Raw genomic sequence first — 55,226 nt, 5'->3', positions numbered from 1 at the left:
TCACCGGGCGGAGGCCGGCCAGGACGTCCATCGTGGTGCCGGGCCGGGGGCCTTCGTCGGTGTCCACGATGGTTTCGGACTTCCGCGTCTTCACGGTGACCGGGACGATCTCGTCCTTGAACCGGCCTGCCTCGATGGCCGCCAATGACCTCTCGTGCGAACGGACCGCGAAGGCGTCGGCGTCCTCGCGGGAGATGCCGTCCACCCGGCCCACTTCCTCGGCGGTTTCCGGCATCGAGAAGGTCATCTTGCCGTCGCGTGAAAGCTCGCCCTTCTTGAACGCCGGGTTGACGAAGCGCCAGCCGATGGAAGTGTCGAAGATTTCCCCGGGCTTGGCGAACGCTGTCTGTGGTTTCTCCTGTACCCACGGGGCGCGGCTCATGGACTCGACGCCGCCGGCGACCACGATGTCCGCTGCTCCCGACTTGATCATCTGGCTGGCCATGATGATGGCGCTGAGGCCGGAGGAGCACAGCCGGTTCACGGTGATGCCCGGGATATGGAGGGGAAGTCCGGCCAGGAGGGTGGCCATGCGGGCAACGTTGCGGTTTTCCTCGCCGGCTCCGTTGGCGTTCCCAAGGATGACTTCGTCGATGGCGTCCGGATCCACCCCCGCACGGGCCACGGCTTCGCGGACCACGAGCGCTGCAAGGTCGTCGGGGCGGACGCCCGAGAGTGCACCGCCGTATCGCCCTACCGGGGTACGTGCGCCACCAACCAGAAAAGCCTCGACCATGAGAACATCCTTTACGCAGGGGGTTGGGCCGGAAACGAATAAACTACCGACCGTTCGTTCTATAAAGATTACACGGCAGGCTCCGGCGGTCAACCGGCCCGGGGCAGGCTTACGCCACTGTGAGGCCAAGATGCGCCGCCAGGAGGGGTGCCAGAAGGCCCAGCTCCGGACGGGAGTCAGGCGCGGCGGCCTCACCTTCAGGGCCTTCCCGGGAGAGGCTTTGCGTTCCGCCCCTCCCGGCACTACAGCGACTCCGCTTTCGCGGCGATCTCGGCCAAATCCTTTGCCAGCGCTTTCCGCGTGACGTTCATGCCGATCTTGCCGAACAGCGCCATCATGACCTTGCTGACGACGGTGGGCCGGAGGACTTCGGCGCCGAAGGTCAGCGTCAGGTCCGTTCCCCCTTCGCGCTCAGCCAGCGTAAAGCGGGAGGTGTAGTCCGCGCCGCCCTGAAGGGCCTTGACCGTGGTGCTTCGGGGCGGATCCGCCTGGGCCACCCACATTTCCACCGTCTCGCGGCGGCCCAGCATTGACCGTGTCTCCTTCCAGCGCGTCCCTTCGCCATAAGGCCCCTCACTGACCATCTGGATGGACTCCACACCTGAAAGGGTTCCGGCCGAACCGGGAATGTCGGAGATCACCGCCCAGACTTTCTCCGGGCTGGCGTTCACGTGCTGCGTCAGGCTTGTGCTGTGATCCATGGTCCGAGCCTAGTGCCGGGGTCGGACATTGGCACTCAGCCGGCTTACCCCCTTGAATTAGTAAGCATGCTTTGTGTTAGGCTGAAATGGCTTTGTCAGATCAACCGGCAACGGAAGGTGGTAAACACCATGGGTATCGGAGACAAGATTTCGAACGCAGCAGAAGACTTCGGCGGCAAGGCCAAGGAAGCCGCGGGCAACGCAACGGACAACGACCGCCTGAAGGCCGAGGGCCAGAAGGACCAGGTTGTGGCCGACGCCAAGAAGGTCGGCGAAGACGTCAAGGACGAATTCAAGCGCGATTAGGTCCTTAAAACTTACATAGACCACGACGGCGGCGGACACTCTTTGGGGGGTGTCCGCCGCCGTCGTTTGTACTCCCAGGCAGAAGGGAACTAGCTGTACAGCTCGCTCCTGGGCTCGTTGTTCTTGACCTTCTGCCAGCCCAGCCACAGCACCACGGCGAAGAACGGAATGGTGGCCAGGGTCCAGAGTCCGAGGTAGAAGACCTCGCCGCTCTTGCTGGTCATGGTGTCGAACCCGATCAACACAGTGATGGCCAGGAGACCCAGCAGCCCGGCCCAGCTGGTCCACGGCGAACCGGGCATCGGCAGGCTGGACGTGACTCCCTTGCGGTGGCGCAGCGCGATCTGGCTGGCGAAGATGGCGCCCCACGTGAAGATCACGCCGATGGACGCGGTGTTGAGGGCCAGGTCAAACGCGTGCGAACCGCCCAGCCAGATGTTAAGCAGGATGCCCACGAGGTAGAAGGCGGCGATGGCAAGAATCGCGGCATATGGCACGTGGCGGGAGGACATCCTGGTGAGCCACTGCGGGGCGTGCCCGTTGTTGGCCATGGTGCGGAAGACCCGGCCGATCGAGTACAGGCCCGAGTTGCACGAGGACAGCGCCGCGGTGATGACGATCATGTTCATGACATCGCCCACCCAGCCGAGGCCCATCTGGCCGAAGACGGTGACGAACGGGGAGACGCCGGCCTTGTACTGGTCGGACGGCAGGAGCATCGCGAGCAGCGTCACGGAACCGACGTAGAAGACCACGATGCGGAGCACGACGGCGCGGATCGCCTTGGGCACTTCGCGTTCCGGATTCTGCATCTCGCCGGCGGTGATGCCGACGAGTTCGATGCCGTTGTAGGCGAAGATCACCGCGTTGAGGACCAGGACCATGACGAGGGCACCCTTGGGGAACATCCCGCCCTCGGCGGCGAAGAGGTTGGCCACGGAGGCGTTGCCGTCGCCCACCTGTGCGTTGGTGAGCACCATGAAGGTGCCGACGGCCAGGAAGATCAGGATGGCGCCGACCTTGAGGCAGGACGCCCAGAATTCGAACTCGCCGAACGCCTTGACGCTGAGCAGGTTCACCGCCACCAGCAGGGCCAGCGCAGCGATGGCGGACGCCTCGACCGGGACGTTGGGGAAGAAGAACTGGAAGTACAGGCCGATCGCGATCAGTTCCGCGATGCCGGTCATGCCCCAGTTGATGAAGTACATCCAGCCGGACAGGAAGGCGCCCTTCTTGCCGAACATTTCACCGGCGTAGCTGACGAAGGAGCCCGACGTCTGGCGGTACATGATGAGTTCACCCAGTGCCCGCATGAGGAGGTAGGCGATGACGCCGGCAATGGCATAGGAGAAAATCAGCGCCGGGCCGGTGGAGGCGAGTCGCCCGCCGGCTCCCATGAAGAGGCCGACGCCGATGGCGCCGCCCATGGCGATCATGGTGACGTGGCGCCTGCCCAGGGTCTTTTTGTAGCCCTCGGCGCTGAGGGTCGAGTCGACGGCGACGGATGGGGCCGTCCGGCTCTCAAGTTCTGTGGGGGTAATTTGAGGCACAGCTGTTCCTTGTAGGTTGTGGTGTTGCCGCGGGTCGGTATCTTGCCGATTGGGGAAACTGGAGCTCTTGCACAGATAATTCGCATTCAAACCCCTTATGAGGGCCATATGCGTGCCAAAACTCATGAAGCATCGAAGGTTCGCGCGGCGCATCCATCGTACAAGATCCCGCCGGCGCTCGGTGACGCGGGCAACATCTCCCACCTCCGGCCCCCGGTCAGCCGATCCCGGCACGCGAAGTATTTCGAATGGATAAAAACGTTCCTGATCGGAGGCAATTCCGGATACCCTGAGCACCATGGGGGTGACGTGCGTCTCCTCCTTGCGACCACGCCGCCTGCGTGGGCATGTGGCACTCGTGCCATTCCTCAGGGGGGACTATGAGAATAAGAGCACTACTGCCTGCAGCTTTGCTGCTTGCAGTTGCCGGGTGTTCAGGCGGCGGCTCCGGTCCTGCGGGGCCGGGTGCCAGCGAATCGGCACCCGTATCATCGGCGACAACGGGTGCGACGGGGGCGTCTGAGACGCCGCTGATTCCCCCACCGCCAACCGACCCACCATCCTTGCCCACCGACGTATCCACCACGCTGAACGCCATCAAGGACCTTCGGGAACACACGTGCACCGCAGGCGCCGGCGGATCGTGGAGCTTCAAGGGGAACCTGGTCAACACCTCGGACAAGGCCAAGACCTACACCGTGGCGGTAGCCGTGACGATAGGCGCTGCCGTTCAGGGCCACGCCCTGATCACGGAAACTGTCCCGGCAGGGAAATCGGCTGAGGTGTCAGCCGAGAACTTCGCGAAAACCACTGGCTCAGCAGGCCAGTGCGAACCGGTTGTCTCGGCAAAGGATGCTTCATGAGAAAACCAATACTGACGGCTGCCCTGCTCCTGAGCTTCGCGGCCGGGTCCTTTGCTGCCCCGCCCGCCCTCGCCGAAGACTCCGCCACCGCCACGCCGCCGGCCCAGACCACTGACGCGACAGGCGCCGCCACGGCCACGCCTGGGCCGACTCCCACCGGGACAGCCTCCGAGACGCCGGTGCCGACTGAGTCGCTGCCGCCGTCGCCGTCGCCGTCGGCCTCGCCCACTCCTTCTGCCACCCCGGCCGAGCCAGCCCCGGTAACGGCGTCGCCATCTGTGACCCCGTCGCCCTCGGCAACGCCGTCGGCCTCAGCTCCCCCTAAGACGACAACAAAGGTGGAGCCGCCTGCCGAGCCTGCACCCGTCGTCGTCAAGGGCGCAATCGCCGTGAAGTGGCAGGCCATGAACGGCGCTGCCGGCGTTCTCGGCGCACCCGTCGCGAACGAAATCTGCAGCGCAGGTCTCTGCGGGCAGACGTTCAAGGGCGGAACCATGTACTGGACTGCGGCCACGGGGGCGCATCCCGTCCTGCAGGCCGCCGGCCGGACGGGACCTTACTGGTATGCGAATGGGCGCGGCCGTCTCTTCGGCTATCCCGTCACGGATGAAGTAGCTGTCAGCGGAGGAACTGTTCAAAAGTTTTCCACCGGCAGGATGCTGGCGTCGTCCAGCAAGGGCGTTTTCCAGATTTGGCTGAAGGGCGCGATCGGAAGCCGCTGGGACTCGCTGGGGGCGGTGAGCGTGGTCGGACTTCCGCTGTCCAAGGAAATGTGCGGCCTCCGTGACGGCGGTTGTGTCCAGGTCTTTGCCAAGGCATACATCTACTGGAGCCCCGCCACCAGGGCACGCGTCGTCAGCGGGCTCTACTATGCCCGGTGGGTGGGCATGGGCGGCCTCTACGGACTCATGGGCTACCCCACCAGCGACGTGGCCTGCGGCAAGCCGTCCGGCGGCTGCCTCCAGACCTTCCAAGGCGCCATTGTGTTCTGGTCCCCGGCAAGCGGCGCCTGGATCACAAAGGGCGGCATCGGCGCCAGGTATCTGCGCGTCGGCGCCATGCGCAGCGGCCTGGGATATCCCACGGCGAACGAGAAGTGCATCCCCGGGCAGTGCGTCCAGTCGTTCCAGCGCGGCTACATCGGCTGGACACCGGCGGCAGGCACGCGGATCTACGCCATGACCACGTGCGCCAAGCTCAACAATGGGAAGACCAAGTACTCCGCGTACGGTGCAAACCGGGTCCTGTTGACCTACACCGGGGGCTACAAGCAGTCATATGCCACCAACGTCTACTGCGTCCGGGTGGCCGGTCTGTACGTTGCGGACTGGAAGACCGACGGCTACGTGGGCGCCTCCGGGTTCAAGCCGCCGGGAGTTCCTTCCGGTCCGACCCGCTACCTCTACTCTCCCACCGGTTCCTACTCGGTGACGGAGGCATTCGGGCTGGGCAACCCCGGCACGAAGCTCGCCTACCGGACTCTGAACCCTAACTCCCGCTGGGGCGGAAACCCTTGGACCCCGACGTACAACAAGTACTTCGAGTCCTACTCATGGGTGGGCTGGGACGAGAACATGTGGTACTTCGCCACGCGCGCCTCGCATGACTACCGCCAGGGTGTGGTGGTCAACTACAACCGCCCCAACATCGTGCAGGACGCCGGCTTCGCCATTTTCCTGCACATGAACAAAGTCCCGACGGCGGGCTGCATCTCCCTCGATGACTGGGCAGTTGTCGACTACATCCGGAAATCGACCCCTGGCGACCGCATCATCATGGGAACCTACAACGACATCTTCCGGTAAAACCCGACGGGGTCACATTTTTAGTTCACCGTTTCACGCTGGCGCCAGTGCCGGCGGCCGCAGGCCGCCAGCACTGGCGCTGGCGTTTCCGGGCCACGGACCGTTTCCGGGCACGTGCCCGGCTGTGCAGTCGGTGAACCTATGCCGTCGGTGGGGCCGGGGCGATCGCTCCGCCGTCCATCGTGTATTGCAGCCACGTGCCTGTGACCGCTGATCCCGAAGAATCGCGAACTCTGCCTGCGGGGCCGTGGGCGCAGCCACGGAACCACTGCCGCAGGGCGCGGTCGTGGCTCACCATGACCACCGTCCCGCCGAACCCGGCGAGCGCGGTTTCGAGTTCCTCCACGAGTACGGGAGCCAGGTGGTTGGTCGGTTCGTCGAGCAGCAGGATGTCGTGATCCCCCAGAAGCAGCCTCGCCAGCGCAAGCCGCCGCTGCTGGCCGGCCGACAACCCGCCCAGCGGCACGTGGAACTCAGTGGCGCGGAACAGGCCAAGCCGAAGCAGCGCCTCTGCGTGGTCGTCGATGTCGCCACCCAGGCCGGCAGCGAAGGCGGGAAGCAGCCGCAGCGACGGTTGTCTGGGCAGCTCGAGTTCCTGCTGCAGATACCCCACCTTGTCCGGGCGTTCCACCATGCCCTGGGCCGGCGCCAGCGTCCCCGCCAGCACGGACAGCAGCGTGGATTTTCCCGCTCCGTTGGGCCCTGTGATCAGGAGTTTCTGCCCCGCATCCACCCGGAACGCGGGCACGTCCAAGCGGCCTGGGACGCGCACGCCGTGAACGCGAAACACGGCGCCATAACGTTCAGTACCATACAGTTCGGCGGCGCGCAGTTCAGTACCATACAGTTCGGCGGCGCGCAGTTCCGCGGCGCTGGCGTCAGCGCCGCCACCGTCCCGACCGGCGCCCTCCCTGCCGGTCTTTTCCCGGTCGGCACCGTCAGAGCCAATGCCGCCGTCGCCGCGCCTGCCGTCCACATCCGCGGACAGCCGCGCATCCAGCTTCAGCCGCTCCGGAGGCCTCTGGACAGGGCTCGCTTCGAGACGACGGAGCCGCTCGCGGGCATTGCGGATCTTGCTCGTGGCGGCGCTCTCCCAGGTGCCGGCTTTGTAGTCGAAGCTCATTTTGTCGCCGTCGCGCCGGCGGGCGTAGCCCATGGTGGTTGCGACGGTGTCCGCCTGCTTCCGCTCGGCAGCCACGGCGTCGACCCAGCCGTGATACTGCTGCACCCAGCGCTGCCGCTCGGCCCGCTTCTCCTTCAGGTAGCCGTCGTAGCCGTTGCCGTACCGGTTCACTGTGCCGCGTTCGGCATCCACTTCAATCACCGTGGAGGCGATCTTCCGGAGCAGGACACGGTCGTTGGAAACGACCACCACCGTACCGCGGTGAGCGGCAAGTCGTGTTTCCAGCCAGGCCACGCCGTTCGCATCCAAGTGGTTGGTGGGCTCGTCAAGAAGCAGGATTTCGGCGGGGTCGGCCAGCAGGCAGGCAAGGGCCACGCGTTCCTGCTCCCCGCCGGACAGCGAGCCCATGGTCCGCTTGCGGTTCACACCGCCAAGTCCCAGCCGGTCCAGCGCCGCTTCCACCCGTGATTCCGCGGCGTAGCCTTCACGCATCTGGTACTGCGTCTGCAGGCTGCCGTAAGCCTCCAGCCCCGAATCTTCGGCAGTGGCGAGGCCCCTCTCCAGACGCTCGAGTTCGGCTTCCATGTCGCGCAGCGGGCGCAGTGCCTCGTCGATGGCGTCGGCCACGGTCAGCCCCTCCGGCAGCCCGGATGTCTGCGCCAGGTAACCCACCCGTCCATGGCGGACAGCCGTGCCTGCTTGCGGTTTCTCGAGCCCCGCGAGGATTTTCAGCAGAGTGGATTTGCCGGCGCCGTTCTCCCCGACGATCGCCACGTGCTCCCCCGGGGAGATCACCAAGTCGACGTCGTCAAACAGTTCGCGGTCCCCGAAGCTGTGCCGGACGCCGGAAAGGCGCATCTGCTCGGCCCGGAAAGCCTGCGCAGCGGAGGAAGTCTGCGTTACCCGGAAAGGGTGTTCAGTCATGGGAAGTCCTTGCAGTCCGAAGGGTGGCCCGGATCGGTCCCGTCCAGGGGAAGTGATCTACGGAGCCCGGTAACGGGATGCGACCCGGCCATATGCCATCGCCGCTGATTAGGACTTCATGCCTTCCAGAGTGCCCGGCAGCGCCAGTGCCGTCAAGGTTCACCGTCGCGCCTCAAGGCGGGCCTCCACCGTCGGAGCGTCCGCGCCCAAGCCGCGGGTCCGCCGTCGGCCGCTGTTTAGGCGGCGAGCACCGCAGCCTTCCTGCGGCGGGCTTTGGCCAGCCGGGTGCCGATGAGCCCCTGGCGGGGGCTGAACAGATAGACGACGGCGAAGACCGCGCCCTGCGTGAGCACCACCATGGCGCCCGATGCCGTGTCCAGGTAGTAACTGAAGTAGATGCCGGCAATCGAGCACGCCGCCGAAATGGACGGGGCAATCACCAGCATGCGCGAGAACCGGTCGGTCAGCAGGTACGCCGTGGCCCCGGGAATGATGAGCATGGCCACCACCAGCACCACGCCGACGGTCTGCAGCGCCACCACCGACGTCAATGCCAGCAGCCCCAGGAGCAGGGCGCCGAGACGCTTCGGTGACAGCCCGATGGCGTGCGCGTGCGTGGGGTCGAATGCGTAGAGGGTGAGGTCGCGGCGCTTCAGGATGAGAATGGCGAACGCCACCACGCCCAGCACCAGCACCTGGATGAGGTCCGGGATGCTGACGCCCAGCAGGTTGCCGAAAATGATGTGGTTCAGGTCCGTCTGGCTCGGGGTCACGGAGATCAGCACGAGTCCCAGGGCGAACAGGGAACTGAACACGATTCCGATCGCGGCGTCCTCCTTCACCCTGCTCGTGTTGCGGACCACCCCGATCAGGGTCACCGCAATCAGCGCGAACACCAGCGCACCGAGGGCGAACGGCGCCCCCACGATGTAGGCAAGCACGACGCCGGGAAGCACGGCGTGGGAGACGGCGTCGCCCATGAGCGACCAGCCGATCAGGACGAGCCAGCAGCTCAGGACCGCGCACACGACGGCGGCGAGCGCCGTGGTGAGGATGGCCCGGACCATGAAGTCATAGCCGAGGGGTTCGGTGAGGAGGGAGACGAGGTCCATGCTCAGATCCCCCACTCGTGGGCAACGGCCCGGCCGTCCCGGTTGCCTGCGGTCTCCGGGGTGCTTGCGGCATCCCGGTTTTCTGCGCCGTCCCGGTTCAGGACGTCCAGTCCGAAGGCCATGGCCAGGTTCTCTGGCTGCAGCACCACATCCGGAGCCCCGTGCATCAGCACCTTGCGCATCAGGAGGACTGCTTCATCGCACAGCTGCGGAAGGGCGTGGAGGTCATGGGTGGAGATGAGGATGGTGCAGCCGTCAGCGGCCAGCTCGCGCAACAACCGCGTGATGGTGGCTTCCGAGCGCTTGTCCACCCCTGCGAAGGGCTCGTCGAGGAGCATGATGGTGGCGCCCTGGGCGATTCCCCGCGCCACAAAGGCACGCTTCTTCTGCCCGCCCGAGAGCTGGCCGATCTGCCGGCCCGCAAACTCTGAGAGTTCCACCCGGTCCAGTGCCTCGTCGACGGCGGCCCGGTCAGCCTTGGAGGGGCGCCTGGTGAAGCCCTGGTGTCCGTAGCGGCCCATCATCACCAGGTCCCGCACGGACAGCGGGAACTGCCAGTCCACGTCCTCGCTCTGCGGGACGTAGCCGATGCCGCCCTCCTTGCGTGCCTTGGCCGGCGGTGCGCCGTTGATCAGCACCCGCCCGGCGTCGGGCTTGATCATGCCCATGATGGCTTTGAACAGCGTGGACTTTCCCGAGCCGTTCATGCCGATGAGGCCGCAGATCCTGGCGTGTTCGAGGCTCAGCGAAGCGGAATCCAGCGCGAGCACTTCGCCGTAGTGCACGGTCACCCCCGCCACCTGGATGGCAGGTGGCGGCGCGGACTGCTCCGGGGGTGCGTGCCGGCGGGCCACGTGCATGCTCATGACGAGCCCCCATTCAGTGCGGCAGTGATCACCTTGGAGTCGTGCTTGATGAGATCCAGGTAGGTGGGAACGGGGCCGTCGGCTTCGGAGAGCGAGTCCACATAGAGCACGCCGCCGAACTTGGCGCCGGTGGCTTCCACCACCTGCTGCATGGGGGCGTCCGACACCGTCGATTCGCAGAAGACGGCCGGCACCTTGTTCTTCCGCACGAAGCCGATGGCTTCGGTGATCTGCTGCGGCGTGGCCTGCTGTTCGGCGTTGACCGCCCAGATGTACACCTCTTGGAGGCCGGCATCGCGGGCGAGGTAGGAGAAGGCACCCTCACACGTGACGAGCGCCCGCTGGTTCTTGGGGACAGCGGCCAGCTTGGCCTTCATCTCGTCCTGCACAGCCTGCAGCTTTGCCTTGTACGCCTTGCCGTTGGCCTCGAACACGGCCGCGTTGCCCGGGTCCAGCTCGGAGAAGGCCTTGACCATGTTGTCAACGTAGATCTGGACGTTGAGCGGCGACATCCACGCGTGGGGGTTCGGCTTGCCCTGGTACGCGTCCTCCCTGATGGACATGGGGTCCACGCCCTCGCTCACCACGGCGTGGGGCACGTCGATGCCCTCCACGAACTGCGCGAACCAGGCTTCCAGGTTCAGTCCGTTGTCCAGGATAAGGTCGGCCTGCGATGCCTTGCGGATGTCCCCCGGCGTCGGCTCGTAGCCATGGATCTCCGCCCCGGCCTTGGTGATGGACTCCACGCGGAGCTTGTCGCCGGCAACGTTCTTCGCCACATCAGCCAGCACCGTGAACGTGGTCAGCACCACCGGCCGGCCGTCGTCGCCATTGCCGGCGGCGTTGCCACCGCATGCGGTAAGTGACAGGGCAAGAAGCACGACGGCGGCTGCGGACTTCAGCCCGCCGGCCCGCTTTACGCGCGAATTTGCGGAGCTGGTGCGCTCAGTTGGACGGGAAACAGACGTGCCGGAACCCGGGCGCGTGGAAGCGCTCCGGAGGGCAACGGTTCGGCGGACTACTTTGGCGCACCGAAACAGAAAGTTAGGCATACCGAATATTCTAACGGGAGCATCTTGGCCACTGCAACGCGGGGCCTGCCACGCGGGCGCCGAGTGCTGGGCGCCGGGGGCGGCCACTTGGTCTGAACGAAGGCGTGCACGCGGTTCCGGCCGAAGATCCGAAGCGTCGTCCGCGGGGCTAGGCTGGAGGCATGGTGACAACCCGCCGCACCCTGCCCGCTCCGCGCCCGGAACTTTACCGGTTTTCGCCGCTCGACTTCACCACCGTGGGGCTCTATGTGGCCATTGCCGCCTTCTTCGCAGTAGCCGGGGAACTGCTCCTGCCGCTGCTCCGGCTGCTCGCCCCGACGCCCGCCGTCGCCTCGTATGCAGTGAACCTCGTGTTCTACGGCTGCGTCGGCATCCTGGCACTCTTCGCCGCCCGGCAGGTCGTGGCGCGCGACCTCAGGGTGCTGGCCACCAGGCCATGGTTTACGGCCGCCATGGTGCCGCTGGCTGTCATCGCCATGATGATTTTCACCGCAATCCTCGTGGTTCTTGGCGGGACCACGGAGACGTCTGTGAACCAGGCCGGGCTCCAGGAGCTCATACAGCAGGTTCCGGCGTGGCTCATGGTGCCGCTTATCGTCGTGGTGGGCCCGTTTGTGGAGGAGTACATCTTCCGGCACCTGCTCATCGGCAAGCTCAGCCGCCGCGTCAATATCTGGATCTGCTGCGCCCTGTCGGTCGTGCTGTTCGCCGCCCTCCACATCGTGGGTCAGGAGGCACTCACGCTGACGGCCCTGATGCCGTACCTGGCCATGGGCGCGACGCTCGTGTTCGTTTATGTATGGACGGGGCGGAACCTGATGTTCTCCTACTTCGTCCACGCCGCCAAGAACCTGCTGGCCGCCATCTTCCTGTACAGCATCCCGCCGGAACTGCTTGATCAGATGCAGCAGCTGCAGGGCTAGCCTCCTGCCGGGCCGGCCGTCGAGACGGCAGTTGGCGGCAGTGTTGGCCGGGCAGCACTGCCGTGAAATGCCACCTCGCGCCCCATAGCAAGCGCACGTTGCCCCCTATCGGGCGGTCCGGCCGCCGTCGTAGTTTTGTCCCATGGGACTCAACATTCAGATCGCCGTCGACTGCAAGAATCCGCATGACCTCGCCGACTGGTGGGCTGAGACGCTCGAGTGGGCGGTGGAGCCGCAGGACGAGGACTTCATCCGCTCAATGATCGAGCAGGGCTTCGCCAGCGACGCGGACACCGTGACCCACAACGGCAGGCTGGTCTGGAAGGACGGGGCGGCGATCCGGCCCGTGGAGGAACTCGAGGCCAAGGCGCCCGAGCGGCGCATCCTCTTCCAGACTGTCCCGGAACAGAAGACGCTCAAGAACCGCATTCATTGGGATGTGAGGATCGGAGACCGGGACAAGGACGAGGTCCGCCGGGAGCTTGAGGCCCGTGGCGCCACCTTCCTGTGGACCGCCAGCCAGGGGCCGCATTCCTGGCACACCATGGCGGACCCCGAGGGCAACGAGTTCTGCATCAGCTGACACGATTACTAGACTTGGACGGTGAGCAACGAAATCCCCGCCAAGGTATCCGATGTGTTCGACCCGTCGCGCTGGCGCACCGTGTCAGGTTTCGACGACTTCCAGGACATGACCTACCACCGGCAGGTGGAGCGGGATGCATCCGGCAGCGTGGTGCGGGATCTGCCCACTGTGCGCATCGCCTTCAACCGCCCCGAGGTCCGCAACGCGTTCCGCCCCGCCACGGTTGATGAGCTCTACCGCGCCATGGACCACGCCCGGATGACCCCGGACGTGGCCACCGTACTGCTCACAGGCAACGGCCCTTCCCCCAGGGACGGCGGGCACTCGTTCTGCTCCGGCGGGGACCAGCGGATCCGGGGCAGGGACGGGTACCGCTATGCGGCCGGCGACACCAAGGAAACCATCGACCCGGCCCGCGCCGGGCGCCTCCACATCCTGGAAGTGCAGCGGCTGATGCGGACCATGCCCAAGGTGGTCATCGCCGTCGTCAACGGCTGGGCAGCCGGCGGGGGCCACTCACTGCACGTGGTCGCGGATCTCACCATCGCCTCGCGCCAGTACGGCAAGTTCAAACAGACCGATGCCACGGTGGGCAGTTTCGACGCCGGCTACGGCTCCGCGCTGCTGGCCCGCCAGATCGGGCAGAAGGCAGCCCGCGAGATCTTCTTCCTCGCCCGGGAGTACTCCGCCGACGACATGGTCCGCATGGGGGCCGTGAACGAGGCGGTGGACCACGAAAGGCTCGAGGACGTGGCGCTTGAATACGCCGCGGACATCGCCAGGCAGTCGCCGCAGGCCATCCGCATGCTCAAGTTCGCATTCAACCTTGCCGACGACGGCCTGGCGGGCCAGCAGGTCTTCGCGGGTGAAGCCACCCGCCTGGCCTACATGACCGACGAAGCGGTGGAAGGCAAAGAGGCGTTCCTCGAGAAGCGGGATCCGGAGTGGTCCAGGTTCCCGTACTACTTCTGAGCCGGCAGGACTGCTGAGCCCGGCTCGGAACGACGTAAAGACAGCCCCATGACCCCAGCCCCACAGCACACTTCACCAAGGCGGACCCCGTGAACATCGAACCAGCCCTGAAGGCTCTTGCTGCCGCCCTCCACGGTGAGGGCCCCGCCGTCGAGCTTTCCGCGGGACCCAATGGTGATCCGGTGGTTTCCCTGGTGGAGAACACCGGCGTCGAGGGCGCAGCCGTGGTGGTCCGCACCTCCGGTTCCACGGGCACTCCCAAAGCCACCGTCCTGACGGTGGACGCCCTCGCTGCCTCGTCGATGGCCACGGCTTTCGCGCTCAAGGGCGAAGGCCAGTGGCTCCTGGCCCTGCCCGTGCAGTACGTCGCGGGCGTGCAGGTGCTGGTGCGTTCGCTGTTCGCCGGGACGAGGCCGTGGGCCATGGACCTGTCCAACGGGTTCACCGTGGACGGCTTCACGGCCGCGGCACAGGAACTGACGGACAACATCCGCTTCACGTCCCTGGTGCCCACGCAGCTGCAGCGGCTGCTGGCCAACCCGACGGCGGCCACACTCGCGGTTCTGCGCCGCTTCAACGGCATCCTGCTCGGCGGCGGCCCGGCTCCGGCGGCCCTCCTGGACTCAGCCCGCGACGCCGGCATCAGGGTGATCACCACCTACGGTGCCGCGGAAACCTGCGGCGGCTGCGTGTATGACGGCTTTCCGCTCGAAGGTGCCGCGCTCCGGCTGGCGGAAGACGGGCGCATCCACCTTGGCGGGGCCACCCTGGCGGCCGGCTACCTCAATGCCCCCGGGCAGACGGCGGAGGCCTTCATCGACGAGGAGGGAGTCCGCTGGTACCGGACCAACGATCTCGGAACGCTGGACGCCGACGGCCGGCTCACCGTTCTGGGCCGCGCCGACGACGTCATCATTACCGGCGGCATCAAGGTCTCCGCCGCCCACGTGCAGGAAGAGCTGGAGAAGTTCGACGGCGTGAAGGCGGCCTTCGTGGCCGGGGTCCAGTCCGCGAAATGGGGGCAGGCCGTGGCCGCCTATGTTGCGGTCTCCGGTCCATTATCCGGAGCCGCGGATGGCGCTCACGGCGCCGCGTTGGCTGAGGAATGGCACCGGACGCTGGGCCTGCTGGCCCCCAAGACCGTGCTTCCAGCCAGCCGCCTGATCATGCTGCCCAACGGCAAACCCGACAGGCTCGCCATGATTGAACGGCTGCACGCCCTACATCAGGGAAAATAGACTAGTTCCGCGCCGCGGCGGGCTCACGTGCGCCGCGGCGGTTTCCGCACTGCTCCTGCCGCGCAACCTGCGAGGCAACGTTCCACCCAACCAACACGAGGTACTCACCGTGGCCACAGCCGCACAATGGATCCAAGGCGCCCGGCTCCGCACCCTGCCCGCAGCGATCGCCCCTGTCGCGATCGGCACGGCGGCCGCATTTGAGATGGGTGCCTTCCGCCCGCTCAACGCCATTCTGGCGGCCCTCGTGGCGCTGCTGCTGCAGGTCGGTGTCAACTACGCCAACGACTACTCTGACGGGATCCGCGGCACGGACGAAAACCGTGTGGGACCGCTCCGGCTGGTCGGATCCGGCGCGGCGCCCCCGGAGCACGTCAAATACGCTGCCTTCGGGGCCTTCGGCGTGGCTATGCTGTTTGGTCTGGTCCTGATCATCCTCACCCAGACATGGTGGCTGCTGCTCGTCGGCGCCGGCTGCGTGATGGCGGCCTGGGGCTACACCGGGGGCAAGAACCCATACGGCTACATGGGCCTGGGCGACGTCTTCGTGTTCGTCTTCTTCGGACTCGTGGCAACCCTCGGCACCACGTACACCCAGGCCGGGCAGCTGAGCCTCCCCGCCGTCATCGGCGCCATCGGCACCGGCCTCATTGCCTGCGCCCTGCTGATGGCCAACAATGTCCGCGACATCCCGTCCGACATCCAGGCCGGAAAACGCACCCTGGCCGTGCGGCTGGGCGACAAGCATGCCCGCGAAAGCTACGTGCTGATGCTCGCCGTCGCCATCCTGCTCGTGGTGATCCTGGCGCCCACGCGGCCCTGGATGCTGATTGTCCTGCTGCTCATCCCGGCCAGCCTCATGCCTGCCTGGCTGATGATCAATGGCCGGAAGCGCAAGACCCTCATTCCGGTCCTGAAGCAGACCGGCCTCATCAACCTCGGCTACGCTGCGCTGTTCTCGCTGGGGCTGATCCTGAGCCACGGGACGTAGCCGGCCCGGCGGGTACTACGCTTCCTGGTTCCTGGCCTTGCCGTTCCGGGTTTCGCTGTTGGGTGTGTCGCTCTTGGGGATTTCGTTTCGGACGGCGACGTCCGGGTGGGCGTCGGTCAGGCGGTCCTCGGCCTCCGCGTCGGCTACTTCACCGGCGGTGCGCAGGGGCTTGGCCCGGCCGGAGAACCGCGCATGCAACGAGGCCGTCGCCGCATCCCGCTGCTTCTGGAAGAAAAGGTAGCTGATGGCAAAGGAAATGAGTCCGGCGCAGATCACGGCCAGGAGCCAGCCCAACTGCAGAAACACGAAGAGTGCGAACAGCGGCACAAAGAGGGCGAGACGGATCAGGGAGTATTTCACAAAAGCCACTATCCAAGTTTAGCCGCCATCCCTGAACGAAGCCTGCGCCCCTCCGCACGCCCCAAAACCACGGTGCCCGGTTGCCGGAAATCTCTGGCACTGGCCGTGCACATACTGTAATCTCCGCCAGGGCATGTGAGAGCTAGACTGAATGCATGCTCCGTGTTGCCATTGCAGTCGCCGTTCTTGCCATTTACGTCTACGGACTGGTGGACGTGATCCGGACTGATGCGAGCCTTACCCGAGGGTTCTCCAAAACAACATGGATCCTCATCGTTGTCCTTCTTCCCATCGTCGGCGCCGCCCTGTGGTTCCTGATCGGGCGCCCGCGCTATGAGGCGCCGATCCGGCGGGCCTACGCCCATCCCACGGCGCCTGACGACGACCCCGATTTCCTCCGCAACCTGGAACAGCGCCGCCGCAAGCAGGCCGAAGCGGAGCGGCAGCGCAAGCTGAAGGACGACCTCGAAGCCAAAAAGGCCAAAAACGACGACGGATCCCGCGGCACAGGTGAATCCGGGGCGTCGGGTGCCGGAGATGCCAGCGCCGAGGGAAACCCCGAAGCCAAGTAGAACCCGAACCCAGCTAGAACAGGGCGCTTCCACTGCCTGCCACGTTTTGACTCCTGCCCGGAGCACGTGCCCGTTTGCCGAAAAGGGCCGCTTAGCACGCTGCTGAGCGGCCCTTTCTGGCAAACGGCGGCGGAGCACCCTTCCTCCACATGGCAACTGTTGTGTGGATAACGCCTTGCCGGTCTCCCCGGGGTACGAGAATGCAGTCATGCCCCGCCCCGTACCGCTCCCCCAAGCCCTGTCCGGCCAGCCGTTCACCGTGAAACAGGCACAGGCCGCCGGCCTGACACGGCGGCGCTCCCGGGCCCAGGACCTGGCCAGCCCGTGCCACGGCGTCCGGGTTCCGGCTGCGACCGACATGACGCTGAAAATCCGGGCCCGGGCGCTCGCTTTGGCCACGGGCGCCGTCGTCAGCCATGTCACGGCCGCTGTGCTGTGGGGCTTTCCGTTGCCGCGTGGCCTCGTCTCCCCCGCTCACGGAAGGCCTGCCATCCACCTGACGTGCCAGCCCGGGACCCGGGCCGTGAGGCGCAAGGAAGTGGTGGGGCACCAATCCGTCCTTGCGCCCGATGAAATTACGGCGGGCCGGCCAATGGCCTGCACGTCTCCGCTGCGCACCTGGTTCGACCTAGCAGGCGTCCTGAGCCTGGATGAACTGGTCATTGCCGGCGATTTCCTGTTCCGGCGCAGAGGAGCCCTGTCCACGCCGGCTGCACTGGACGCGTACCTCGCCACGAAGGCGGGCCGGCCGGGATACCGGAAGGCGACGCAGGCCAGGGCACTGATGCGTGCGGACACCGATTCGCCCAAGGAGACCGAGCTCCGCCTCCTGCTGGTGCGCTCTGGTCTGCCCGAGCCTGCCATCAATGTGCCCATGTTCGATGAAACGGGCGGCTGGATTCAGGATCCGGACATGTCCTACGAGGAATTCAGGATCGCCATTCAGTACGACGGCGGCCACCACGCAACTCCCGCACAGCGGCGCAGCGACATCTTCCGGGACGAGAATGCCCGCGGACTCGGCTGGCTCGTCGTCGTCCTGACCCAGTGGGACCTGGACCCGTTCTCCCCAGGGATGGAACCCAACGCTGTGACCCGGGTGCGGGCGGCACTGACGGAACGGGGGTGGAGGCCCGGCCGGACCAAGCCGCCCCCACGGTAGACCCGCCCGTTTGCCGGAAAGGGCCGCCCAGCAGCAAGCTGAGCGGCCCTTTGTGGCAAACGGCGAACGCGGCGAACGCGGGTGGCCGCCCTACAGCCCCGAGTAGGAGTGCAGGCCGTTGAAGAACTGGTTCACGATGGTGAAGTTGAAAACCACGCACAGGTAGCCCACGATGGACAGCCAGGCCGCGCGGGTTCCTGTCCAGCCGCGCGTTGCCCGGGCGTGCAGGTAGCCGGCGTAGACCACCCAGATCACGAAGGTCCACACTTCCTTGGTGTCCCAGCCCCAGAAGCGCCCCCAGGCCTTCTCAGCCCAGATGGCCCCGAACATGAGCGTGAAGGTCCACCCGATGAAGGCGATCGCGTTGATGCGGTAGGAGAGGTTCTCCAGGCTCAACGCGGACGGCACCAGGCGCATGAAGCCCAGCTTGTCCGCCCCTCCTGCCGCGATGGTCCTTTGCCGGTGCGACTGCACGAGCTGCAGCGCGGACATCGCGAACGTCAGGGTGAACAGCGCCGAGGAAAGCACGGCAATGGAGACGTGGATGATCAGCCAGTAGCTCTGCAGAGCCGGCACGAGATGGCCCACAGGGGTCCAGTAAGCCACGGAGGCAGCCACCAGCATGATGATCACCAGGCCCACCACAAAGGTGCCCAGGAACCGCAGGTCGCGCCGGATCAGCACCACGAGGAACACAGCCACGGCCACGAACGCGCCGGTGGTCAGGAACTCGTACATGTTGCCCCACGGCACGCGCCCGGAGCCGATGGCACGGGTTACCACGCCCGCTGCGTGAATGGCGGCGCCCAGGATGGTCAGTGCGACAGCCACGCGGGCGGGGGCACGGCGCTCGCCGCCGTAGCTCATGCTGGCGTCCGCCGTCTGCCCTGCCGCGCCGCCGGTGCCCTGCGCCTTGGCGGAAACGGACGACGACGGCCGCTCGGCACGGCCGGCCGGTCCGGCAAGGTGCCCCTCGGCACGCCCGGCATCCCGGCCAGCACCCGCGGCGCCTGCTGCCACCGGAACCTTCGCGCCGGTGTCCGACGGGCTCTCAGGGGACGCCGCGGCGGCCGCCTTCAGGTCGACGGCACGGAGGGCCCTGCTGCTCTTGGCCAGGTCCCACGCGAAGGCGATGAACGCCACCGTGTAGGTGCCAGCCGCGAGGAGCATGAACAGCTCGCTGTACTGGCCCATGGTTTCGTTGATGGGGAACATTACCGGTCCTTCTTCGGCTCAGCCGAGCCTGCTGGTGAGGAATTGGAAGATGGTGTGCCGGGCCCGTCCGGGTCGAGGCCCCACTCGCGCTGCAGCAGCCCGCGGATCGCCGCGGCCTCGCCGGCCAGCCGGTGGTCTTCGCCGCGGGCCAGCAGGCCGTATTCCACCATGGTGCGCCCGTCCTCGTGCCTGCCCGTCCGCACCCAGACGCGGCGCCGGTTGACGTAGAGGGAGATCACCAGGCCGGCCACTGCAAGCAGCGCGAAAATCAGTGCCGACAGCTGGCCCGGATTGTGGTGGATATCGACGCCGACATAGCGCTTCACGCCGTCGAAGCTGATGGAGCCCTTGCCGTCCGGCAGGGTGTACGTGCTGCCCGGGGCGAGTGTGATGCCCTTGGTCGCCAGGTTGCGGGCATTCAGTGGCGTCAGGTCCTTGACGTCGAGTTCAAACACATTCTGCGGGGCACCCTTGTCGAGGCCGAGGTTGCCGTAGTACGAGTTCAGGCTCAGCTGCGGGTTGATCAGTTCCGGATCGCCGCTGAAGGAAATTCCCTCATCGGTGACGAAGGCCGTGGGCAGGAAGAACCCGGCGAAGCCCAGCTGGTCCGGCTTCGCGTCCGGAACCTTGATCACCACGGAGGAGTAGTAGTTGTCGCCCTGCAGTTTGGCGACAACGGGCCCGTGCATGGCGACATTGCCCTTGCCGTCGCGCACTGTTACCACAGGGGCGTAGCCGTTGCCCGTCAGGTAAATGCTGGTGCCGCCAAGCGTCACCGGTTCGTTGACCTTGAGGACTTCCTTCTTGGCCGGGGCCCCGGGGTTTTCCTTCGTGGTGACGTCTGCCGTGAAGTCGATGGGCTGGCCGAACTTGCCCTGGGACTCCCGGTCGAACTTGATCTGGAATTTGTCGAGCTGGATGGAGTACGGCTGGAGCTGGCTGCTCTGGAAGTTGGTGCCCGGGTTGAACTGGTCGTAGCCCACGAGGGTGTTGACGAAGGTGTCGCCCTCCACGAGGATCCGCTGGCCGCTGTAGCCGAACAGGCCGCCGACCGCCACGGAGACCAGCACTCCGATCAGTGAGGTGTGGAAGACAAGGTTTCCCACTTCCTTCAGGAAGCCACGCTCCGCCCCCAACGACGGCCGCTCGCCGTCGTGCCTTACCGCAACGCGGTAGCCGCGTTTCTTGAGCAGCGCCGCTGCGTTTTCAACAGCGTCCGACGCCGGGATGCCGGCTTCCGCGGGCACCACCAGTGTGCCGTACTCGGGCAGGCGGGACAGCCGCTTCGGGGTCCGCGGCGGCTCCGAGCGCATGGCCCGGTAGTGTGCGATGGCGCGCGGCACCACGCAGCCGATCAGCGAGATGAAGAGCAGGATGTAAATGGCCGAGAACCAGGCCGAGGAGTACACGTCGTACAGCTGCAGCGAATCGAGGATCTTGCCGTAGTCCGGGTTGTCCTTGATGTACTGCGTGACCACCGACGGGTTGGCCGGACGCTGCGGGAACAGCGAACCAGGCACCGCAGCCACGGCCAGCAGCAGCAACAGGAACAGCGCCGTTCGCATGCTGGTCAGCTGCGTCCAGGCCCAGCGGAGCATGCCGCCGGGGCCCAGGGCAGGCAGCGCCGCGTTGGCTTTGGCCTCCTTCAGGCCTTCCTTCGGGGCGGCGTCCTTCGGGGCTGCGTCCTTCGGGGCGGCGTCCTTGGGTGCGTGATCCTTGGGGGATTCCTCGGCCGGACGGTTGTTGGTGGACTTCACACGCTCGCTCATCAGATCGGCAACTTAACGTCGGTTTGGAACCAGTACTGCAATTGGGTGACCCAGGCGCCCCACAGTCCTGTGGCCATCAGGATCCCCAGCACGATCAGGACTCCCCCGCCGGTCCGCTGGATGGCGAGCCGGTGCTTGCGGAAGAAGGACATCACGCCGGCGCCGCGGCGCACTGCCAGCGCTATGAGCAGGAACGGGATGCCCAGGCCGAGGCTGTAGACAAACGCCAGGAAGGCCCCCTTCGCCGCGGACGAACCGCCGGAGAGGCTCAGCAGCTGGACGGCGGAGTAGGTGGGGCCGATGCACGGCGCCCAGCCGAGGCCGAACGTGATCCCCAGCAGCGGGGCGCCCCACAGTCCTGCGGGCGGTTTCGCATGGATTTTGGCGTCGCGCTGGAGCCAGCTTAATCCGCCCATGAAGACCACGCCCATGATGATCACCAGGATTCCGAGCAGCTGGGTGATCCAGGCGTTCTGGCCGGCGGCGAGCAGCGTGCCCAGCTGGCCGAACGCGCCGCCAAGCAGCACGAAGATCACCGAGAACCCGAGCACGAAGAGGCCGATGCCGGCCAGCATGCGCCCGCGCTTTTGCTTCTGGAGATCCACGCCGGTCAAACCCGTGACGTAGCCAAGGTATCCGGGCACCAGCGGCAGGACACAGGGCGAGAGGAAGGACACCAGCCCGGCCAGGAGCGCCACCGGGATGGCAAGGAGCAGCGAGCCGTTCAGGATGGCTTCGGCGAAGGGGCTGTTCACGGTACGGCCTGCCCGCTACTCTGCCACGGCGGAATCGATGAGGGCCTTGAGGGTGCCCTTCTGGATCTCCCCCAGCACGCGCGATGCCACACGGCCCTGCTTGTCCAGGACGAGTGTTGTTGGGACGGCCCCCGGAGGCACGAGGCTGGACACGGACAGCAGCACGCCGCCGTCTTTGTCGTTGAAGCTCGGGTAGGTGAGGCCGAACGTCTTGTCGAAGGCTTCCGCGGTGGGTTTCTCATCCCGCAGGTTCACGCCGAGGAACTGCACGCCCTTGGGCTTGAACTCCTGGTGGAGCTCTTCAAGCAACGGGGCCTCTACCCGGCACGGCGCGCACGCGGCGAACCAGAAGTTCAGGACGGTCACCTTGCCCAGGAAGTCCTTGGGCGTGACTGCGGTGCCGTTGAAGAGCGTTCCCTGGATATCGACGGCGGCCTTGCGGTCCGCCGCCGCGAATTCCGTCACCGAGCCGTCCCCGGCGACGTAGTTCTTGTTGTCGCCCGCCTTCGCCTGTTTGGCCAGCGCATCTTCCTGGGCGCAGCCGGTCAGACCCAGCGTGAGCGCCGTCAATGCCAGGCCTCCGGCAGCGAGGACGCTGCGGCGGGAGCTTACAGGGGGGTTGGTCATGGTTAGGCTCCGGGGGTGCTGGAGGCACCGGGAAGAAGGGCTGCGGCCGGCTCGGTGTACACAACGCGCACGAGTGTGCCGTCGTCATCGAACACGAGGGACGTCAGGGAGGTTAGGGTGCACTCGCGCTTGCGGGGATCGTGCCACAGCGGCTTTCCCTCTGCGCTGAGGCGCGTGGCCCAGATGGGAAGCTGGTGGCTGACCATGATGGCCTCGGCGCCGTCGCCGCCAAGTTCGATCGCCTTGGCGCGTGCATCCTGAACGGCTGCCTGCACGCGGGCCGCCTGATCCTTGTACGGCTCGCCCCACGAGGGCCGCATCGGGTTCACGAGCTTCGGCCAATGCTTGGGCTTCCTCAGCTCGGCCCTGGTGACCCTCAGGCCTTCAAAATGGTTCTCCGCCTCGATGATGCGCTTGTCCGTATGGATCTCCAGCCCCAGCGCTTGGGACGTGGGAAGGGCCGTCTCCTGGGCGCGGGTCAGCGGGGAGGCCACGAGGTAGACGATCTTTGCACCCTGGGCGGCGCGGTTGCGGAAGTGTTCCGCCAGCGTCTGCGCCATCTGCTGGCCAAGCTCGGAAAGGTGGAATTCCGGCAGCCTGCCGTACAGGACGCCCGCAGGATTGTGGACCTCGCCGTGGCGGAGCAAATGAACAGTGGCTTGGGGCATGTCTACCAGTTTCTCAAAGGGCAGGGCTAATGACGAAATCTTCTACATCGAGTAGAACTCAAGAAAATTACGAAATGTTCCCGAGGGCTGGAATAAAAGATGCATTTGCATGTTTATACTGGATGCAGCAGTTAGTTGATACTTCAACAAATGAAGCTTCAACCCACGATTCATCCGACGCATCACCGAACCAAGGAGAACCACCATGGCACTTCCCGCTAACGTGACCACCGGCACCTGGACCCTCGACACCTCGCACAGCGAAATCGGATTCACGGTCCGCCACGCTGGCATCAGCAAGGTCCGCGGCCAGTTCAAGGAAGCCACCGCAACCCTGGACCTGGCCGAGAACGTGGCCGACTCCAAGGTCAGCGCCACCATCCAGACCGCCAGCTTCGACTCCGGCGACGTCAACCGCGACGGCCACATCCGCGGCGAAGACTTCTTCGACGTCGAGAAGTTCCCGGAGATCTCCTTCGTTTCCAACGGCCTCGTGGCCAAGGGCGACAGCTACGAGCTCCAGGGCGACCTCACCATCAAGGGCGTGACCCGTCCGGTGGCCCTCGAGACTGAGCTCAACGGCGTGGCCGTGGACCCGTTCGGCAGCACCCGCGCGGGCGTTTCCGCTGAAACCACCATCAGCCGCAAGGACTTCGGCCTGACCTGGAACGCCGTCCTGGAAGCCGGCGGCGTGCTGGTCAGCGACAAGGTTGCCATCAACCTCGAACTGGCCTTCATCGCCCCTGCCGCGTAACCGCAGACCAGGGCCGCATAACGGGCCGTGCACCGCAAACGCCCCGCCCATGGTCCGGCTCAAGCCGGCTCCACGAAGCGGGGCTTTTGCGTCGCCGGCAGCTATTGCCCACCGTGGCCGTCCGGGCCCGGACGCTTTCTATAATTAGCCACACCGCCCTTCTATAAGTGAGAGCCATGAGCAACCCCAACGATCCGCCGCAGGAACCAGGCAGCGAACCCCCTTCCGGCGACCGTCCACAACAGCGGCGTGCAGGACGTTTCCCGTTCCACCTGCCGGCGGATCGCCCCCGCAGTTTCCATGAGGCGATGCCGCCAGGCGGATTCGCCGGGCTGTTCAGCGTGATCGGGCTGCCTACGGAGCTGAAGATCTCCTACTGGATCTGGGTGCTCAGTGGCCTGCTCGGGCTGCTCGGCGGAGTGATCGTGCTGTTCGGCGCGCTGGTTCTCTTTGCATTTTCGCCCGGCATCGCGATCCTTGTGCTGCTGCTCGCGGTCTGCGGCGCGGCGCTGTCCGCGGTGCAGATTGTCCTGGCCATGAATATGAAGGAAGCCCGGGAGTGGGGCCGGCTCGCACTGACGGCTGTTGCCGCTGCCTCCCTGCTTCTCGCTGTCATAAGCCTCGCCTTCACTGACGGCCGCGGCGGCAACGGGCTGGGCTTTCTGGCAGCCCTGGCCGCAACCGTGCTGATGTGGGTTCCCAACTCGCAGGCCTGGTTTGCCGCGAATACCCCTCGGGGATGAGCCTCGACACGCCCGGTGAGGGGTACGGTGGAGTTAAGCCATGCTGGGGGCAGGGCAATGCGTCTGAACCCGGCGGCCGGTCCCTACGTCACAACGCAAAGGAACGCTCATGAGCACTCCTCCAGTCCCGCCTCGCAACCCCAACGATCCGGATTCCGGCCGCCATGATTCCGATGAGCCGGGACGGGACAGCAACGGGCAGCCGCAGTACGGCCAGAATGCTCCGCAATACGGCCAAAATGCCCCCCAGTATGGACAGAACGCGCCGCAGTTCGGCCAAAATGCGCCGCAGTATGGCCAAAACGCTCCCCAGCAGCCGCAGTACGGCCAGAACACGCCGCAGTTCGGAGAACAGCAGCCGCAGTACGGGCAGAACCCGCCGCAGTATGGACAGCCACAGTACGGGCAACAGCCGTACGGCCAGCCGCCTCAGGGCCCGTCGCCATATGGCCAGTCACCGTATGCCCAGTACCCTTCGCAGCAGCCCGGGGGCCAGGGCCCGGCCGGCGTTCCGAAGCTGGTGGACAGAGCGTTCTGGATGATTATTGCCGCGGGCGTCCTCTCGCTCCTGTCCCTGTTGGTCAGCATTCCCACCCTCGACGACCCCATCATGCGTCAGACGTTCGAAGACCAACTTCGGGGCAGCGGCCAGAACATCCCCTTCGAAGACATTAAGCCCATCATCATCGGCACGATGGTGGTCGCGACCCTGATCGGCGCCGGTCTCTACGCCCTGGTCGCTTTCAACGTGCGCAAGGGCAAGAACTGGGCCCGGATCCTGGGCACCGTCTTTGCGGCGCTGTCAATCTTCTCCATTGCGCCGCTGGGCATCAACACCGTGGTGGTCGTCCTTGGGATCGCCGCGATCGTGATGCTGTACATGCCTGCGGCTTCACCGTACTTCCAGAAGCCGCAACCCTTCGCCAACCCGTACGCCGGCCCGTACGGCCGCTAACCACGCCAACTGCCTGTTGTTCACCTACCTTGTGGCCTCTCACTCCCAGCGGAGTCAGGGGCCACAGGTGTACGTTCGCGCTTAACCGGGGCCGCAAGTCAGTGCGGTTGCCCCGGGGTCTGCGCCCGTTGCGCGTGGTAGGCCAGGATCTGCAGCTCGGTGGCCATGTCCACCTTGCGGAGGTTAACATCGTCGGGAACCTGCAGCATCACCGGCGCAAAGCTGAGAATGCTGCGTACGCCCGCCGCCACCACGCGGTCGCAAACGCTCTGGGCCACGGCCGCCGGCAAGGCGAGGACCACCATGTTCGTGCCCGTCCGCTCCAGCACGGCTTCAAGGTCCGCCACGTCACTCACGCGCAGCCAGCCCACCTCGTTGCCAACCACCATCTGGTCGGCGTCGAAAATAGCCACCACGTCGAAGCCGCGGGACTCGAACCCGCCGTACCTGGCCAGCGCTTTGCCCAGGTTACCGGCGCCGACGATGGCAACCTTCCAGTCGTGCGTAAGTCCGAGAGTGGCGGCAATGTGGCGACTGAGGTACTGGACCTCATAGCCCACACCGCGGGTGCCATACGATCCCACGTGGGAGAGGTCCTTGCGGAGGGTGGAGGAGCTGACCCCGGAGGCCTCGGCCAGGGACTCGGACGAGACGCGTTCAATTCCTTCGGCGAGGAGGGAGTTCAGGGCGCGCAGGTAGATGGTCAGCCGGGCCACAGCGGCTGGCGGGATCTGCTTGCCGGCAGCACCGGTGTGCCCTGGCACGGCCTGGGGTGGTGAATCGAGCGAAGTCACTAATTGCTCCATTGCGTCGCGTTGTGAGTCCACTCTAAATCCCCATCACTTATGTCAACAAAGCCGGTGCCTCTGTGCGGGATACGCGGCTAGCGCGCCATCGCCTGGCGCAGGACGCGCTCGAGCCTTGCCTCGTCGATCTTCCAGAAGTCGCGCTGGATCCCGTCCACCAGCACCACCGGGATTTCTTCGGCGTAGCGGTCCCGGAGGGCTTCATCGCCGTCCACCGACTGTTCCGTCCACCCAATTCCCAGCCCTGCGGCAACCCGTCCGACGGCGTCGCGCGCGGCAGCGCACAGGTGACAGTCAGCTTTGGTGAGGAGAACGACGTCGGGATTTGCCATGGCTCAACCGTAGCGCCGTTCCCGGCGCGGAGCGATGCCGGCGTCGGCAGAACGCGACGAGTTGGCCCGATTGGGCGTCCCCGGAGGATGGGCTTCCCCGCGTTGACTAGACTCAGTGGCATGCCTGAGGAGAAGTATGTCGCTGTGGCCAGGCAGCCCGTTGCAACGCGGCAACAAGGCGAGGCCGCGTTTTTCGACGTCGACAACACCCTGATGAGGGGCGCCAGCCTTTTCCACGTGGCCCGGAAAATGCATCAGCGGGGAGCCTTTACCCTCCCCCAGGCGGCCGGCATGGCGTGGAAGCAGTTCAAGTTCGTGATCCGTGGCGAAAACATTGACGACGTCCACGCGGTGCGGGACTCCGCCCTGACCCTTGCCTCCGGCATCACCGTGGAAGACATTAAGGTGCTCGGCGAAGAGGTCTACGACGAGATGATCGCCTCCCGGATCTGGCCCGGCACCAAGGCCCTGACCCAGCAGCACCTGCGCGTGGGGCGCCAGGTCTGGCTCGTGACTGCCACTCCGATCGAAGTGGCCACGGTCATCTCCACCCGGCTGGGGCTCACGGGGGCGCTGGGCACCGTTGGAGAAATCAGCGAGGGACTGTACACCGGGCGGCTGGTCGGCGACATCCTGCACGGTTCGGCGAAGGCGGTGGCCGTCCAGGGCCTCGCCGATGCCGAAGGCCTGGACCTCAAGCGCTGCTGGGCGTACAGCGACTCCTATAACGACATCCCGCTGCTGACCCTGGTGGGCCACCCGGTCGCCATCAACCCGGACGTCCGGCTGCGCAAGCACGCCCGGGAGCACAACTGGCCGGTCTATGACTTCCGCTCGGGCCGGCGCGCCGCGACACTTGGGCTCAAGGCCGCAACCGCCGGAGGGGCGGTGTACGGCCTGTGGAGGGGCTACTCGCGCTTCCGCGGCCCCCGGCTTTGAGGCGCTTCCTTACCGGCGACGCGCAAAATCCCCCTCGACACCGGAATTCCGGCGTCGAGGGGGATTTTGCGCATCCGCGGGTGAGTTGAACGCAAAAATGCCCGCCACCTCGAAAGGCGGCGGGCATCCACGCACTGAAAGTATCTCTACTTCTTGTTGCGGCGCTGGTGGCGGGTCTTGCGAAGCAACTTGCGGTGCTTCTTCTTGGCCATACGCTTGCGACGCTTCTTAATAACTGAACCCACGAAAGTTCCTTACAAACTAGATGCAGTACCTGTCTGATGGAGAAGGTCCGTGGACTAAGCAACAGACTGAACAACTGACAGATTCTTACAATGACGTAAAACGTTCCTTAACAGGGTACCGCTTATCCGGGCGCCTCCTGACCGCCGGCATTCCCATGACCTGCAACCGCCCCCAAGGAAGCTGCAGCCGCCACGGGAATCCGAACGGTCAGTTGAGCGCCAAGAATCACGCGGTGTCCGACTGTCCGTCCACAACAGCACCCTTGAGGTACTGCTCGACGGCGGTCTCCGGAACCCGGTACGAGCGGCCGAACCGAACGGCCGGCATCTCCCCGGAATGGACCAGCCGGTACACGGTCATTTTGGAGACGCGCATGACCTCAGCCACTTCGGCCACGGTCAAGAACTTGGCGTTCGAGAAGTTCGACTCTGCGGACATTTCCCATATTCCTTTGCTCTCAGCAACATTGCGGCATCCCATGTTTGTCTGCGGTGCGCCGATGCTGAGCCATCGAACAACCGTGTCCTAGTTACTCTAGATGCTCACGTGGCCATTGTGAAAGCCCGGCGTTTCCGCGACGACGCCGCCAGCTGCTCCAGGACCGAGGCCGTCACGTCCCACTCCATGCACGCGTCGGTGACGCTCTGACCGTAGACGAGCTCGTCCTTCCCGGCGGCGTGCCCGGCCACGTCCAGGTTCTGGGCGCCGCCTACGAGGAAGCTCTCGAGCATGACCCCGGCCACGGCGTTTGCGGCGGCGCCTGCATCTTCCAGCTGCGCACCGATTTCAAGGGCAACCTCGGCCTGGCGGTGATGGCTCTTGCCGCTGTTGGCATGGCTGGCGTCCACGATGAGCCGCGGGTTGAGGTTCTTTGCCGCGAGCCTCGATGACGCAGCTTCGACGTCGGCGGCGGAGTAGTTGGGGCCCTTCCGGCCGCCGCGCAGAATGACGTGCGTGTCCGGGTTGCCGTCGGTGGAGACAAGGGCCGCCCGGCCGTCATCGTCGATCCCCAGGAAGGCCTGGGCCGCCGCGGCGGCGCTGCAGGCATCAACCGCGACCTGAAGGTCGCCGTCGGTCCCGTTCTTGAAACCGATGGGCATGGAAAGCCCGGAGGCGAGCTGGCGGTGGATCTGGCTTTCAGTGGTGCGTGCACCGATGGCGCCCCAGGAGACGAGGTCGGCCATGTACTGGGGGCTGATCGGCTCAAGGAACTCCGTGGCGGCGGGCAGTCCGAGTGCTGTCACCTGCTGTAGGAAGCGGCGCGCCTCGCGCAGGCCCGTGGCGATGTCGTGCGTGCCGTCAAGCCGCGGGTCATTGATCAGGCCCTTCCAGCCGACCGTGGTGCGCGGCTTTTCGAAGTAGGCCCGCATGACGATGAGCAGGTCTTCCTTGTGCTTGTCGGCCTGGCTGACGAGGCGGCGGGCGTATTCGAGGCCGGCCTTGGGATCATGGATGGAGCACGGCCCGACGATCACAAGCAGGCGGTCGTCCACGCCGTCCATGACAGCCCGGACTTCGTCCCGGCCGCGTTCGACGACGTCTGCCGTCCGGGCGTCGAGCGGCAGTTCGGCGATCATCTCCTGGGGCGTGGGCAGGGCGGTGATCCCGCTGACGCGCAAATTCGAGGTGGACTGCTTCGAGGCGGCGCGCGTCGTGCTGTGGTTCGACGCCGGCTGCTGGGTTGCGGTTGCTGCTGCGGTGCTCATGGGGGTCCTGTTCCGGTGCGGAGCGGGCCCAGATCAGAACCCGCCGGAGAAATGGCGAAGGGCAGAGAATGATCTCTGCCCTGTTGGCTCTGAAGGTAGTTGGATGCGTGTCAGTTAGACGCGGGCTCCTCCAGAGCCAACGAAAAATACGCATACCAACGGTTAGTCATAGGCACACCATAGCCTCGCCGTTCTGCGATCCGCAAATTCGAGACGTGCGCAAACGGACAGGCTGGGCCGCTTTCAGGCTCCGCTGCCGGGCGGCGAAGCGGCATCGCGAGGCCGCTCACGCTGCAGCTGTTGGGAAAATTTTTTAGCGCAGAATCCGCCTGACCGGCCCCGAATTTCTAATGTGACTTGATTAATCCCATCTTTTCGGGCGCTTCTCCCTGACTCTTGACCCGAGATCCCGCGCCCATCACCGTGCCCCCGGATTCTTGAGGGTGGGCTGGGAAACCGGCTTTCCGGCACCCCGCCGGGACTTTTGCCAGCAACCGGCCCGGAACCGCCAAAGGACGAGAACCAAGGCCTGTGTTAAGCGGATTTTACGGCTGCCCGCAGGTGTTGTTTCTCACGACCGACATCCTTGCAGCCGTGCTGGCGGCGTCAATAGCGTGGGCAAGGACCCGCCAAACGAGCCAAGGACTGAAAATGCCCTCACCAGCCGCTACGGATCCAATCTCTCCACCCGGAACAGCAAACGGCACAGCAAACCGGATGCCTTTCCCGGCTGCCCTGACGTCCGGACTTCGCTGGGACGTGCCCGCATCCCTTGTCGTGTTTCTCGTGGCGGTGCCCCTCTCCCTGGGGATCGCGGCTGCCTCCGGAGCACCCGTCATGGCAGGCCTTATCGCTGCAGCAGTCGGCGGCATCGTGGCCGGCACGCTTGGCGGCTCACCTCTGCAGGTCAGCGGCCCCGCCGCAGGCCTGACCGTCATCGTTGCCGGCCTGATCGAGCAGTTCGGCTGGCCCGCGACCTGCGCCATCACGGCGGCGGCCGGTGTCCTCCAGACCCTGCTGGGCTTCGCCCGGGTTGGCCGCGTGGCCCTGGCCATCGCCCCCGTGGTGGTCCACGCCATGCTCGCCGGAATCGGCGTCATCATTGTCCTGCAGCAGACCCACGTGATGCTCGGCGCCGAGGCCGGCGAATCGGCCTGGCACAACGTCAAGGCCCTCCCCGCCACCATCACCTCCGTGGACCACCAGGCAGCGGCGCTGGGCGTCTTGGTGATCCTGACCCTGCTCGGCTGGAAGTACATGCCGGCCGCCGTCCGCCGAATCCCGGCTCCGCTGGCGGCAGTGGTCGCCGCCACCGCGCTTTCCCTCCCGTTCAAGTCCGACGTCGACCGGATCACCTTCGACGGGTCCCTCCTCGACGCGCTGTCCCTCCCGCAACTGCCGCAGGGGCACTGGAGCGCCGTTGCGATCGGCATCATCACCATCGCGCTGGTGGCCAGCGTCGAATCCCTGCTCTCCGCCGTCGCCGTGGACAGGATGCACCACGGCGAACGGACGGACTTCAACCGGGAACTCCTGGGCCAGGGAGCAGCCAACATGACCTCCGGCATGCTGGGCGGACTTCCCGTTACTGGCGTGATCGTGCGCAGCGCGACCAATCTGGAAGCAGGGGCGCGAACGCGAAAATCAGCCATCCTGCACGGCGTCTGGGTGCTGGTCTTTTCACTTCTCCTTGCGGCGGTAATCGAACTGGTTCCCGTTGCCGTCCTTGCCGGGCTGCTGATCATCATCGGCGTCCGGCTCGTGAAAGTGGCCGATTTCCACACTGCCCGCGTTACCGGGGACCTGGCGGTTTATGCCGTCACGCTGCTGACCGTGGTGTTTGTGAACCTGCTGGCAGGAGTGCTCACGGGCCTGGCTCTGGCCGTGGTGCTGGTGCTGTGGCGCGTGGTCCGCGCCGGCATCCATGCGGAACCCCTCGGAGACCCGGACGAACACCGCTGGCGGCTAGTGATCGACGGATCCTGCAGCTTCCTGTCACTCCCCCGCCTCAGCCACGTCCTCGCCTCCGTCCCGTCCGGTTCGCACGTCACCGTCGAGCTTGAGGTGGACTTCCTGGATCATCCCGTACACGACACGCTGGACGCGTGGCGCCGCCGGCACATCAGCAACGGCGGCACGGTGCAGATAGAAGAAAGCGGCACCGCCACCCTCCATGGTGCAAAGGCCGGTCCGCCGGCGCGCGGCAGCTCGCGTTCCGCCCTGCGCGGCGGCTTTGCCCCGTGGCGCAGCTGGCAGCGGGATCTCCGGCCCGGAACGGACGCCGGGACCAGCGCACCGGCTCCGCTGCAGACCATCCTCGCCGGGGTGGAGAACTACCACCGCCGCCACGCCCACCTGCTTCGCCCCCATGTGCAGGAACTGTCCGCCGCCCAGAACCCGGACACACTGTTCCTCACCTGCTCGGATTCACGGCTGGTGCCGAACCTGATCACGAGCAGCGGCCCGGGCGACCTGTTCACCGTCCGGAACGTGGGCAACGTGGTGGGGAACGGCCGGCTCGACCCCTCGGTTGAAGCAGCGCTGGACTTCGCGCTCCATAAGCTTTCGGTCAGGTCGGTGGTCATCTGCGGCCACTCCGGCTGCGGTGCCATGACTGCCCTGACCGCAGAGCCGGCGAAGGACTCGCCCCAGAAAGCAGCAGCCGGGCGCAATGCGGTCGAGGCGTGGCTGGACCATGCCCGGCCCAGCCTGGCCGCGTTCCGCTCAGGGCACCGGGTGCGGGCCGCTGCAGCGGAGGAGGGATACGGGGAAGTGGACCAGCTGGCGATGGTCAACGTGGCGGTCCAGCTGGAGCGGCTGCAGCGTCATCCCGGTGTCCGCGCAGCCCTCAAGTCGGGCCGGCTGCACCTGACCGGCCTGTTCTATGACATTGCCACGGCCCAGGTCCTGCAGGTCACGCCGGACGGCATCAGCCACCTGGATCCGCTGCCGCGGGCCGCGGCCGACGCCGGTTCTGTCGCCGCTGCCGTGTAGGCAGACTCCGGTCCCGCTGCCGGTCCGGGCAGGCCCCGGTAAGGGGATGCCGGCGTTATTCGGCCCCGGTTCCCGGCGGTGCCAGCAGGACCTCGACCAGCTCCCCGAGGCCTGCCGCGATGTCCACGTTTTTGTCGTACAGCCATTGCAGCTGAAGGCCGTCAAACGCCGCGATGACAAGCCGCGCCAGCGAGTCCGCAGAGGCATCGGTCCGGACTTCGTTCGCGCCCTGGCGGCGCCGAATGTCCTGCCCCAGCTCTTCGACGAGTTCCGAATACCGGGTCTGGAAGTAGGTGTGCGAAGCATGTCCGGGGTCGTTTGCTGTTGCTGACGCCACCGCATACAGCGTGGTCAGCCCAGGCTCCTGCATGTTGCGCTCAGCCACCGGGACCAGCCCCGGGAGGCCAGGTTCCACTGCTGCTCCGAGCTCCCTGCCCCGGCGGTCCCGTTCGGCGAGAACAGCTGTCAGCAGCTCCTGCTTGCCACTGAAGTAGTGAAACAAGGTGGCTTCCTTCACGCCCACCTGCTCGGCCACGCGCTTCAGGGCCGTCCCCTCGAAGCCCTCCGTGGCAAACACATCAGTGGCCGTTTGAATGATCTGCTCACGGCGTTCGGCGCCCTTGGCGTAGCGTCCGCGAGGCTTCACAGTAGACATTCCGCCAGTGTATTTCACACTCCGCGACATGACAGTTGGCGGCAGTGTCTATCGGGAACATTGCCGCCAACTGTCATCTGGCCGTGTCGTGGCCCAGGCCGGCCTCCCTGTAGTAGCCCTCGATATGGGCCGCGACCAGCTGAGCCGCGCGGCCGCCGTCGTCGTTCCGGATGGCCTCCAGAATCTGCCGGTGCTCCGAACGCAGCCGCGCTGCCGTGGCCTCCCAGTCCGGAAGATTGGCCGTCAGCTTTTCGGCGTAGCCCTGGATGGCCTCGCGCAGGGATCCCATCATCGCGCTGACCACCGCGTTCCCGGCGGCATCGGCCAGGGCGAGGTGGAACCGCACATCCAGGGCCAGGAAATCATCAACCTCGGGACCGGCGTCCATATCGTCCAGCAGCTCCGATGCACGCTCGAGTTCGGGAGCGTCCGGCTTGGCCCGGGCCGCGGCCCAGGATTCCAGCAGTACCCGTGTTTCAACGATGTCCGCCACGGGCAGGTGCTGGGTGGCAACGTGCAGCCGCAGTGCCGAGCCCAGAGCAGCCGTCGGATCGGAAATCACAACAGTACCGGCGTCCGGCCCCGACCCCACGCCGGCACGCACGACGCCCATGGCCTCGAGGATGCGGATGGCTTCGCGGACTGAGGTGCGCGAGACGGAGAGCTGCTCTGCCAGGCTGCGCTCGGCGGGGAGCCGGCCGCCCACCGAGAGCTGGCCGCCTGCGAGCTGGTCCTCGATCCACTGCAGGACAAGTTGGTGCGTACGCATGTGGCCATCATAGTTGATGTGGTTGGACCACATGCATTAGAGTGTGGTCCAACCACACCACCGCAGTCGGAGGCAGCAATGACGCAGACAGTCGAATCAAACAACCCGGAAGGCCCCACCACACCCCGTGACACCGCTCCGGCGGACCGGGTGCCCGGCATTTCTGCGCCCGCACACATCCCCGCCGCCCTGAAGCGCCGGATCCCGAAGTACTCGGACGTGGCTCCGCTGATGCAGTTCAAGAAGCCCGAATTCAGCCGGGCCGCGAGGCTGCAGCGGGCCAGCACCATCTGGGAACTGCGGGACATGGCCAAGCGGCGCACGCCCCGGGCCCCCTTCGACTACACCGACGGCGCCGCTGAAGCCGAGATCAGCCTGCGCCGCGCCCGTGAGGCCTTCGTCGACATCGAGTTCCGCCCGGGCATCCTCCGCGACGTCTCCAGCATCGACCTGGGCACCGACATCCTGGGCAGCCCGTCCCGGCTGCCGGTCGGCATCGCCCCTACCGGTTTCACCCGGATGATGCAGTCCGAAGGCGAATACGCCGGGTCACAGGCCGCCGAGGCCGCTGGCGTCCCCTACACGCTCTCCACCATGGGAACGGCGTCCATCGAGGACGTCGCCGAGGCGGCACCCCATGGCCGCAACTGGTTCCAGCTGTATCTCTGGACGGACCGGGACCGTTCCCTGGAGCTGATCGAACGGGCTGCCAACGCAGGCAACGACACCCTCATGGTTACCGTCGATACGGCAGTGGCAGGCGCCCGCCTCCGCGACGTCCGCAACGGCATGACCATACCGCCGTCTCTGACCCTGAAGACCGTACTGGATGCGTCCTACCGGCCGGCCTGGTGGTTCAACTTCCTCACGCACGAGCCGCTGACGTTCGCTTCACTCTCGCGCTACACCGGTACCGTGGCGGACCTGATCAACTCAATGTTCGACCCCACGCTGACCTTCGATGACCTGGACTGGCTGCGTGAAACCTGGAAGGGCAACCTGGTGGTCAAGGGCATCCAGACCGTGGACGACGCCCGCAAGGTGGTGGACCACGGTGCCGACGGTGTGGTGCTTTCCAACCACGGCGGACGCCAGCTGGACCGCGCACCCATCCCGCTCCACCTGCTGCCGGAGGTCTCGCAGGCGTTCAAAGCGGACAACTCGGACGCCGCGATCATCCTGGACACGGGCATCATGAGCGGCGCGGACATCATCGCGGCACTGGCCCTCGGCGCGGACTTCACGCTGATTGGCCGCGCATACCTGTACGGGCTGATGGCCGGCGGACGGGCCGGCGTGGACCGCGCCCTCCAGATCCTCGAAAAGGACATGACCCGCACCATGGCGCTCCTGGGCGTCAGCAAGCTCTCCGAGCTGACACCTGACCACGTGCGGATCCTCGGCAGGTAGGACCCGCCGGCGGGCGGCCCGGGCTACTTCTTGCGGCCGAACTTCGGCAGGTTCGCCAGCAGGTCCGCGGCCTTCTTCGCGCCGCGGCCCACCGTGCGTCCGATTTGCTGCGGAACGGTGTCGTCCTGCACGCCTCCGGGAACGACGACGGCGGGACTCAGCGGCGCGCCGTCGGGACGCCCGGACGCGCCTAAAGCAGCAGCAGCGCCGGCGGCGGCGAACGCCTCGGGAACCTCTGCGTCCGGGGCGGCTGGCGTCGCTGCGCCGCCAAGAGCTGGCCCGCCAAGCGCTGAACGCTTGGGAGCTGCGTCACGGGGAACGGAAGCTGCCGCTTGTGCCCGGGCGTTCGGACGCTGCTGGTCTGCGGCGGCCTCAGCGGCGCCCGCGGCGTCCGGTGACCCGGCACCGGCAGCCGCCGGGCCGACGTCGAACGTCCCCAGCCAGCTGGCGACGCCCGCCAGCGGCTTGGGATTAAGCGCGTAGTAGCGCTTCTGTCCCTGCGCACGCATGCTCACGAGGTCGGCTTCACGGAGCACCTTCAGATGCTTGGAGATGGTGGGCTGGCTCGCGGCGAGCTCCTCGACCAGCTCCCCCACTGCCTTGTCCCCTTTTTGAAGGGAAACGAGAATGTCGCGCCGCGTTGCCTCAGCAATGACGGCAAATACGTCGTCTGTCACCATGGGACCAACCCTAGCGACATATACGCCGAATGGCATCTACTATTTCGTCGGCGTGAAACCGACACAGCCGGAGTCCTCTGTCGGAGCGGTTCAGTCGAACCAGGGATCCAGTCCGTGCAGCGGGAAAACTTCCTTGCGGGTCGCCATCACCGTGCGGTCGACGTCGTCATTGGGGTCGAACCCGACCTCCCAGGAGCGCCACCAGACGTCCGCATCGTCGCCCATGAGCGCGGGTGCCGCGATGCCGTAGCGCTCATGCACGTAGCTCCGCCACTCTTCCGGCACGGGCGTACGCAGCGGCACGGGCCGGCCCGCCACGATCCCGATCAGGTGGCTCCATGACCGCGGCACCACTCCGGTGATGTGGTAGCCGCCGCCGCCAGTGGCGATCCAGCGGTTGTCGCAGTGCCGGGCCGCGAGATTCGCGACGGCGGTGGCCGCCTCGCGCTGGCCGTCAACGCTGACATTGAGGTGCGTCAGCGGATCCAGCCGATGCGAGTCGCAGCCGTGCTGGCTGACGATCACGTCCGGTTCGAAGGCACCTATAAGCTGCGGAACCACGGCGTGGAAAGCGCGCAGCCAGCCGGCGTCCCCGGTGCCCACCGGCAGGGCCACGTTGACGGCACTGCCCGGAGCTCCCGCCCCGCCGGTCTCGTTGGCAAAACCGGTGCCCGGGAACAGGGCCAAGCCGGTCTCGTGCAGGGAGATGGTGAGGACGCGGGGATCGTCCCAGAAGATGCTCTGGGTTCCGTCCCCGTGATGCGCATCGACGTCGATGTAGGCCACGCGCTGTGCGCCCCCGTCCAGCAGCGTCCGGATGGCCAGCGCGGCGTCGTTGTAGATGCAGAAGCCGCTGGCACGGTCGCGGGCGGCATGGTGCAGCCCGCCGCCGAAGTTCACGGCACGCACCGCCGAGCCGTCCAGGATGGCGCGGGCAGCAAGCAGGGACCCTCCGGCGATGCGGGCGGCGGCCGCATGCATTCCGGCGAATGCCGGATCATCCTCCGTTCCGAGCCCGTGGGCCTCGTCGGCGGTCGTGGGGTCGTCGCTGATGCGGCGGACGGCAGCCACGAATTCGGGGCTGTGGACGGTGGTCAGTTCGATGTCTTCGGCAACCGAAGGCGCCGCCAGGCTGACGTGCCCGAGGTCCAGCAGCCCCAGGCTGCGGGCCAGCCGGGCGGTGAGGTCGAGGCGCTCCGGTGCCATCGGGTGGCCCGGGCCGAAGTTGTACGCCGTCATGGCGGCGTCCCACACCACCGTCGTTGGCAGTGCGGGAAGGCTGAGTCCGGGCAGGAATGTCATTACTGACAGGCTACCTGAGCGCGGTCCTCCTGCCTGCGTGGCATGACTGCCCGGCCATGCGGCGGACTTTAGTGGTTTACTACTGAAGGAAGCAGATTCAACCAAGGAACAGCCACCCATGACGCAAAGCCAGTCGAGGTCCAAGAGCCCGACGAGCTGGCAGCCAAACGTCCCCGAGCGTGAAGGCCTCTGGATATTCACGCGGCTTCGGGACTTCATCGACGATATCGCCAACACGTCACCGGCCCGGCTGGCCCTCAGCGCGTTCGTCGTGGTGATCGTCGTCTTCACTGCGCTGCTGTCCCTGCCGGCGTCCTCCGCCACCGGAGACTTCACGCCGTTGCACCAGGCCTTGTTCACGGCAGTCTCGGCAGTGTGCGTCACCGGCCTGACCGTGGTGTCCACGGCAGTCCACTGGTCCTTCTTCGGCCAGCTGATCATTCTTATCGGCATCTTCGTGGGCGGCCTCGGCACGCTGACCCTGGCATCCCTGCTGGCCCTGATGGTGAGCAAGAAGCTGGGTGTGCGCGGCAAGCTCATCGCCCAGGAGGCCATGAGCAACGCAGGGCGACTGGGCGAAGTAGGTACCCTGCTGCGGATCGTCATCACCACCTCCGTGATCATCGAGGGTGTGCTGGCGCTGGCGCTGATACCCAGATTCCTGACCCTCGGTGAACCCTTCTGGCAGTCGGTGTGGCACGGCATTTTCTACGCCATCTCGTCATTCAACAATGCCGGCTTCACACCCCATTCGGACGGCATTGTTCCCTACGAAACCGACCTGTGGATCCTCATTCCGCTGATGCTCGGAGTGTTCCTGGGCAGCCTCGGGTTCCCGGTGGTTATGGTTCTGCAGCAGAACGGCCTCAACTGGCAGAAATGGAACCTGCACACCAAACTGACCATCCAGGTGTCGTTCATCCTGCTCGCGGCCGGAACGGTGCTGTGGGGGCTCATGGAATGGGACAACCCGCGGACCCTTGGCGGCATGGATCTGGGTGACAAGTTCACGCATGCGCTCTTTGCCTCTGTCATGACGCGCTCCGGCGGCTTCAACCTCGTGGACCAGAACCAGATGGAGTCCACCACGATGCTGCTCACGGACGCGCTGATGTTCGCCGGCGGCGGTTCCGCCTCGACGGCCGGCGGCATCAAGGTGACCACGATTGCCGTGATGTTCCTGGCCATCGTCGCCGAAGCCCGCGGCGACGCAGACGTCAAGGTCTACGGCCGGACCATCCCGGAGGGCACGATGCGCGTGGCCATCTCGGTCATCGTCGCCGGCGCGACACTGGTGTCCGTCTCGGCCTTCATGCTGCTGCACATCAGCGGGGCTTCGCTGGACCGGGTGCTGTTCGAAACGATATCTGCCTTCGCCACCGTGGGCCTCAGCACGAACCTCAGCGCCGAGCTGCCGCCGTCGGGCGTATACGTGCTCTCCGCCCTGATGTTCGCCGGCCGCGTCGGCACCGTCACGCTTGCCGCTGCCCTGGCCCTGCGCCAGCGCAGCCAGTTGTACCACTACCCGGAAGAGAGGCCGATCATTGGCTAGTACGTCTGGGGCCGTCAACCGCCCCGCCCATAATGCTCCCGTCCTGGTGATCGGGCTGGGCCGTTTCGGCTCCTCTACCGCCGAACAGCTCGTCAAGCAGGGCCGCGAGGTGCTGGCGATCGAGCGGGACCGGACCCTCGTGCAAAAGTGGGCGCCGGTGCTCACGCACGTCGTGGAGGCGGACGCCACCAATATCGACGCGCTCCGCCAGCTCGGCGCACAGGAGTTCAGCTCCGCCGTCGTGGGCGTGGGCACGTCCATTGAATCTTCGGTGCTGATCACCGTGAACCTGGTGGACCTGGGCATCGAACACTTGTGGGTCAAGGCCATCACGCCGTCGCACGGCAAGATCCTCACCCGGATCGGCGCCAACCACGTCATCTACCCCGAAGCAGACGCCGGGGTGCGCGCCGCGCACCTGGTGTCCGGCCGCATGCTGGACTTCATCGAATTCGACGACGATTTTGCGATCGTCAAGATGTATCCGCCGCGTGAAACCGTGGGCTTTACGCTGGACGAATCCAAGGTGCGCTCCAAGTACGGCGTGACCATCGTGGGAGTGAAATCCCCGGGCGAGGACTTCACCTATGCCCGCCCGGAGACCAAGGTGTCCTCCCGCGACATGCTGATCGTGTCAGGCCACGTGGACCTGCTGGAACGCTTCGCCGCCAGGCCCTAACCGGCGCGGGTGGTGGGCCCACGCCCGCAGGGTTCCCTGGCCGAGCTTGCGAGGTTAGGGCGCGGGTGGGGACTAGCCGAGCTGTTTGGTGATCTCAGCGGCGCGGTCCGCGGCGGCGCGCGCCCCTGCCGCGATGATCGCCGGCATGCCGCGCTCATCGAAGGTGGCAATGGCGCGTTCGGTGGTGCCGTTGGGGCTGGTCACTGCCTTGCGCAAGGTGGTGGGCTCGGCACCGGGCTCTGCCAGCATCAGACCGGCGCCTGCCACGGTCTCCCGTGCAAGCAGCAAGGCCAGCTCCCCATCAAGTCCCAGCTCGACTCCGGCAGCCGCCATGGCTTCCGCGAGGTAGAACGCGTATGCGGGCCCGGAGCCGCTGATGGCACCGAGGGCGTCCACCTGCTCTTCCGGAATTTCGACGACGGTCCCCACCGCGGAGAGGATGTCTTTGGCCTGCTGGAGCTGCTCCGGCGTGCAGTGTGTGCCTCCGGAGACCGACACGACGCCGCGTCCCAGCTTCGACGGAGTGTTGGGCATGGTCCGGATCACCGGCTGCCCCTGCGGCAGGGCGGCTTCCAGCTGGGCGATTGAGACCGCAGCAGCGACGCTGATGACGATGGTGTCCGGAGAAAGAGAACCGCTGATCTCGCGGGCCAGATCGGCAATCCCTATCGGCTTGACCCCGAGAATGACCACATTGGATCCCTTGGCCGCCTGCTTGTTGTTGTCCGGCTCTTCAGAACCGGCAATGGCGGTAATCCCGTGATGGCGCTCCGCCAGTTCGGCAGCGCGTTCGGCCCGCCGCACGGTGGCCACTACGTCCGTGGGACTGGTACCCGCCTCGAGGAGACCGCCAAGGATGGCCTCGTTCATTGATCCACAGCCAAGGAATGCGATTCGGTTGCTCATTGGTCCATCATTGCAGTTCACCGCCGGGGATGCAGGCCGGCCTCCGTCATAACGGCACTCACAGGAAGCTCACATGGTTGTCCGAGCTTGCGCACAACTTGGCGCCGTAGCATTGGTATTACCTCATTGAGGGTGCGAGTGATAGGCAAGCATGGGGATGTTTGCCGGGCACCGACGGCCTGCGGCGGTTCACCCGTTTTCCGCAGCAGGCCGTCGGTGCTTTTGCTTAAAAAGCGTCCGCGGCCCTTCCCAGCTGCCGTTCAGGCAAAATCCGTCAAACACCCATATTGGCTCGCTAATGTATCTAGTGCCTCACAAGGTGCGAGTGATGGAGCCGGTCCTTCGGGATCGGCGCGGCGCCGGTCGGTTGCAGGAGTGTTCCCCCAGCTCCTTCTGCGAAACCGTCCGGCGCTTCACATTTAAGCGGTTCTCAAGCAGGCACGTCTTAAGCAGGCAGGTCTTAAGCAGGCACGTCTTAGGCAGGCACGGTCAGGTGGAATGCTTCGTCCGACGCGTGGGCTCCTGGCTCATCCGGCGGCCAAGGACTCCGTAGGCTGGGCGGTTTCACGCTGGACGCCGACATGCGGGGCCGGCTCCAGCGGCCCGTCAAAGACCAACTGGTCGAGTCGCCGCAGGATGAGGCCTTCACGCAGGGCCCAGGGGCAGATCTTGATCTTTTTGAACGCGAACAGTTCAAGGGCTGCCTCCGCCACCAGGGCGCCCGCAAGGAGCTGATTGGCGCGCGCCTCCGAGACGCCCGGCAGGTGCAGCCTGTCCTCGCTCTTCATGGCAGAGATGCGCTGCGCCCAGATGCCCAGGTCGGCGGCGTTCAGCTCGCGCTTCACGTATGGTCCGGCACCACTCGGTGCCGCGCCTGCGATGCGGGCCAGCGAGCGGAAGGTCTTGGAGGTGCCGGCCACGACGTTGGCCCTGCCGATCGGGTCGAAGCTTCGGACTGCGGGCTTCAGCGTTTCGCGGATGTACCGCCGCAGCTCCTTGACGCTTTTGGCGGAGGGTGGATCCTCGTGCAGCCAGTCCCGCGTGAGGCGGCTGGCACCGAGAGGCACGGACGTGGCCAGCTCCGGAAGCTCGTCCTGCCCGGATGCCATCTCAAAGGATCCGCCGCCGATGTCCAGGTTCAGGATGGGGCCGGCGCCCCAGCCGTACCAGCGGCGGACGGCGAAGAACGTCATGGACGCCTCTTCGCTGCCGGTCAGTTCCTGCAGCGTCACCGTCGTCTCGTGCTTTATCCGGGCCAGCACCGCGGGTCCATTCGTGGCCTCGCGGATGGCTGACGTACAGAAGGCCAGCAGGTCATCGGCCTTGTGCCTCGCCGCAAATTCCCATGCCTCAAGGACGAACTCTGCCAGCTCATGCTGGCCGGCGTCGGTGATGTTGCCGTCGCCGTCGAGATACTGCACAAGGGATAACGGCCGCTTGTGGGAGGCGAAAGGCACGGGGCGCGCGCCAGGGTGTGCATCCACCAGCAGGAGGTGGACAGTATTGGACCCGATATCGAGGACGCCTAGCCGCATCCTGCCATTATTCCCCGAGGAACGTTGGCAGGAGCAATCCGAGCGGCCACATTTCGGTCAGGCCGAAGGCCGGGGCGCTATTCGCCTTCGAGTCCCGCGGGGTTGGCGTCGACGTCGTCGGCGCGCTTGAAGTCGCGCTTGATGTTGGCGATGCCCTCCGGGTTGATTTCGAACCCGTAGGCGGCACCGGGGTTGATGACCATGCCCAGCTCGTCCCCGATGTTCGCGATGATGGCCGCGCCCTGGGTCCCGAGAACGTTCGGGGCTGCGTCGAGGTATTCCTGGTCCACACGGCTGGGGTGCGAGAACACGGCAAGTACCGGCTGCCCCTCCGCGTTGCCCAGCACCAGCGGTTCAACCTGGGAGTCCTCGCCCTCAAGGGTGTCCGAACTGATGATGTAGACCTCGTTGTTGAGGAACGACAGGATGACGTCCACCGGGTTGGCGTCCGGCCGGTCCCCTTGGGCCAGCTTCTCCTCGAGGTCGTTCAGCGGCGTGGTGTCTGCGGGTCCGGGCTGTTCAGTCATGCCTCTACTCGACCACGTTGAGGTGCGAGGCGCAATTCCTCACATCACCCGCCTGCCGGATGGGAGGAATCCGGCAGCGTGCATCTAAGCGGGCACACGCCGAGCAATTTCTCCCATCCGGGGACCTCTACTACTTCTTTGCCGCGGCCTTCTTGGCCGGGGCCTTGCGGGTGGTGGTCCGCTTGACCGGCCCCTTGGCCCGCTTCTCGGCCAGCAGTTCGACGGCGCGTTCCCTGGTCAGTTCCTCCAGGGACGTGCTGCGCGGGACGGTGATATTGGTGATGCCGTCGGTGATGTAGGGCCCGAAGCGGCCTTCCTTCACCACGATGTTCTTCTCCGAGACGGGGTCCGGACCGAACTCCGCCAGCGGGGGCACCGCCGCACGGGCTCCGCGCTGCTTGGGCTGGGAGTAGATCTCCAGGGCCTGTTCCAGCGTGATGGTGAAGATTTCCTCTTCCGAACCAATGGACCGCGAGTCCGTACCCTTTTTCAGGTAGGGGCCGAACCGGCCGTTCTGGACCGTGATCACGTTGCCCTCAGCATCTTCGCCGAGCACCCGCGGGAGGCTCATAAGCTGCAGTGCCTCGTCGAGGGTGATGGATTCGACTGTCATGGACTTGAACAGCGAACCGGTGCGCGGCTTGGCCTTGACCGGTTTCTTCGGCGGTTTGGGCTTGCCGTTCTTGTAGTACTCCACGGGCAGGTTGGCCAGCTGTTCCTCGGTCATCTCGGGGATGATCTCGGTGACGTACGCGCCGTACCGTCCGTTCTTGGCGACAACCGTGTGACCGGTGTGCGGATCCTTGCCGAGGACCCGTTCCTCCGGGGCGGCTGTCTCCATCAGCTCCACGGCCTTGGCAGCAGTGAGCTCATCCGGGGCCAGGTCCTCGGGGACGTTGGCACGCGCGGCCTCCACGACCTCACCCGTTTTCGGATCCACGGTGGGGACGGAACTCTCAAGGTACGGGCCAAATTTGCCGACGCGCAGCGTGATACCGTCCGCGATGGGCACGGAGTTGATCTCCCGGGCGTCGATCTCGCCCAGGTTGTTGACGATGCTCAGCAGGCCGGGGTCCGCGTCCTCGCCGTAGTAGAAGTGCTTGAGCCAGGCGGCGCCCACGGCCTGTCCGTTGGCGATCTTGTCCAGGTCGCCTTCCATGTCGGCCGTGAACTCGTAGTCCACGTAATCCGTAAAGTGCTGCTCGAGGAGCCGCACCACGGAGAAGGCAATCCAGCTGGGTACCAAGGCCGAGCCCTGCTTACGCACGTAGCCGCGGTCCTGGATCGTGGAAATCGTGGAGGCATAGGTGGACGGGCGTCCGATGCCCTTCTTTTCCAGTTCGGCCGTGAGGGACGCTTCCGTGTAGCGAGGCGGCGGGGACGTCTCATGGCCCACGGCGATGATGTCGGAGGCGGTGAGGGAGTCGTCCTTTGCCACGTTCGGCAGGCGGCGCGCCTCCTCAGAGTCCTCGTCCCCCCGGGTTTCGTCTTTCCCTTCCTCATAGGCGGCCAGGAAGCCGGGGAAGGTGATGACCGTGCCGGAGGCCGAGAACTCGGCGTCGCGGCCGTCGGCTGCCACCGCGCCGAGGCGGATGGTGGCGGTGGAACCCTTGGCGTCGCCCATCTGGGAGGCGACGGTGCGCTTCCAGATCAGCTCGTAAAGACGGAATTCGTCACCGCTGAGCTGCTGCGCCACCTGGGCCGGGGTGCGGAAGGAGTCGCCGGCGGGCCGGATGGCCTCGTGGGCCTCCTGCGCGTTGGCTGCCTTGCTGGAGTAGACGCGGGGCGACTGCGGAATGTACTCGGGGCCGTACAGTTCGGAGGCCTGGCGGCGGGCTGCCGTAACGGCTTCGTCGCTCAGCGCCGAGGAGTCCGTACGCATATAGGTGATGTAGCCGTTTTCGTACAGCCGCTGGGCGATCTGCATGGTGCTCTTGGACGAGAAGCGCAGCTTGCGGCCGGCTTCCTGCTGGAGCGTGGACGTGGTGAACGGGGCCGCCGGCCGGCGGGTGTACGGCTTCGTATCGACCGAACGGACCCGGAAGTCGGCGTTGTCCAGACCGGCCGCCAGCGACGTGGCGAGTTCCTCGTTAAGGTGGACCGCGTTGCGGGCGGTGAGCACGCCGTCGTCGTTAAAGTCCCTGCCGCTGGCAACCTTGGCTCCGTCAACCGCGGCGAGCTTGGCCTTGAAGGAACCGGACTCGGCACCGAACTGGCCGGTCAGGTCCCAGTAAGAGGCAGCCTTGAAGGCCATGCGTTCCCGTTCACGGTCGACCACCATGCGGGTCACCACGGACTGCACGCGGCCGGCAGACAGGCCGCGGGCCACCTTGCGCCACAGCACCGGGGAAATCTCGTAGCCATAGAGCCGGTCCAGGATGCGGCGGGTTTCCTGGGCGTCCACCAGGGCGGCGTCCACGTCGCGCAGATTGTCCATGGCGCGGTGGATGGCTTCCTTGGTGATTTCGCCGAAGGTCATCCGGTACACCGGAACCTTGGGCTTGAGCACTTCCAGCAGGTGCCACGCGATGGCCTCGCCCTCGCGGTCCCCATCGGTTGCGAGATAGAGCGCGTCGGCGTCTTTGAGCTGGGCCTTGAGTTCGGCGACCTTTTTCTTCTTGTCCGGCGAGACGACGTAGTAGGGCTTGAAGCCATTTTCGACGTCGACGGCGAACTTGCCCAGGGAGGTTTTCTTCAGGTCCGCGGGCAGCTCGGACGGCTGCGGCAGGTCGCGGATATGACCAATGGAGGCCTCAACGATGAAGCCCTCGCCAAGGTACTTGGCGATGGTCTTGCTCTTGGCCGGAGACTCCACAATCACGAGTTTCTTGCCGGTTTTGGCCTTGCTTGGCACTGTGCTCCTACAGAAAAAGATTGCTCGGGCAGATCAGCCCATATTGGCCTAGTTCACCATATTTTGCAGAATCCTGCGCAGTCATGTGGAAAACACGTGGGCACAGTCACTGCCAGGCAACGCATCTAGGCGCCGTCGGCGGTGTCCTTCCGCCCCGGACCTTCCGGCGACCGGTCGTCCGGAATCATGGACCACATGGTGGCGATCCGCTCGGCCTCCGGCGGTATGTTGCCGGGGTCCTCGAGCTCGTAGTTCCGCAGCAGTCCAAAGACCTTTTCGGTGAGTTCCCGCTGCTGCGCCGGGGTCAGATACAAGAGGTCAGTGGCGAGCACGACCGCTGCCGGCGGCTCGGGAGACTCGCCCCGCTTCCGCTGCTCATCCCGGCTCCTCGCGTAGGCATTGGCGCGGCGGCGGAAGGCCTGCAGTTCGAGGTCGACAACGGCGAAGTCGGGGCTGGCCACCCCGCCGCCGGAATTAATGGTGAAGTCAGTGCCGGCCGCTTTCCAGCGGCGTTCGCGCGCATCTCCGGCAGTCTCCGCGGGTGCCACGATCCCCCATTTCTGCAGCGCCCTGAGGTGGTAGCTCATCGCGCTCGGCGTGAGACCGGTCTGCTGGGCAAGCTCGGTGGCCGTTCGGCTCGACTGGGTGGAGTACAGCTCGGAGATTACTTCCAGCCGCGCGGCATGGGCGAGCGCCCGGATTGCCTTGGGGTCGGTGATCTCGACCTCCTTTTCCGGCCGGCGCCTGCGCTTAGGCTGCATGTCCCCCTGCTGCATGTCCCCCTCGGGGGATGCCCTGCGGGCGGCAGGTTGCGCGCGGGGCGTGTCTGTACTCACCCCTTAAGTTTAGTCAGCCGCCGGCAGTTGTGAAAGAAATGCTTGACATTCACTGCTCCTTGGCCGGCAGCAGGAAGCCGTCCCGGACAAGGTTCTCGACTTCCGCGAGCATGCCGCTGCGGAAGGCCTCGCTGTCAAAACCCTGGTATCCGCCCAGCAGGGCCTCCAGGGCGCCGATGATCTGCCCCGCCGAAAGGTCTCCGTCGCACGCTGAGACGAACCCGGCAAGCTCCGTGCTCAGCAGGTTCGTGCGCCGCAGCCCGGCACCTTGGCGCAGCAGAATGACCCCGGGGTGTTCGGCGCCCGGCCGTTGGTGACGTTCTTCAGTGACGTCGTCAGCCACGAGCAGGTGCGCGGCGGACAGGTCGTTCGCGGCCAGCCAGTCGATGCGGTCAACCGCGGCGCCGAGATGGGGGCCGACAGGCTGCTCGATCGGGTACGTGATTTCCTCGAACCGCTGGATCCTGCGCGATCCTGCCGAGGGCCGCCGCAGCCAAATCATGCCGAAGCCGATTCCCCCCACGTTCCGTGAGGCAAAGTCATCCAGATAGGCAGCGTAGGCCTCCTGGTAGTGCGCCCGGTCCCTGGTTTCCGAGGCATCCTGCAGCCAGGTCTCGGCGTACTGCTCCGGCCCGACCTGCTCCCGCTGGATAAACCACGCATCGGTGTCCGGACTGGCCCAGCTTTGCGGCCGCGCCTCCCACGACTCCCCGGCGGTGATCTCCCAGTTGCCCAAAAGCTGGGCTGTTCCGCCAGGCGCCAGCACCTCCGGCAGTGATTTGACCAGCGAAGCCACGATCTCATCCCCGGGCAGGCCGCCGTCGCGGTAGGTGAACTGGTCTTTGGCTGCCTGCCCTGCGCTGCGGGGCGTGATGACGAAGGGCGGGTTGGAAACCACGAGGTCGAATTCCTGTCCGGCCACGGGCTCCAGCAGCGAGCCGAGCAGGAGGCTCACCCGCTCCTCGGGCCTCGACGGGTCCACATGGAGCGCCTCGGCATTGAGCAGGATGTTGAAGCGCGTGAAGGCCAGGGCCCGCTCTGAGATGTCCGTGGCGGTGACGTGCTCGCTGTGGTGCAGCAGGTGGAAGGTCTGGATGCCGCAGCCTGTGCCCAGGTCCAGGGCGCGGCTGGCGTGCCGCCGGATGGTGGTCTGCACCAGAGTTGTAGAGGCCTGCCCAATGCCGAGGACGTGGTCGTGCCGGAGCACGCCGGGGCGCTGATGGGCGGCGAGGTCACTGGCCACCCAGAGTTCCGCGCCGCCGCTGCCGGACGCACCCTCCCCTGCGGCAGCGTGCCAGCCGTAGGGCCTGAGGTCCGCGATTGCCGTCACCCCAGCCGCCCCAGCCTCCGCAAGCCCGAGGGACACCAGGCCCTCTGCCCGGGTCCGCGGCAGGGCGGCATCGAGGACTGCAGCCTCCTGCGGGACGGCCAGCAGCCAGAAACGCACGACGGCGGCCAGGGCCGCGGTGCCCGGCCCGCCATGGGAGGCTTCCTCGGTAACGATCAGCGCGGGGATGACCTGGTCACGGTCCAGCGCCGAATATGCCGAGGGGCCCAGCAGTCCGGCGACGCCGTCCACGGTGTAGTCCAGCTCCCGCAGGTCAGCGGCCAATGCCTGCAGGAGGTCCGGAAGGTCGCTGCGGGGGGCGTCGGGGGTATTGCCGGCAGTAAAGAGCATCGGTTCGGTCACCGGGCCAGTCTATTTGTCGGAAGGGAAGACTAGAGTGGGGGCCATGCTCGGCACCCAAGCAGCGGCGGCAGGACCGGAGTGGCTGCAGTATGTCGCGGCATTCGCTCCCTTCAGCACGCTGGCGGCGGCTGTGATCGCCGGCTGGATCGCCTGGCGGACGCTCGCCCAACGGCGCGAAGCGGACCGCCGGGACCAGTGGTGGCAGCGCACCCAGTGGGCCATCGATCTGGCGATGGACCGCGATTTCAGCCGGGCAGTGGTGGGCCTCATTACGCTCAGGCATCTGGCCGGGAGCGACCTTTGCACGGCCGAGGACTACGCGATGCTGGACAAGATCGGCGGCACCAAGATCGATGCCCTCACGCTGTCCGAAGAGAGCGCAGAACGGGACAGGCAGCAGTCCCCGGCACCGCCGAAGCATCCGCCCTCGGCCCGGGGCGATCTTATCCCCGTGGATCTCGGCTCCCGCGGCGAGCGGGTCTTTGCCGCCTCGCCCGGCATGGCGCAGGCGCTCGTCGAGGCAGACAGGCTTGTGGCTTTCGCGGCGGCCCGGCACGGCGGCATCTGACGGGTCCGCGCCGCGGGCCCCTTCCGCCGACGGTCGGCCTTCCTGTAACGGGTAAGTTGTAGGTATGGCTGAACGTTTCCCGGCGATGCTCCGCGCCCTCTCAGGGGCGGCGGCCGTCGCCTGCATCCTGCTCGTCCTCCCGGCCTGCTCTCCCGTAGTGTCCATCGAAAATGCCGACGTTCCCGCGTGGAAAGCCACGGCATTGCCCTCGGCCAGCGACTCGGTTCTGGAGGATGCCGGCAAGATCCTCAACCGCGACAGGATCATCCGGGAAGCAGCCAGCGTGCCGGCCGGCCGCTACACCTTGACCGCCACGTGTGAAGGTGGCGGCAAGGCCTTCTTTGAAGTGTCGCTCGACGGGCGGCAGCTTGCCGATGCCGGGGCCGCCTGTAACGGCAGCCGGGAGATAACGAAGATCACCGTCGCCACACCCGGGGCCCTGGAAATCAGCACCTCCAGCGTCGATGCACCGCTCATTTATGCCTACCAGTTGGTTCCGGCCAGGTAACCTCCACGAGGAACACAGGCTCCGCCCAAAGCCGGTCAACGGGACTAATGCCGGAACCGGCCAGGGTGTTGTAAAGCGCTTGGGCGGCGCGCGCCGGTTACCTTGCACTGGCGCTAGCCCCCCTGCGTCCGCCGGGCTTAGAGTCGGTGTATGCCCACAGTGCGGATGACCTCCGTGCGCAATTCCTCCAGGCGGGCACCGCGGGTTCCGCCGCTGCGGACCCCGGCAGCCGGCGTCGTGCTTTTCCTTGCGCTTGCTGCCGGCGCCGTCCTGACCGGCTGCGAGTACGACTATGACGACGGCCGTGGCGCACTTCCCGCCGACACCTCATCTCCCGTGACCGATGCGGCGCTGCCCCGGGATCCCCTGCAGGACCTCCCCGTATCGGGCCCCGAGCTCGACGAATGGGCGCGCGAGGTACTGCCCGACTCCGCCGGTGAGGTCGTTTACACCGACTACGGCACCGTCGAAGGGGACGAAGAAGAGAAAACGTCCACGGGGAAGCTGGGCAGCGGCACCTACGCCCTGACCCTTGCCTGCCGCAGCGAACGGCGGGTCTCGTTCACGGTCCGCGATTCCGAGTTCGCCCTGGTGGATCTGAGCCTGCGCTGCGGCACCTCCAGGGTGAATGTCGTGCACCTCTCAAAGGCTTCGGCACTGCGCATAACCGTGGAGGCGAGAAGGGATGCCAACTTCGCCCTCAAGATAAGCCGGCTCTGAACGGTCCGCTTACCCGGCGGACAAGCCTGCCCACCTGGCCCATGCCGTCAGGCGGCGCAGCCCTGCGGGCAGCGCAGGGTTTCCGGGCTTGCTGCACACCCGGCGCAGTACAGCGTCAGTGTTCGGCAGCTTAGGTTGGAGCAGTTCTCGAATTTGCTGGTCGGCGACGCGCAGCGGACGCATTCGCCGATGGTTTTCGCGTCTTCGCTGAACTCAAGGTGCATGCGCTTGTCGAAGACGTACAGCGAACCTTCCCAGAGTCCCTGGTCCTTGAAGGTTTCGCCGTAGCGCACGATCCCGCCGTCGAGCTGGTACACCTCTTTAAAGCCCCGGTTCACCATGAGGCTGGAGAGCACCTCACAGCGGATGCCGCCCGTGCAGTACGTGACCACCGGCTTGTCCTTCAGTGCGTCGTATTTGCCGGACTCGAGTTCTTTGATGAAGTCGTGGGTGGTGGCAACATCCGGGACAACCGCGTCCTTGAACTTGCCGATCTGGGCCTCGAAGGCGTTCCGCCCGTCAAAGAACACGACTTCCTCGCCGCTCTCCTTCTTGGCGTCCACTAACTGGTGGAGTTCCTCAGGCCTCAGGTGTTTGCCGCCGCCAACGACGCCGTTCTCGTCCACCTTCAGCTCGCCCGGGGCGCCGAAGGAGACGATCTCGTCCCGGACCTTGACGCTGAGACGGGGGAAGTCCTCGGCGCCGCCCTCCGACCACTTCACGTCAATGCCATGAAAGCCCCTGTATTCGCGGGTGGTCTTGACGTACTGCTTGACGGCGTTGAGCTCACCCCCGACCGTGGCGTTGATGCCGTCCTTGGAAATCAGGATGCGCCCGGTCAGGCCCAGCTTCTCGCACAGGGCGCGCTGCCAGAGCCTGACGGCGTCAGGGTCTGCGATGGGGGTAAAGCCATAAAAAAGGACGATTCGGTTCAAAGCCACGTATTTAAGGGTACTGGCTGTAGAGAAGGCACCGGAATCCCGCAGGCGCGGCCGCGAAGCCTTCGGAGGTGCTCAAAGGGGCACGTGGAGGCGTGGCTGAGCCCCATCACAATTGAATAAGCAAATGCCAAAGCTCTGTTACTTGTGACAGTGCTGGAATAGTCTCATCACATGACGCCAGAAGCCATGGTTGGAGACATCACGCATCTGCTGGAAGTCTGGGTAGCCGGCTGGGCCGGCTGCCGGGGCTATGAGACGCGCACCGAAGGACGGTTCCCTGCCGCCCTCCGCGCCGACACAACCGGGGAATGGGAGTACTTTGCTTCCGATCCTTCCGACGCCGAGTTTGCCGACCTTGCAGAGAAGGCGGCCGAGGCGCCGGTACGCGTGCTGACCATCCTGACCAACGACGTTGACCGGTACAAGGTCCTCGCGCAGCAGCACGGGCTTAATGTCACATCAGCGTCCCAGACCATGATGGTCGTGGACATGGAGACACAGGACGCCGAGGACCCGTGGCTTTCCGACGACGAACTGACCCTCGAACTATCCGAATCCAACGGGGTGCACCATGCGGTCGTGCGGTCCGGAGATGCCCTCGCAGCCAGCGGACAGGTGCTCGTGATCAACGGGACGGCCGTGTTCGACAAGATCGTGACCGAGCCTGATTTCCAGCGCCGCGGGCTGGGCAGCTTCATCATGAAGGCCCTGGCCGCCCAGGCGTTTGAGCACGACGTGGAGGACGGCCTGCTGCTTGCCTCGCTCGATGGACAAAAACTCTATTCGCACCTGGGCTGGACCTCGGTGTGCCATGTCCTGATGCTCTCCGCGTCGAACGAAGGCTCGGACCTCTCTGTCGCCTGACGCGCTTCCCTCCGGCTGAGTGCTTCCACCGCCGCGATGTCCCCCGGCGCTTGGGCAGGTGAAAGAATGTTGGGGTGAACCCCCATGACTCGCTGATTTCCTTGTTGGGCCGCGGCCCGAACCCGGAGCAGCTGCGCCATGTGCGGACCATCCCGGCGCGCGAGGCGGTGCACGACCCGTGGCCTGCATGGGCCCATCCCGACCTCGTGGGCGCGTACGGCAAGCTGGGCATCCAGCAGCCATACCGGCACCAGGTTCAGGCAGCCAACATTGCCCACTCCGGCGGACACGTTGTGGTGGCCACCGGCACGGCGTCCGGAAAGTCGCTGGCCTACCAGCTTCCTGCCTTGGACGCGATTCACCGCTCAGAGCTGCGGGTACTCTCGGAGCCGGGCAAGATACATGAAGACGGTGCGGTGGCGCTATATCTTTCTCCGACCAAGGCGCTCGCAGCGGACCAGCTCGCCGCGATCCGCTCGCTGAGGCTGCCCACGGTCCGGGCAGAAACCTACGACGGCGACACTGACCAGGCGTCCCGGCGCTGGATCAGGGACCACGCCAACGTCATCCTGGCCAACCCCGACATGTTGCACTTCGGGATCCTGCCCAACCACGCCTGGTGGGCTGGATTCTTCCGGCGCCTGCGGTACGTGGTTGTGGACGAAGCACACAGCTACCGCGGCGTCTTCGGCTCCCACGTGGCCAACCTGATGCGCAGGCTCCGACGCATCTGCGCCTACTACGCGGGTCCCTCCTCCCCCGGCCCCGTCTTTATTGCAGCCTCCGCCACCGCGTCGGACCCGGAAAAGTCCTTCGGGCGGCTCATCGGGGCCCCCGTTCAGTCCGTCGCGGAAGATTCCTCCCCGCACGGCTCCACGACAGTGGCCTTCTGGGAGCCTGCTCTGACCGAGGTGCGCGGCGAGAACGGCGCCAAGGAACGCCGGACGGCGGTTGCCGAAACAGCGGACCTGCTGGCCAACCTCGTCTCGTCACGGACCCGGACGATCGCCTTCATTAAGTCCCGGCGGGGCGCGGAAACCATTTCGTCCATCACGAAGCGCCTGCTGGATGAGGTTGACCCCAGCCTGCCCCAAAGGGTTGCCGCCTACCGCTCCGGATACCTCCCCGAAGAGCGGCGCGCATTGGAAAAGGCTCTGCGGACGGGCCAGCTGCTGGGCATTTCGAGCACCTCGGCCCTGGAACTGGGAATCGACATCTCCGGCCTCGATGCTGTGCTGGTTGCCGGCTGGCCCGGGACGAGGGCCTCCCTGTTCCAGCAAATAGGCAGGGCCGGGCGTGCTGGGCAGGATGCGATTGCGGCCTTCGTAGCCAGCGATGACCCTTTGGATACGTATCTGGTGAACCACCCTGAGGCGATCTTCGATGTATCGGTGGAGGCAACTGTCTTCGATCCCTCGAATCCCTACGTTCTCGGCCCGCACCTGTGCGCCGCAGCCGCGGAACTTCCCCTGGGTCCTGCGGAGCTTCCACTGTTTGGCGGCACGGCGGAGAAACTGCTCGGCCAGCTTGTAGAGCGGGGGTATTTACGGCGGCGCCCTGCCGGCTGGTTCTGGACCCATCCCCAAAGCGCGGCAGCCATGGTGAACCTCCGGGCCGACGGGGGCGGTCCTGTGAGCATCGTGGATGCCGACACCGGGTCCCTTCTGGGAACCATGGGCTCCCCGCAAACCCACTACCAGGCGCACACCGGAGCGGTCTACGTCCACCAAGGTGACAGCTATGTGGTGGAGGACCTGAACGAGGACGAGCACTGCGTGGTGGTGCGCCGCGCGAATCCGGACTACTACACCACCGCCCGGGACATAACACAGATCGATGTGCTGGAGACCGACCGCACGGCGCAGTGGGGTGACGTTGCTGTCCATTTCGGTGAGGTGAAGGTGACGACTCAAGTGGTTTCCTTTCAGCGCAAAGCCCTCATTTCGAACGAGGTCCTGGGCGAAGAGCCCCTGGAACTGGGGGCCCGGGACCTGTTTACGAAGGCTGTCTGGTTCGTCATGGATAACCGGTCCCTGACAGGTGCCGGCCTGGTCGAGGCTCAGTTCCCCGGTGCCCTTCACGCAGCGGAGCATGCGGCCATCGGGCTGCTGCCGCTCGTGGCGTCGAGTGACCGCTGGGACATCGGCGGTGTCTCGACGGCGATCCACGCCGACACCGGGGTGCCCACCATATTTGTCTACGATGGGCACCCCGGCGGTGCCGGCTTTGCCGAACGCGGCTTCGAAAAGGCCAAGATGTGGCTGACGGCCACACGTGATGCCATCAAGGCCTGTGAGTGCGACTCCGGCTGCCCGTCCTGCGTCCAGTCGCCCAAGTGCGGCAACAAGAACAACCCGCTGGACAAGGACGCAGCCGTGACGTTGATCGATGTGCTGTTGAGGGATGCCACCGAGACCGCCCGACCGTCCGCGGAGTTTGTGGCGACCGCCGGTGTTCCCGACGCCGGCTAGGTCGACACTGCCTAGGTCCGATGCCGGCTAGGCCCGACGCCGGCTAGCTCTGACACCGGCTAGGCCCGCCCGCTAGGGAGGAGGTCCCGCCCGCGCCCGGCCGGCGGCGGCCCCCAGGAGCGTACCTGCCACAAGTTGAGTGCGGACTTCCACGGACTGATCGCCTCCCTCCGTGCACGTAAGGAGCCGCGCGTCGTGCCGGGCGGCGACCGCGGCGGCCACAGCGCACGGTTCACCCACTGAAACCCCCCGCAGCGCGTCCGCTGCGGCGAGGGCAGCAAGGTCAGCTGCCGCTGCGGCCTGGGAAGCCATTACGGCCGACTGCGCAAGAAGCATGCTCATGGACATCGCCAGAATGACCACCATCCCGAGACCGGCAGCAAGGACTGTGCCAGATCCCCGCTCAGACTGCCGCCGCTGACACGGACGCCGCTGAGACTGATGCCGACCGATCTGGCAGCGGTTCCCGTTCACACCGGTGTCCTTGATCGAGGTTTGTCCTGCAGATTGGCGGCGCTGGCGTTTCGGATCCCGGGCATCCGGAACGCCGCCGCTTCCCCTCGGGCTTCGGCCTTGGCGGTCAGTGTCCACGGCACCATGGACCCGAGGGGACCGGACGCGCGGTCCGTCACGGTGACGCTCAGCCATTCGCCGTCGCTTACCACTACGGATGTGGCCGAGGCTCCGGCCAGCTTGCGGACGATGCCGTCAATGGTGGCCGGCTCCTCGCCGCGGGCAAGGGCTCTGGCCCCGGCGCGGGCCGCTTCCTCCAGCCGGAGCTGGGTGATCCCTGCTGCAGACCCCGCCAGGAGCATGGCCAACAGCATGAGGACTGCAGGCAGTGCGACCGCGAATTCAGCCGTCACGGCGCCGCGGCTGTCAGTTGTGCGGCCCGTTGGGGTGTTCGTCCTTCCGCGGGGCGTCGGGATCTGCAGCATGGGAGTCACGGCAGGGCCAGCGCCGTACGGATCAGGTTCAGCAGGAAACCACGGACTTCGTCGCTGCGCAGGATGAACACGAGAATCCCGGCAAAGCCCACGGCCGCCAGCGTGGCGATGGCATATTCCGCCGTCGCCATCCCGGCCTCGGATCCCATGAGCCGCCTCCTCTGCCGCACCTTTACGCGGGGAGCCGTGCTCGCCCCCGGATAGATTTCCCGCACTGCTGCATCGTCGCTTTCCTGCCGTGCAGGCAGGGCACCGCCGAGGCTGTTTTGATTCAGGGACATGGTTTTCCTTTCTGGTTGGCCGGCGGTGTTGCCGGCTACTCCCGACTTTCCTGCCTGCCGCACCGGACGGTAAGTGACGCGTTGGCCTAAGTGGAAAACCGGCGCCCGCTCCGCGGTGTGGAGGAAAGGTGCCTCGGAATCGTGCGTGCAAGGGACCTTCGCGCTCACGATCCAGAGGGC

General features: G+C 66.0%; 56 protein-coding genes (2 of these 56 cut by a window edge). 23 read left to right on the top strand and 33 right to left on the bottom strand.

Annotated elements, in window-relative coordinates:
- On the bottom strand, positions 1-736 hold the 5' portion of the coding sequence (locus AC6CH3_RS13505) for a thiolase family protein (protein WP_498132922.1). It extends 476 nt beyond the left edge of the window; 736 of the gene's 1,212 nt are visible here — the first part of the coding sequence; its start codon is at positions 734-736; the stop codon falls past the left edge of the window.
- Between the two features lie 242 nt (positions 737-978).
- Entirely contained in the window at positions 979-1,437 is a 459-nt protein-coding gene (locus AC6CH3_RS13500; RefSeq protein WP_498132921.1) for an SRPBCC family protein, read from the bottom strand.
- Positions 1,438-1,566: 129 nt separating this feature from the next.
- On the opposite strand from AC6CH3_RS13500, the gene AC6CH3_RS13495 reads away from it, so the two are divergent.
- Entirely contained in the window at positions 1,567-1,743 is a 177-nt protein-coding gene (locus AC6CH3_RS13495; protein WP_498132920.1) for a CsbD family protein, read from the top strand.
- A gap of 89 nt (positions 1,744-1,832) precedes the next feature.
- Here the strand turns inward: AC6CH3_RS13495 and AC6CH3_RS13490 are convergent, their stop codons facing one another.
- Positions 1,833-3,293 carry an amino acid permease gene (locus tag AC6CH3_RS13490; protein WP_498132919.1) on the bottom strand — a complete coding sequence of 487 codons (1,461 nt, stop codon included), beginning with the start codon at positions 3,291-3,293 and terminating at the stop codon, positions 1,833-1,835.
- A 563-nt stretch (positions 3,294-3,856) separates the two neighbouring features.
- Here AC6CH3_RS13490 and AC6CH3_RS13485 point away from each other — a divergent pair.
- Both AC6CH3_RS13485 and AC6CH3_RS13480 read left to right on the top strand, forming a co-directional pair.
- A complete protein-coding gene (locus tag AC6CH3_RS13485) occupies positions 3,857-4,156 on the top strand; it encodes a hypothetical protein (protein ID WP_498132918.1) in 300 nt (99 codons plus the stop codon).
- On the top strand, positions 4,153-5,961 hold the full coding sequence (locus AC6CH3_RS13480; protein WP_498132917.1) for a hypothetical protein: 1,809 nt from the start codon (positions 4,153-4,155) through the stop codon (positions 5,959-5,961). Before AC6CH3_RS13485 ends, AC6CH3_RS13480 begins: the two co-directional genes overlap by 4 nt.
- 139 nt (positions 5,962-6,100) lie before the next feature.
- Here the strand turns inward: AC6CH3_RS13480 and AC6CH3_RS13475 are convergent, their stop codons facing one another.
- From AC6CH3_RS13475 to AC6CH3_RS13460, 4 genes are all read right to left on the bottom strand, one after another.
- Positions 6,101-8,008 carry an ABC-F family ATP-binding cassette domain-containing protein gene (locus AC6CH3_RS13475; RefSeq protein WP_498132916.1) on the bottom strand — a complete coding sequence of 636 codons (1,908 nt, stop codon included), beginning with the start codon at positions 8,006-8,008 and terminating at the stop codon, positions 6,101-6,103.
- Positions 8,009-8,244: 236 nt separating this feature from the next.
- On the bottom strand, positions 8,245-9,120 hold the full coding sequence (locus AC6CH3_RS13470; RefSeq protein ID WP_498132915.1) for a metal ABC transporter permease: 876 nt from the start codon (positions 9,118-9,120) through the stop codon (positions 8,245-8,247).
- Between the two features lie 2 nt (positions 9,121-9,122).
- Positions 9,123-9,980 carry a metal ABC transporter ATP-binding protein gene (locus tag AC6CH3_RS13465; RefSeq protein WP_498132971.1) on the bottom strand — a complete coding sequence of 286 codons (858 nt, stop codon included), beginning with the start codon at positions 9,978-9,980 and terminating at the stop codon, positions 9,123-9,125.
- A gap of 2 nt (positions 9,981-9,982) precedes the next feature.
- Positions 9,983-11,038 (bottom strand): metal ABC transporter substrate-binding protein, encoded by a 1,056-nt coding sequence (locus AC6CH3_RS13460; protein ID WP_498132914.1) that lies wholly within the window; start codon positions 11,036-11,038, stop codon positions 9,983-9,985.
- A gap of 161 nt (positions 11,039-11,199) precedes the next feature.
- Here AC6CH3_RS13460 and AC6CH3_RS13455 point away from each other — a divergent pair, with 161 nt between their 5' ends.
- The 5 genes from AC6CH3_RS13455 (at position 11,200) to AC6CH3_RS13435 (ending at position 15,748) form a co-directional block, all read left to right on the top strand.
- Positions 11,200-11,961 (top strand): CPBP family intramembrane glutamic endopeptidase, encoded by a 762-nt coding sequence (locus AC6CH3_RS13455; protein ID WP_498132913.1) that lies wholly within the window; start codon positions 11,200-11,202, stop codon positions 11,959-11,961.
- Between the two features lie 142 nt (positions 11,962-12,103).
- Positions 12,104-12,544, top strand: coding sequence for a VOC family protein (locus tag AC6CH3_RS13450; RefSeq protein WP_498132912.1), 441 nt, complete (start codon positions 12,104-12,106; stop codon positions 12,542-12,544).
- Positions 12,545-12,565: 21 nt separating this feature from the next.
- Positions 12,566-13,519 carry a 1,4-dihydroxy-2-naphthoyl-CoA synthase gene (locus AC6CH3_RS13445; RefSeq protein ID WP_498132911.1) on the top strand — a complete coding sequence of 318 codons (954 nt, stop codon included), beginning with the start codon at positions 12,566-12,568 and terminating at the stop codon, positions 13,517-13,519.
- 89 nt (positions 13,520-13,608) lie between these two features.
- Positions 13,609-14,757 carry an AMP-binding protein gene (locus tag AC6CH3_RS13440; RefSeq protein ID WP_498132910.1) on the top strand — a complete coding sequence of 383 codons (1,149 nt, stop codon included), beginning with the start codon at positions 13,609-13,611 and terminating at the stop codon, positions 14,755-14,757.
- A gap of 109 nt (positions 14,758-14,866) precedes the next feature.
- Positions 14,867-15,748 (top strand): 1,4-dihydroxy-2-naphthoate polyprenyltransferase, encoded by an 882-nt coding sequence (locus tag AC6CH3_RS13435; RefSeq protein ID WP_498132909.1) that lies wholly within the window; start codon positions 14,867-14,869, stop codon positions 15,746-15,748.
- 15 nt (positions 15,749-15,763) lie between these two features.
- Here the strand turns inward: AC6CH3_RS13435 and AC6CH3_RS13430 are convergent, their stop codons facing one another.
- Positions 15,764-16,117 carry a DUF4229 domain-containing protein gene (locus AC6CH3_RS13430; RefSeq protein ID WP_498132908.1) on the bottom strand — a complete coding sequence of 118 codons (354 nt, stop codon included), beginning with the start codon at positions 16,115-16,117 and terminating at the stop codon, positions 15,764-15,766.
- A gap of 146 nt (positions 16,118-16,263) precedes the next feature.
- Here AC6CH3_RS13430 and AC6CH3_RS13425 point away from each other — a divergent pair, with 146 nt between their 5' ends.
- Together AC6CH3_RS13425 and AC6CH3_RS13420 are read left to right on the top strand one after the other, a co-directional pair.
- Positions 16,264-16,680, top strand: a complete 417-nt coding sequence (locus AC6CH3_RS13425) for a PLD nuclease N-terminal domain-containing protein (protein WP_498132907.1) — start codon at positions 16,264-16,266, stop codon at positions 16,678-16,680.
- Between the two features lie 208 nt (positions 16,681-16,888).
- Entirely contained in the window at positions 16,889-17,842 is a 954-nt protein-coding gene (locus tag AC6CH3_RS13420) for a hypothetical protein (RefSeq protein ID WP_498132906.1), read from the top strand.
- Between the two features lie 90 nt (positions 17,843-17,932).
- Here AC6CH3_RS13420 and ccsB read toward each other — a convergent pair whose 3' ends face one another.
- Genes ccsB through AC6CH3_RS13395 form a run of 5 tightly spaced genes read right to left on the bottom strand, consistent with a single transcriptional unit; the run spans position 17,933 to position 22,876 of the window.
- Positions 17,933-19,057, bottom strand: a complete 1,125-nt coding sequence (gene ccsB, locus AC6CH3_RS13415) for a c-type cytochrome biogenesis protein CcsB (protein ID WP_498132905.1) — start codon at positions 19,055-19,057, stop codon at positions 17,933-17,935.
- A complete protein-coding gene (resB, locus tag AC6CH3_RS13410; RefSeq protein ID WP_498132904.1) occupies positions 19,057-20,826 on the bottom strand; it encodes a cytochrome c biogenesis protein ResB in 1,770 nt (589 codons plus the stop codon). The genes ccsB and resB overlap by 1 nt, the downstream gene beginning before the upstream one ends.
- Positions 20,826-21,581: a cytochrome c biogenesis CcdA family protein gene (locus AC6CH3_RS13405; RefSeq protein WP_498132903.1), complete on the bottom strand. Its 756-nt coding sequence runs from the start codon at positions 21,579-21,581 to the stop codon at positions 20,826-20,828. Before AC6CH3_RS13405 ends, resB begins: the two co-directional genes overlap by 1 nt.
- Positions 21,582-21,596: 15 nt before the next feature.
- Complete coding sequence (locus AC6CH3_RS13400) at positions 21,597-22,208, bottom strand: TlpA family protein disulfide reductase (protein ID WP_498132902.1); 612 nt, start codon at positions 22,206-22,208, stop codon at positions 21,597-21,599.
- Between the two features lie 2 nt (positions 22,209-22,210).
- The gene (locus AC6CH3_RS13395; RefSeq protein WP_498132901.1) at positions 22,211-22,876 is read right to left on the bottom strand and encodes a histidine phosphatase family protein; all 666 of its coding nucleotides are present in this window, start codon (positions 22,874-22,876) and stop codon (positions 22,211-22,213) included.
- Positions 22,877-23,081: 205 nt separating this feature from the next.
- Between AC6CH3_RS13395 and AC6CH3_RS13390 the strand changes: the two genes are divergently transcribed.
- From AC6CH3_RS13390 to AC6CH3_RS13380, 3 genes are all read left to right on the top strand, one after another.
- Positions 23,082-23,630, top strand: a complete 549-nt coding sequence (locus AC6CH3_RS13390) for a YceI family protein (RefSeq protein WP_498132900.1) — start codon at positions 23,082-23,084, stop codon at positions 23,628-23,630.
- A gap of 176 nt (positions 23,631-23,806) precedes the next feature.
- On the top strand, positions 23,807-24,373 hold the full coding sequence (locus AC6CH3_RS13385) for a hypothetical protein (RefSeq protein ID WP_498132899.1): 567 nt from the start codon (positions 23,807-23,809) through the stop codon (positions 24,371-24,373).
- Positions 24,374-24,482: 109 nt separating this feature from the next.
- Complete coding sequence (locus AC6CH3_RS13380) at positions 24,483-25,328, top strand: hypothetical protein (RefSeq protein ID WP_498132898.1); 846 nt, start codon at positions 24,483-24,485, stop codon at positions 25,326-25,328.
- 98 nt (positions 25,329-25,426) lie between these two features.
- Here the strand turns inward: AC6CH3_RS13380 and AC6CH3_RS13375 are convergent, their stop codons facing one another.
- On the bottom strand, positions 25,427-26,122 hold the full coding sequence (locus AC6CH3_RS13375) for a redox-sensing transcriptional repressor Rex (RefSeq protein WP_498132897.1): 696 nt from the start codon (positions 26,120-26,122) through the stop codon (positions 25,427-25,429).
- 89 nt (positions 26,123-26,211) lie between these two features.
- On the bottom strand, positions 26,212-26,466 hold the full coding sequence (locus AC6CH3_RS13370) for a glutaredoxin family protein (protein ID WP_498132896.1): 255 nt from the start codon (positions 26,464-26,466) through the stop codon (positions 26,212-26,214).
- Between the two features lie 120 nt (positions 26,467-26,586).
- Here AC6CH3_RS13370 and AC6CH3_RS13365 point away from each other — a divergent pair, with 120 nt between their 5' ends.
- A complete protein-coding gene (locus tag AC6CH3_RS13365; protein ID WP_498132895.1) occupies positions 26,587-27,405 on the top strand; it encodes an HAD family hydrolase in 819 nt (272 codons plus the stop codon).
- A 146-nt stretch (positions 27,406-27,551) separates the two neighbouring features.
- On the opposite strand, the gene AC6CH3_RS13360 is transcribed toward AC6CH3_RS13365, so the two are convergent.
- The 3 genes from AC6CH3_RS13360 to AC6CH3_RS13350 form a co-directional block, all read right to left on the bottom strand.
- Positions 27,552-27,650 carry a 30S ribosomal protein bS22 gene (locus tag AC6CH3_RS13360; RefSeq protein ID WP_003792170.1) on the bottom strand — a complete coding sequence of 33 codons (99 nt, stop codon included), beginning with the start codon at positions 27,648-27,650 and terminating at the stop codon, positions 27,552-27,554.
- Positions 27,651-27,876: 226 nt separating this feature from the next.
- The gene (locus AC6CH3_RS13355; RefSeq protein ID WP_400579309.1) at positions 27,877-28,089 is read right to left on the bottom strand and encodes a helix-turn-helix domain-containing protein; all 213 of its coding nucleotides are present in this window, start codon (positions 28,087-28,089) and stop codon (positions 27,877-27,879) included.
- Positions 28,090-28,193: 104 nt separating this feature from the next.
- Positions 28,194-29,357: a 3-deoxy-7-phosphoheptulonate synthase gene (locus AC6CH3_RS13350; RefSeq protein ID WP_498132894.1), complete on the bottom strand. Its 1,164-nt coding sequence runs from the start codon at positions 29,355-29,357 to the stop codon at positions 28,194-28,196.
- Between the two features lie 651 nt (positions 29,358-30,008).
- Here AC6CH3_RS13350 and AC6CH3_RS13345 point away from each other — a divergent pair.
- Positions 30,009-32,351, top strand: coding sequence for a SulP family inorganic anion transporter (locus AC6CH3_RS13345; RefSeq protein WP_498132893.1), 2,343 nt, complete (start codon positions 30,009-30,011; stop codon positions 32,349-32,351).
- 55 nt (positions 32,352-32,406) lie between these two features.
- On the opposite strand, the gene AC6CH3_RS13340 is transcribed toward AC6CH3_RS13345, so the two are convergent.
- Together AC6CH3_RS13340 and AC6CH3_RS13335 are read right to left on the bottom strand one after the other, a co-directional pair.
- Positions 32,407-33,006, bottom strand: a complete 600-nt coding sequence (locus AC6CH3_RS13340; RefSeq protein WP_498132892.1) for a TetR/AcrR family transcriptional regulator — start codon at positions 33,004-33,006, stop codon at positions 32,407-32,409.
- 73 nt (positions 33,007-33,079) lie between these two features.
- Positions 33,080-33,775, bottom strand: a complete 696-nt coding sequence (locus AC6CH3_RS13335; protein WP_498132891.1) for a FadR/GntR family transcriptional regulator — start codon at positions 33,773-33,775, stop codon at positions 33,080-33,082.
- Positions 33,776-33,853: 78 nt separating this feature from the next.
- Between AC6CH3_RS13335 and AC6CH3_RS13330 the strand changes: the two genes are divergently transcribed.
- On the top strand, positions 33,854-35,185 hold the full coding sequence (locus tag AC6CH3_RS13330) for an alpha-hydroxy acid oxidase (RefSeq protein WP_498132890.1): 1,332 nt from the start codon (positions 33,854-33,856) through the stop codon (positions 35,183-35,185).
- Between the two features lie 23 nt (positions 35,186-35,208).
- Here the strand turns inward: AC6CH3_RS13330 and AC6CH3_RS13325 are convergent, their stop codons facing one another.
- Together AC6CH3_RS13325 and AC6CH3_RS13320 are read right to left on the bottom strand one after the other, a co-directional pair.
- Positions 35,209-35,865: an ArsR/SmtB family transcription factor gene (locus AC6CH3_RS13325; protein ID WP_498132889.1), complete on the bottom strand. Its 657-nt coding sequence runs from the start codon at positions 35,863-35,865 to the stop codon at positions 35,209-35,211.
- 90 nt (positions 35,866-35,955) lie between these two features.
- Positions 35,956-37,167, bottom strand: coding sequence for an acetoin utilization protein AcuC (locus AC6CH3_RS13320; RefSeq protein WP_498132888.1), 1,212 nt, complete (start codon positions 37,165-37,167; stop codon positions 35,956-35,958).
- 118 nt (positions 37,168-37,285) lie between these two features.
- Between AC6CH3_RS13320 and AC6CH3_RS13315 the strand changes: the two genes are divergently transcribed.
- Together AC6CH3_RS13315 and AC6CH3_RS13310 are read left to right on the top strand one after the other, a co-directional pair.
- The gene (locus AC6CH3_RS13315; protein WP_498132887.1) at positions 37,286-38,719 is read left to right on the top strand and encodes a TrkH family potassium uptake protein; all 1,434 of its coding nucleotides are present in this window, start codon (positions 37,286-37,288) and stop codon (positions 38,717-38,719) included.
- A complete protein-coding gene (locus AC6CH3_RS13310; protein WP_400579318.1) occupies positions 38,712-39,398 on the top strand; it encodes a potassium channel family protein in 687 nt (228 codons plus the stop codon). The genes AC6CH3_RS13315 and AC6CH3_RS13310 overlap by 8 nt, the downstream gene beginning before the upstream one ends.
- Positions 39,399-39,470: 72 nt before the next feature.
- Here the strand turns inward: AC6CH3_RS13310 and proC are convergent, their stop codons facing one another.
- The 6 genes from proC to AC6CH3_RS13280 all read right to left on the bottom strand — a co-directional run bounded on the left by proC (position 39,471) and on the right by AC6CH3_RS13280 (position 47,734).
- Positions 39,471-40,304 (bottom strand): pyrroline-5-carboxylate reductase, encoded by an 834-nt coding sequence (gene proC / locus AC6CH3_RS13305; RefSeq protein WP_498132886.1) that lies wholly within the window; start codon positions 40,302-40,304, stop codon positions 39,471-39,473.
- Positions 40,305-40,831: 527 nt separating this feature from the next.
- Positions 40,832-41,839 carry a Ppx/GppA family phosphatase gene (locus AC6CH3_RS13300; protein WP_498132885.1) on the bottom strand — a complete coding sequence of 336 codons (1,008 nt, stop codon included), beginning with the start codon at positions 41,837-41,839 and terminating at the stop codon, positions 40,832-40,834.
- 77 nt (positions 41,840-41,916) lie between these two features.
- A complete protein-coding gene (locus tag AC6CH3_RS13295) occupies positions 41,917-42,366 on the bottom strand; it encodes an SseB family protein (RefSeq protein ID WP_400579321.1) in 450 nt (149 codons plus the stop codon).
- A 130-nt stretch (positions 42,367-42,496) separates the two neighbouring features.
- Complete coding sequence (gene topA / locus AC6CH3_RS13290) at positions 42,497-45,220, bottom strand: type I DNA topoisomerase (RefSeq protein ID WP_498132884.1); 2,724 nt, start codon at positions 45,218-45,220, stop codon at positions 42,497-42,499.
- Positions 45,221-45,345: 125 nt separating this feature from the next.
- A complete protein-coding gene (locus AC6CH3_RS13285; protein WP_498132883.1) occupies positions 45,346-46,056 on the bottom strand; it encodes an ArsR/SmtB family transcription factor in 711 nt (236 codons plus the stop codon).
- Positions 46,057-46,105: 49 nt separating this feature from the next.
- Complete coding sequence (locus AC6CH3_RS13280) at positions 46,106-47,734, bottom strand: DUF7059 domain-containing protein (RefSeq protein WP_498132970.1); 1,629 nt, start codon at positions 47,732-47,734, stop codon at positions 46,106-46,108.
- 55 nt (positions 47,735-47,789) lie between these two features.
- Here AC6CH3_RS13280 and AC6CH3_RS13275 point away from each other — a divergent pair, with 55 nt between their 5' ends.
- From AC6CH3_RS13275 to AC6CH3_RS13265, 3 genes are all read left to right on the top strand, one after another.
- Positions 47,790-48,314, top strand: a complete 525-nt coding sequence (locus AC6CH3_RS13275; protein WP_498132882.1) for a hypothetical protein — start codon at positions 47,790-47,792, stop codon at positions 48,312-48,314.
- 64 nt (positions 48,315-48,378) lie between these two features.
- Positions 48,379-48,822: a DUF6023 family protein gene (locus tag AC6CH3_RS13270; RefSeq protein WP_498132881.1), complete on the top strand. Its 444-nt coding sequence runs from the start codon at positions 48,379-48,381 to the stop codon at positions 48,820-48,822.
- Between the two features lie 150 nt (positions 48,823-48,972).
- Complete coding sequence (locus AC6CH3_RS13265; RefSeq protein WP_498132880.1) at positions 48,973-49,542, top strand: hypothetical protein; 570 nt, start codon at positions 48,973-48,975, stop codon at positions 49,540-49,542.
- A gap of 47 nt (positions 49,543-49,589) precedes the next feature.
- Here AC6CH3_RS13265 and trhO read toward each other — a convergent pair whose 3' ends face one another.
- Entirely contained in the window at positions 49,590-50,483 is an 894-nt protein-coding gene (gene trhO / locus AC6CH3_RS13260; RefSeq protein ID WP_498132879.1) for an oxygen-dependent tRNA uridine(34) hydroxylase TrhO, read from the bottom strand.
- Between the two features lie 171 nt (positions 50,484-50,654).
- On the opposite strand from trhO, the gene AC6CH3_RS13255 reads away from it, so the two are divergent.
- Both AC6CH3_RS13255 and AC6CH3_RS13250 read left to right on the top strand, forming a co-directional pair.
- Positions 50,655-51,347: a GNAT family N-acetyltransferase gene (locus AC6CH3_RS13255; protein WP_498132878.1), complete on the top strand. Its 693-nt coding sequence runs from the start codon at positions 50,655-50,657 to the stop codon at positions 51,345-51,347.
- A gap of 74 nt (positions 51,348-51,421) precedes the next feature.
- Positions 51,422-53,818 (top strand): DEAD/DEAH box helicase, encoded by a 2,397-nt coding sequence (locus AC6CH3_RS13250; RefSeq protein ID WP_498132877.1) that lies wholly within the window; start codon positions 51,422-51,424, stop codon positions 53,816-53,818.
- A gap of 72 nt (positions 53,819-53,890) precedes the next feature.
- Here AC6CH3_RS13250 and AC6CH3_RS13245 read toward each other — a convergent pair whose 3' ends face one another.
- The 4 genes from AC6CH3_RS13245 to AC6CH3_RS13230 form a co-directional block, all read right to left on the bottom strand.
- On the bottom strand, positions 53,891-54,292 hold the full coding sequence (locus tag AC6CH3_RS13245; protein WP_498132876.1) for an Rv3654c family TadE-like protein: 402 nt from the start codon (positions 54,290-54,292) through the stop codon (positions 53,891-53,893).
- Entirely contained in the window at positions 54,289-54,756 is a 468-nt protein-coding gene (locus tag AC6CH3_RS13240) for a TadE family type IV pilus minor pilin (protein WP_498132969.1), read from the bottom strand. The genes AC6CH3_RS13245 and AC6CH3_RS13240 overlap by 4 nt, the downstream gene beginning before the upstream one ends.
- Positions 54,757-54,761: 5 nt before the next feature.
- Entirely contained in the window at positions 54,762-55,109 is a 348-nt protein-coding gene (locus AC6CH3_RS13235; RefSeq protein WP_498132875.1) for a DUF4244 domain-containing protein, read from the bottom strand.
- Positions 55,110-55,210: 101 nt separating this feature from the next.
- Positions 55,211-55,226, bottom strand: partial view of a type II secretion system F family protein gene (locus tag AC6CH3_RS13230; protein ID WP_498132874.1) — the 3' portion only. 596 nt of this gene lie beyond the right edge of the window; only the last 16 of its 612 coding nucleotides appear in the window; its start codon lies off the right edge, out of view; its stop codon occupies positions 55,211-55,213.

The organism is Arthrobacter sp. GQ119 (assembly GCF_059759125.1).
The sequence above is the reverse complement of the archived record's forward strand: the minus strand, read 5'-3'. Positions and strand labels throughout refer to the sequence as shown.

Excerpts from the sequence above, each read along its gene's own strand:
- AC6CH3_RS13500 (WP_498132921.1), bottom strand. The coding sequence starts at position 1,437 with ATGGATCACAGCACAAGCCTGACGCAGCACGTGAACGCCAGCCCGGAG.
- AC6CH3_RS13495 (WP_498132920.1), top strand. The coding sequence starts at position 1,567 with ATGGGTATCGGAGACAAGATTTCGAACGCAGCAGAAGACTTCGGCGGC.
- AC6CH3_RS13480 (WP_498132917.1), top strand. The coding sequence starts at position 4,153 with ATGAGAAAACCAATACTGACGGCTGCCCTGCTCCTGAGCTTCGCGGCC.
- AC6CH3_RS13475 (WP_498132916.1), bottom strand. The coding sequence starts at position 8,008 with ATGACTGAACACCCTTTCCGGGTAACGCAGACTTCCTCCGCTGCGCAG.
- AC6CH3_RS13470 (WP_498132915.1), bottom strand. The coding sequence starts at position 9,120 with ATGGACCTCGTCTCCCTCCTCACCGAACCCCTCGGCTATGACTTCATG.
- AC6CH3_RS13465 (WP_498132971.1), bottom strand. The coding sequence starts at position 9,980 with ATGCACGTGGCCCGCCGGCACGCACCCCCGGAGCAGTCCGCGCCGCCA.
- AC6CH3_RS13460 (WP_498132914.1), bottom strand. The coding sequence starts at position 11,038 with ATGCCTAACTTTCTGTTTCGGTGCGCCAAAGTAGTCCGCCGAACCGTT.
- AC6CH3_RS13455 (WP_498132913.1), top strand. The coding sequence starts at position 11,200 with ATGGTGACAACCCGCCGCACCCTGCCCGCTCCGCGCCCGGAACTTTAC.
- AC6CH3_RS13450 (WP_498132912.1), top strand. The coding sequence starts at position 12,104 with ATGGGACTCAACATTCAGATCGCCGTCGACTGCAAGAATCCGCATGAC.
- AC6CH3_RS13425 (WP_498132907.1), top strand. The coding sequence starts at position 16,264 with ATGCTCCGTGTTGCCATTGCAGTCGCCGTTCTTGCCATTTACGTCTAC.
- AC6CH3_RS13420 (WP_498132906.1), top strand. The coding sequence starts at position 16,889 with ATGCCCCGCCCCGTACCGCTCCCCCAAGCCCTGTCCGGCCAGCCGTTC.
- ccsB (WP_498132905.1), bottom strand. The coding sequence starts at position 19,057 with ATGTTCCCCATCAACGAAACCATGGGCCAGTACAGCGAGCTGTTCATG.
- resB (WP_498132904.1), bottom strand. The coding sequence starts at position 20,826 with ATGAGCGAGCGTGTGAAGTCCACCAACAACCGTCCGGCCGAGGAATCC.
- AC6CH3_RS13400 (WP_498132902.1), bottom strand. The coding sequence starts at position 22,208 with ATGACCAACCCCCCTGTAAGCTCCCGCCGCAGCGTCCTCGCTGCCGGA.
- AC6CH3_RS13395 (WP_498132901.1), bottom strand. The coding sequence starts at position 22,876 with ATGCCCCAAGCCACTGTTCATTTGCTCCGCCACGGCGAGGTCCACAAT.
- AC6CH3_RS13390 (WP_498132900.1), top strand. The coding sequence starts at position 23,082 with ATGGCACTTCCCGCTAACGTGACCACCGGCACCTGGACCCTCGACACC.
- AC6CH3_RS13385 (WP_498132899.1), top strand. The coding sequence starts at position 23,807 with ATGAGCAACCCCAACGATCCGCCGCAGGAACCAGGCAGCGAACCCCCT.
- AC6CH3_RS13380 (WP_498132898.1), top strand. The coding sequence starts at position 24,483 with ATGAGCACTCCTCCAGTCCCGCCTCGCAACCCCAACGATCCGGATTCC.
- AC6CH3_RS13370 (WP_498132896.1), bottom strand. The coding sequence starts at position 26,466 with ATGGCAAATCCCGACGTCGTTCTCCTCACCAAAGCTGACTGTCACCTG.
- AC6CH3_RS13365 (WP_498132895.1), top strand. The coding sequence starts at position 26,587 with ATGCCTGAGGAGAAGTATGTCGCTGTGGCCAGGCAGCCCGTTGCAACG.
- AC6CH3_RS13355 (WP_400579309.1), bottom strand. The coding sequence starts at position 28,089 with ATGTCCGCAGAGTCGAACTTCTCGAACGCCAAGTTCTTGACCGTGGCC.
- AC6CH3_RS13350 (WP_498132894.1), bottom strand. The coding sequence starts at position 29,357 with ATGAGCACCGCAGCAGCAACCGCAACCCAGCAGCCGGCGTCGAACCAC.
- AC6CH3_RS13345 (WP_498132893.1), top strand. The coding sequence starts at position 30,009 with ATGCCCTCACCAGCCGCTACGGATCCAATCTCTCCACCCGGAACAGCA.
- AC6CH3_RS13340 (WP_498132892.1), bottom strand. The coding sequence starts at position 33,006 with ATGTCTACTGTGAAGCCTCGCGGACGCTACGCCAAGGGCGCCGAACGC.
- AC6CH3_RS13335 (WP_498132891.1), bottom strand. The coding sequence starts at position 33,775 with ATGCGTACGCACCAACTTGTCCTGCAGTGGATCGAGGACCAGCTCGCA.
- AC6CH3_RS13330 (WP_498132890.1), top strand. The coding sequence starts at position 33,854 with ATGACGCAGACAGTCGAATCAAACAACCCGGAAGGCCCCACCACACCC.
- AC6CH3_RS13325 (WP_498132889.1), bottom strand. The coding sequence starts at position 35,865 with ATGGTGACAGACGACGTATTTGCCGTCATTGCTGAGGCAACGCGGCGC.
- AC6CH3_RS13320 (WP_498132888.1), bottom strand. The coding sequence starts at position 37,167 with ATGACATTCCTGCCCGGACTCAGCCTTCCCGCACTGCCAACGACGGTG.
- AC6CH3_RS13315 (WP_498132887.1), top strand. The coding sequence starts at position 37,286 with ATGACGCAAAGCCAGTCGAGGTCCAAGAGCCCGACGAGCTGGCAGCCA.
- proC (WP_498132886.1), bottom strand. The coding sequence starts at position 40,304 with ATGAGCAACCGAATCGCATTCCTTGGCTGTGGATCAATGAACGAGGCC.
- AC6CH3_RS13300 (WP_498132885.1), bottom strand. The coding sequence starts at position 41,839 with ATGCGGCTAGGCGTCCTCGATATCGGGTCCAATACTGTCCACCTCCTG.
- AC6CH3_RS13295 (WP_400579321.1), bottom strand. The coding sequence starts at position 42,366 with ATGACTGAACAGCCCGGACCCGCAGACACCACGCCGCTGAACGACCTC.
- AC6CH3_RS13280 (WP_498132970.1), bottom strand. The coding sequence starts at position 47,734 with ATGCTCTTTACTGCCGGCAATACCCCCGACGCCCCCCGCAGCGACCTT.
- AC6CH3_RS13275 (WP_498132882.1), top strand. The coding sequence starts at position 47,790 with ATGCTCGGCACCCAAGCAGCGGCGGCAGGACCGGAGTGGCTGCAGTAT.
- AC6CH3_RS13270 (WP_498132881.1), top strand. The coding sequence starts at position 48,379 with ATGGCTGAACGTTTCCCGGCGATGCTCCGCGCCCTCTCAGGGGCGGCG.
- AC6CH3_RS13265 (WP_498132880.1), top strand. The coding sequence starts at position 48,973 with ATGCCCACAGTGCGGATGACCTCCGTGCGCAATTCCTCCAGGCGGGCA.
- AC6CH3_RS13255 (WP_498132878.1), top strand. The coding sequence starts at position 50,655 with ATGACGCCAGAAGCCATGGTTGGAGACATCACGCATCTGCTGGAAGTC.
- AC6CH3_RS13240 (WP_498132969.1), bottom strand. The coding sequence starts at position 54,756 with ATGCTGCAGATCCCGACGCCCCGCGGAAGGACGAACACCCCAACGGGC.